The organism is Pseudomonas sp. TE21394, from assembly GCF_054057835.1.
Genome location: NZ_JBSRZR010000001.1, coordinates 3304796 through 3359624, shown reverse-complemented (window position 1 = coordinate 3359624; position 54829 = coordinate 3304796). Strand labels below are relative to the sequence as shown.

Annotated in this window: 56 protein-coding genes, 1 tRNA gene and 2 pseudogenes (2 of these 59 cut by a window edge); 28 read left to right on the top strand and 31 right to left on the bottom strand. The window is 64.1% G+C overall.

Going from position 1 to position 54829, the window contains the following annotated elements; translation table 11 throughout:
• Positions 1 to 227 carry the final stretch of a vWA domain-containing protein gene (locus tag ACVWZT_RS15515; RefSeq protein WP_186687825.1) on the top strand. It extends 952 nt beyond the left edge of the window, so 227 of the gene's 1179 nt are visible here — the last part of the coding sequence; the start codon falls outside the window, past its left edge; the stop codon is at positions 225 to 227.
• 295 nt (positions 228 to 522) lie between these two features.
• On the opposite strand, the gene ACVWZT_RS15510 is transcribed toward ACVWZT_RS15515, so the two are convergent.
• Genes ACVWZT_RS15510 through ACVWZT_RS15495 form a run of 4 tightly spaced genes read right to left on the bottom strand, consistent with a single transcriptional unit; the run spans position 523 to position 4195 of the window.
• Entirely contained in the window at positions 523 to 1440 is a 918-nt protein-coding gene (locus tag ACVWZT_RS15510) for a 5-oxoprolinase subunit C family protein (RefSeq protein ID WP_457470143.1), read from the bottom strand.
• The gene (gene pxpB, locus ACVWZT_RS15505; protein ID WP_457470141.1) at positions 1437 to 2123 is read right to left on the bottom strand and encodes a 5-oxoprolinase subunit PxpB; all 687 of its coding nucleotides are present in this window, start codon (positions 2121 to 2123) and stop codon (positions 1437 to 1439) included. Before pxpB ends, ACVWZT_RS15510 begins: the two co-directional genes overlap by 4 nt.
• The gene (locus ACVWZT_RS15500) at positions 2120 to 2899 is read right to left on the bottom strand and encodes a 5-oxoprolinase subunit PxpA (protein ID WP_296233290.1); all 780 of its coding nucleotides are present in this window, start codon (positions 2897 to 2899) and stop codon (positions 2120 to 2122) included. Before ACVWZT_RS15500 ends, pxpB begins: the two co-directional genes overlap by 4 nt.
• A 9-nt stretch (positions 2900 to 2908) precedes the next feature.
• Positions 2909 to 4195, bottom strand: a complete 1287-nt coding sequence (locus ACVWZT_RS15495; RefSeq protein ID WP_457470139.1) for an MFS transporter — start codon at positions 4193 to 4195, stop codon at positions 2909 to 2911.
• Positions 4196 to 4323: 128 nt separating this feature from the next.
• On the opposite strand from ACVWZT_RS15495, the gene ACVWZT_RS15490 reads away from it, so the two are divergent.
• Positions 4324 to 5235, top strand: coding sequence for a LysR family transcriptional regulator (locus ACVWZT_RS15490; RefSeq protein ID WP_457470137.1), 912 nt, complete (start codon positions 4324 to 4326; stop codon positions 5233 to 5235).
• 136 nt (positions 5236 to 5371) lie between these two features.
• Here the strand turns inward: ACVWZT_RS15490 and ACVWZT_RS15485 are convergent, their stop codons facing one another.
• From ACVWZT_RS15485 to ACVWZT_RS15475, 3 genes are read right to left on the bottom strand one after another with little or no spacing between them, the layout of a single operon-like run.
• Positions 5372 to 5893, bottom strand: coding sequence for a DUF2937 family protein (locus ACVWZT_RS15485; RefSeq protein WP_289131064.1), 522 nt, complete (start codon positions 5891 to 5893; stop codon positions 5372 to 5374).
• Positions 5894 to 5902: 9 nt separating this feature from the next.
• On the bottom strand, positions 5903 to 6676 hold the full coding sequence (locus ACVWZT_RS15480) for a class II glutamine amidotransferase (RefSeq protein ID WP_296230605.1): 774 nt from the start codon (positions 6674 to 6676) through the stop codon (positions 5903 to 5905).
• Between the two features lie 14 nt (positions 6677 to 6690).
• Positions 6691 to 7185 carry an MFS transporter gene (locus ACVWZT_RS15475; protein ID WP_296230607.1) on the bottom strand — a complete coding sequence of 165 codons (495 nt, stop codon included), beginning with the start codon at positions 7183 to 7185 and terminating at the stop codon, positions 6691 to 6693.
• A gap of 92 nt (positions 7186 to 7277) precedes the next feature.
• Between ACVWZT_RS15475 and ACVWZT_RS15470 the strand changes: the two genes are divergently transcribed.
• Positions 7278 to 9320, top strand: coding sequence for a S9 family peptidase (locus tag ACVWZT_RS15470; RefSeq protein WP_457470134.1), 2043 nt, complete (start codon positions 7278 to 7280; stop codon positions 9318 to 9320).
• 112 nt (positions 9321 to 9432) lie between these two features.
• On the opposite strand, the gene ACVWZT_RS15465 is transcribed toward ACVWZT_RS15470, so the two are convergent.
• Positions 9433 to 9711, bottom strand: a complete 279-nt coding sequence (locus ACVWZT_RS15465) for a hypothetical protein (protein WP_457470132.1) — start codon at positions 9709 to 9711, stop codon at positions 9433 to 9435.
• A 132-nt stretch (positions 9712 to 9843) separates the two neighbouring features.
• Between ACVWZT_RS15465 and ACVWZT_RS15460 the strand changes: the two genes are divergently transcribed.
• The 3 genes from ACVWZT_RS15460 to ACVWZT_RS15450 all read left to right on the top strand — a co-directional run bounded on the left by ACVWZT_RS15460 (position 9844) and on the right by ACVWZT_RS15450 (position 11157).
• Positions 9844 to 10212 (top strand): YajD family HNH nuclease, encoded by a 369-nt coding sequence (locus tag ACVWZT_RS15460; RefSeq protein ID WP_457470130.1) that lies wholly within the window; start codon positions 9844 to 9846, stop codon positions 10210 to 10212.
• Positions 10213 to 10282: 70 nt separating this feature from the next.
• Positions 10283 to 10753 carry an RNA methyltransferase gene (locus ACVWZT_RS15455; RefSeq protein WP_225778824.1) on the top strand — a complete coding sequence of 157 codons (471 nt, stop codon included), beginning with the start codon at positions 10283 to 10285 and terminating at the stop codon, positions 10751 to 10753.
• A gap of 62 nt (positions 10754 to 10815) precedes the next feature.
• The gene (locus tag ACVWZT_RS15450; RefSeq protein ID WP_296230617.1) at positions 10816 to 11157 is read left to right on the top strand and encodes a YgaP family membrane protein; all 342 of its coding nucleotides are present in this window, start codon (positions 10816 to 10818) and stop codon (positions 11155 to 11157) included.
• A 126-nt stretch (positions 11158 to 11283) separates the two neighbouring features.
• Here the strand turns inward: ACVWZT_RS15450 and ACVWZT_RS15445 are convergent, their stop codons facing one another.
• Entirely contained in the window at positions 11284 to 12489 is a 1206-nt protein-coding gene (locus ACVWZT_RS15445; RefSeq protein ID WP_457470127.1) for a hypothetical protein, read from the bottom strand.
• Between the two features lie 39 nt (positions 12490 to 12528).
• Entirely contained in the window at positions 12529 to 12978 is a 450-nt protein-coding gene (locus ACVWZT_RS15440) for a YcgN family cysteine cluster protein (protein WP_296230618.1), read from the bottom strand.
• 144 nt (positions 12979 to 13122) lie between these two features.
• Between ACVWZT_RS15440 and ACVWZT_RS15435 the strand changes: the two genes are divergently transcribed.
• A complete protein-coding gene (locus tag ACVWZT_RS15435; protein ID WP_296230619.1) occupies positions 13123 to 13716 on the top strand; it encodes a nitroreductase family protein in 594 nt (197 codons plus the stop codon).
• Between the two features lie 176 nt (positions 13717 to 13892).
• On the opposite strand, the gene ACVWZT_RS15430 is transcribed toward ACVWZT_RS15435, so the two are convergent.
• The 5 genes from ACVWZT_RS15430 to ACVWZT_RS15410 all read right to left on the bottom strand — a co-directional run bounded on the left by ACVWZT_RS15430 (position 13893) and on the right by ACVWZT_RS15410 (position 18552).
• Complete coding sequence (locus tag ACVWZT_RS15430; protein ID WP_296230620.1) at positions 13893 to 14825, bottom strand: D-2-hydroxyacid dehydrogenase; 933 nt, start codon at positions 14823 to 14825, stop codon at positions 13893 to 13895.
• A 2-nt stretch (positions 14826 to 14827) separates the two neighbouring features.
• Complete coding sequence (locus ACVWZT_RS15425; protein WP_170031445.1) at positions 14828 to 15121, bottom strand: YcgL domain-containing protein; 294 nt, start codon at positions 15119 to 15121, stop codon at positions 14828 to 14830.
• Positions 15118 to 16251 (bottom strand): ribonuclease D, encoded by a 1134-nt coding sequence (rnd, locus tag ACVWZT_RS15420; protein ID WP_296230622.1) that lies wholly within the window; start codon positions 16249 to 16251, stop codon positions 15118 to 15120. The genes ACVWZT_RS15425 and rnd overlap by 4 nt, the downstream gene beginning before the upstream one ends.
• A 137-nt stretch (positions 16252 to 16388) precedes the next feature.
• Complete coding sequence (locus ACVWZT_RS15415) at positions 16389 to 18026, bottom strand: phosphoethanolamine transferase (RefSeq protein ID WP_457470124.1); 1638 nt, start codon at positions 18024 to 18026, stop codon at positions 16389 to 16391.
• A 160-nt stretch (positions 18027 to 18186) separates the two neighbouring features.
• Positions 18187 to 18552, bottom strand: coding sequence for a 5-carboxymethyl-2-hydroxymuconate Delta-isomerase (locus tag ACVWZT_RS15410; RefSeq protein ID WP_296230626.1), 366 nt, complete (start codon positions 18550 to 18552; stop codon positions 18187 to 18189).
• 115 nt (positions 18553 to 18667) lie between these two features.
• On the opposite strand from ACVWZT_RS15410, the gene ACVWZT_RS15405 reads away from it, so the two are divergent.
• Positions 18668 to 18904: a YdcH family protein gene (locus ACVWZT_RS15405; RefSeq protein ID WP_296230628.1), complete on the top strand. Its 237-nt coding sequence runs from the start codon at positions 18668 to 18670 to the stop codon at positions 18902 to 18904.
• A 64-nt stretch (positions 18905 to 18968) separates the two neighbouring features.
• Here the strand turns inward: ACVWZT_RS15405 and ACVWZT_RS15400 are convergent, their stop codons facing one another.
• The gene (locus ACVWZT_RS15400) at positions 18969 to 20150 is read right to left on the bottom strand and encodes a trans-sulfuration enzyme family protein (protein WP_296230635.1); all 1182 of its coding nucleotides are present in this window, start codon (positions 20148 to 20150) and stop codon (positions 18969 to 18971) included.
• 92 nt (positions 20151 to 20242) lie between these two features.
• Between ACVWZT_RS15400 and ACVWZT_RS15395 the strand changes: the two genes are divergently transcribed.
• Complete coding sequence (locus ACVWZT_RS15395; RefSeq protein ID WP_296230629.1) at positions 20243 to 20701, top strand: Lrp/AsnC family transcriptional regulator; 459 nt, start codon at positions 20243 to 20245, stop codon at positions 20699 to 20701.
• Positions 20702 to 20758: 57 nt separating this feature from the next.
• Here ACVWZT_RS15395 and ACVWZT_RS15390 read toward each other — a convergent pair whose 3' ends face one another.
• Positions 20759 to 23089, bottom strand: a complete 2331-nt coding sequence (locus ACVWZT_RS15390) for an FdhF/YdeP family oxidoreductase (RefSeq protein WP_457470121.1) — start codon at positions 23087 to 23089, stop codon at positions 20759 to 20761.
• A 214-nt stretch (positions 23090 to 23303) separates the two neighbouring features.
• Between ACVWZT_RS15390 and moaA the strand changes: the two genes are divergently transcribed.
• Positions 23304 to 24308 carry a GTP 3',8-cyclase MoaA gene (gene moaA, locus ACVWZT_RS15385; protein ID WP_296230631.1) on the top strand — a complete coding sequence of 335 codons (1005 nt, stop codon included), beginning with the start codon at positions 23304 to 23306 and terminating at the stop codon, positions 24306 to 24308.
• Positions 24309 to 24328: 20 nt separating this feature from the next.
• Positions 24329 to 25228 (top strand): bestrophin family protein, encoded by a 900-nt coding sequence (locus ACVWZT_RS15380; protein ID WP_296230632.1) that lies wholly within the window; start codon positions 24329 to 24331, stop codon positions 25226 to 25228.
• Between the two features lie 131 nt (positions 25229 to 25359).
• On the opposite strand, the gene moaB is transcribed toward ACVWZT_RS15380, so the two are convergent.
• The gene (gene moaB, locus ACVWZT_RS15375; RefSeq protein WP_457470118.1) at positions 25360 to 25899 is read right to left on the bottom strand and encodes a molybdenum cofactor biosynthesis protein B; all 540 of its coding nucleotides are present in this window, start codon (positions 25897 to 25899) and stop codon (positions 25360 to 25362) included.
• Between the two features lie 140 nt (positions 25900 to 26039).
• Here moaB and ACVWZT_RS15370 point away from each other — a divergent pair, with 140 nt between their 5' ends.
• A complete protein-coding gene (locus ACVWZT_RS15370; RefSeq protein ID WP_296230634.1) occupies positions 26040 to 26927 on the top strand; it encodes a LysR family transcriptional regulator in 888 nt (295 codons plus the stop codon).
• On the opposite strand, the gene ACVWZT_RS15365 is transcribed toward ACVWZT_RS15370, so the two are convergent.
• Positions 26915 to 27697, bottom strand: a complete 783-nt coding sequence (locus ACVWZT_RS15365; RefSeq protein ID WP_296230638.1) for an AraC family transcriptional regulator — start codon at positions 27695 to 27697, stop codon at positions 26915 to 26917. The genes ACVWZT_RS15370 and ACVWZT_RS15365 overlap by 13 nt on opposite strands.
• 344 nt (positions 27698 to 28041) lie before the next feature.
• On the opposite strand from ACVWZT_RS15365, the gene ACVWZT_RS15360 reads away from it, so the two are divergent.
• From ACVWZT_RS15360 to ACVWZT_RS15340, 5 genes are all read left to right on the top strand, one after another.
• Positions 28042 to 29652, top strand: coding sequence for an APC family permease (locus tag ACVWZT_RS15360; RefSeq protein WP_457470115.1), 1611 nt, complete (start codon positions 28042 to 28044; stop codon positions 29650 to 29652).
• Between the two features lie 23 nt (positions 29653 to 29675).
• A complete protein-coding gene (locus ACVWZT_RS15355; RefSeq protein ID WP_457470113.1) occupies positions 29676 to 30602 on the top strand; it encodes a 4-hydroxyproline epimerase in 927 nt (308 codons plus the stop codon).
• A 44-nt stretch (positions 30603 to 30646) separates the two neighbouring features.
• Entirely contained in the window at positions 30647 to 31594 is a 948-nt protein-coding gene (locus tag ACVWZT_RS15350; RefSeq protein WP_457470111.1) for a dihydrodipicolinate synthase family protein, read from the top strand.
• A gap of 165 nt (positions 31595 to 31759) precedes the next feature.
• A complete protein-coding gene (locus ACVWZT_RS15345) occupies positions 31760 to 33337 on the top strand; it encodes an aldehyde dehydrogenase (NADP(+)) (RefSeq protein WP_457470109.1) in 1578 nt (525 codons plus the stop codon).
• 2 nt (positions 33338 to 33339) lie between these two features.
• On the top strand, positions 33340 to 34587 hold the full coding sequence (locus tag ACVWZT_RS15340; RefSeq protein ID WP_457470107.1) for an NAD(P)/FAD-dependent oxidoreductase: 1248 nt from the start codon (positions 33340 to 33342) through the stop codon (positions 34585 to 34587).
• 123 nt (positions 34588 to 34710) lie between these two features.
• Here the strand turns inward: ACVWZT_RS15340 and xenA are convergent, their stop codons facing one another.
• Positions 34711 to 35802: a xenobiotic reductase XenA gene (gene xenA, locus ACVWZT_RS15335; protein ID WP_296234804.1), complete on the bottom strand. Its 1092-nt coding sequence runs from the start codon at positions 35800 to 35802 to the stop codon at positions 34711 to 34713.
• A gap of 50 nt (positions 35803 to 35852) precedes the next feature.
• Between xenA and ACVWZT_RS15330 the strand changes: the two genes are divergently transcribed.
• Positions 35853 to 36188, top strand: coding sequence for an ArsR/SmtB family transcription factor (locus ACVWZT_RS15330; protein ID WP_296234803.1), 336 nt, complete (start codon positions 35853 to 35855; stop codon positions 36186 to 36188).
• A 103-nt stretch (positions 36189 to 36291) separates the two neighbouring features.
• On the opposite strand, the gene mqo is transcribed toward ACVWZT_RS15330, so the two are convergent.
• Together mqo and ACVWZT_RS15320 are read right to left on the bottom strand one after the other, a co-directional pair.
• Positions 36292 to 37929 carry a malate dehydrogenase (quinone) gene (gene mqo / locus ACVWZT_RS15325; RefSeq protein ID WP_296234801.1) on the bottom strand — a complete coding sequence of 546 codons (1638 nt, stop codon included), beginning with the start codon at positions 37927 to 37929 and terminating at the stop codon, positions 36292 to 36294.
• 328 nt (positions 37930 to 38257) lie between these two features.
• Complete coding sequence (locus tag ACVWZT_RS15320) at positions 38258 to 38449, bottom strand: YhfL family protein (RefSeq protein ID WP_457470104.1); 192 nt, start codon at positions 38447 to 38449, stop codon at positions 38258 to 38260.
• 453 nt (positions 38450 to 38902) lie between these two features.
• Between ACVWZT_RS15320 and ACVWZT_RS15315 the strand changes: the two genes are divergently transcribed.
• The 4 genes and pseudogenes from ACVWZT_RS15315 to ACVWZT_RS15300 all read left to right on the top strand — a co-directional run bounded on the left by ACVWZT_RS15315 (position 38903) and on the right by ACVWZT_RS15300 (position 40423).
• Positions 38903 to 39166 (top strand): hypothetical protein, encoded by a 264-nt coding sequence (locus tag ACVWZT_RS15315; protein ID WP_457470102.1) that lies wholly within the window; start codon positions 38903 to 38905, stop codon positions 39164 to 39166.
• Positions 39167 to 39303: 137 nt separating this feature from the next.
• Complete coding sequence (locus ACVWZT_RS15310) at positions 39304 to 39576, top strand: DUF3077 domain-containing protein (protein WP_457470100.1); 273 nt, start codon at positions 39304 to 39306, stop codon at positions 39574 to 39576.
• Between the two features lie 192 nt (positions 39577 to 39768).
• Positions 39769 to 40076 (top strand): annotated as a pseudogene (locus tag ACVWZT_RS15305) (type II toxin-antitoxin system RelE/ParE family toxin).
• Positions 40073 to 40423, top strand: a complete 351-nt coding sequence (locus ACVWZT_RS15300) for an addiction module antidote protein (protein ID WP_296234792.1) — start codon at positions 40073 to 40075, stop codon at positions 40421 to 40423. Before ACVWZT_RS15305 ends, ACVWZT_RS15300 begins: the two are co-directional and overlap by 4 nt.
• A gap of 97 nt (positions 40424 to 40520) precedes the next feature.
• Here ACVWZT_RS15300 and ACVWZT_RS15295 read toward each other — a convergent pair.
• The 5 genes from ACVWZT_RS15295 to dapA form a co-directional block, all read right to left on the bottom strand.
• Positions 40521 to 40610, bottom strand: a tRNA-Ser gene (locus tag ACVWZT_RS15295).
• A 91-nt stretch (positions 40611 to 40701) separates the two neighbouring features.
• Complete coding sequence (gene purC, locus ACVWZT_RS15290) at positions 40702 to 41412, bottom strand: phosphoribosylaminoimidazolesuccinocarboxamide synthase (RefSeq protein ID WP_023381871.1); 711 nt, start codon at positions 41410 to 41412, stop codon at positions 40702 to 40704.
• Between the two features lie 30 nt (positions 41413 to 41442).
• Positions 41443 to 42201: an MBL fold metallo-hydrolase gene (locus ACVWZT_RS15285; protein ID WP_457470097.1), complete on the bottom strand. Its 759-nt coding sequence runs from the start codon at positions 42199 to 42201 to the stop codon at positions 41443 to 41445.
• Positions 42202 to 43323, bottom strand: a complete 1122-nt coding sequence (gene bamC / locus ACVWZT_RS15280; protein ID WP_296234789.1) for an outer membrane protein assembly factor BamC — start codon at positions 43321 to 43323, stop codon at positions 42202 to 42204.
• 15 nt (positions 43324 to 43338) lie between these two features.
• Positions 43339 to 44226: a 4-hydroxy-tetrahydrodipicolinate synthase gene (gene dapA / locus ACVWZT_RS15275; RefSeq protein ID WP_170031514.1), complete on the bottom strand. Its 888-nt coding sequence runs from the start codon at positions 44224 to 44226 to the stop codon at positions 43339 to 43341.
• A 259-nt stretch (positions 44227 to 44485) separates the two neighbouring features.
• Here dapA and ACVWZT_RS15270 point away from each other — a divergent pair, with 259 nt between their 5' ends.
• Entirely contained in the window at positions 44486 to 45046 is a 561-nt protein-coding gene (locus tag ACVWZT_RS15270) for a glycine cleavage system protein R (RefSeq protein WP_013973793.1), read from the top strand.
• A 9-nt stretch (positions 45047 to 45055) separates the two neighbouring features.
• The gene (locus ACVWZT_RS15265; protein ID WP_225778855.1) at positions 45056 to 45529 is read left to right on the top strand and encodes a peroxiredoxin; all 474 of its coding nucleotides are present in this window, start codon (positions 45056 to 45058) and stop codon (positions 45527 to 45529) included.
• A 33-nt stretch (positions 45530 to 45562) separates the two neighbouring features.
• Here the strand turns inward: ACVWZT_RS15265 and ACVWZT_RS15260 are convergent, their stop codons facing one another.
• Both ACVWZT_RS15260 and ACVWZT_RS15255 read right to left on the bottom strand, forming a co-directional pair.
• Positions 45563 to 46633 (bottom strand): AI-2E family transporter, encoded by a 1071-nt coding sequence (locus ACVWZT_RS15260; protein WP_289131102.1) that lies wholly within the window; start codon positions 46631 to 46633, stop codon positions 45563 to 45565.
• Positions 46634 to 46652: 19 nt separating this feature from the next.
• Positions 46653 to 46892 carry a sulfurtransferase TusA family protein gene (locus tag ACVWZT_RS15255; RefSeq protein ID WP_457470093.1) on the bottom strand — a complete coding sequence of 80 codons (240 nt, stop codon included), beginning with the start codon at positions 46890 to 46892 and terminating at the stop codon, positions 46653 to 46655.
• A gap of 123 nt (positions 46893 to 47015) precedes the next feature.
• Here ACVWZT_RS15255 and ACVWZT_RS15250 point away from each other — a divergent pair, with 123 nt between their 5' ends.
• A complete protein-coding gene (locus tag ACVWZT_RS15250) occupies positions 47016 to 48452 on the top strand; it encodes a M48 family metalloprotease (protein ID WP_296234785.1) in 1437 nt (478 codons plus the stop codon).
• Between the two features lie 33 nt (positions 48453 to 48485).
• On the opposite strand, the gene nadA is transcribed toward ACVWZT_RS15250, so the two are convergent.
• Both nadA and ACVWZT_RS15240 read right to left on the bottom strand, forming a co-directional pair.
• Positions 48486 to 49544 carry a quinolinate synthase NadA gene (gene nadA / locus ACVWZT_RS15245; protein WP_296234784.1) on the bottom strand — a complete coding sequence of 353 codons (1059 nt, stop codon included), beginning with the start codon at positions 49542 to 49544 and terminating at the stop codon, positions 48486 to 48488.
• Positions 49545 to 49802: 258 nt separating this feature from the next.
• Positions 49803 to 51311, bottom strand: a complete 1509-nt coding sequence (locus ACVWZT_RS15240) for a YdgA family protein (protein WP_457470090.1) — start codon at positions 51309 to 51311, stop codon at positions 49803 to 49805.
• Between the two features lie 439 nt (positions 51312 to 51750).
• Between ACVWZT_RS15240 and ACVWZT_RS15235 the strand changes: the two genes are divergently transcribed.
• The 3 genes and pseudogenes from ACVWZT_RS15235 to ACVWZT_RS15225 all read left to right on the top strand — a co-directional run.
• The gene (locus ACVWZT_RS15235) at positions 51751 to 53103 is read left to right on the top strand and encodes an APC family permease (RefSeq protein ID WP_296234781.1); all 1353 of its coding nucleotides are present in this window, start codon (positions 51751 to 51753) and stop codon (positions 53101 to 53103) included.
• Positions 53104 to 53169: 66 nt separating this feature from the next.
• A pseudogene (locus ACVWZT_RS15230) lies at positions 53170 to 54375 on the top strand (PDC sensor domain-containing protein); the annotation flags it as partial.
• Between the two features lie 102 nt (positions 54376 to 54477).
• Positions 54478 to 54829 carry the beginning of a methyl-accepting chemotaxis protein gene (locus ACVWZT_RS15225; RefSeq protein WP_457472080.1) on the top strand. 404 nt of this gene lie beyond the right edge of the window, so the window shows 352 of its 756 coding nt (coding positions 1–352); its start codon is at positions 54478 to 54480; its stop codon lies off the right edge, out of view.

The window sequence follows — 54829 nt, the reverse complement described above, 5'->3', positions numbered from 1 at the left end:
TCACCCAGCCGGGTGGCAGCGTCGAGCACTGGAACGAAGAAGCCGGCTACGTGTGGATGCAGCGCTTCATGGAGAAATTCCGCAAGATCATCTGGATCAACCCTTACCCGAAGCAGGCCTGGGACTACACCGCATCGACCCATCTGGTGCGTGACCTGATCGAAGACAAGATGTACCCGCTGACCTTGCAAGGGTTGGAGGAAGGGATGCGTTACCTGTCCAAGTGATGTTGCCAGTGCCGGCCCTTTCGCGGGGTAAACCCGCTCCCACAGGTCCCGCACAGGCCTCAAGGCTTGCGCCGTACCTGTGGGAGCGGGTTCACCCGCGAAGAGGCCGGCACAGGTCTCAAGGCTTGCGCCGTACCTGTGGGAGCGGGTTTACCCCGCGAAGAGGCCGGCACAGGCCTCAAGGCTTTCGCCGTACCTGTGGGAGCGGGTTTACCCCGCGAAGGGGCCGGCACAGGCCTCAAGGCTTGCGCCGTACCTGTGGGAGCGGGTTTACCCCGCGAAGGGGCCGGCAGCCTTATCGCCAACGGTCCAGGTATGCCTGCTGCTCCCGCCAGGCCTCGTCCTGCACCACCGCCCTGAAGCGCACCGCTGCTCCCGGCATGCACTGCGCCAGCTGTGCCAGCGCCAGCGGCGTCAACGCCCCCAGCCGCGGATAACCGCCAATGGTCTGCCGATCATTGAGCAACACGATCGGCTGCCCGTCCGGCGGCACCTGCACCGCGCCCAGCGGGATACCCTCGGAAATCATCGGCGCCCCCTGATGGACCAGCTGCGGCCCCAGCAGGCGAATGCCCATGCGGTCGGCGCGGCTGTCCAGCGTCCACTCGCGATTGAACGCCTCGAACAGGCTGGTACCGCTGAACTCGCCAATCTGCGCGCCCATCACCAGGTCGAGCACTGGCTTTTGCAGGTATTGCGGCCGCAGCACTGGCGGTACCTCGCGCAGCGTCGTTGCGCTGCCGGCGAAGGTCAACAACTGGCCGTTGCCAAGCGCAGCCCCGCAGCCATCGATACCGCCCAGTGCTTCGCGCACAACCGTGGCACAACTGCCCAGCACATCCTCGCCCAGGAACCCGCCCGGTGCAGCGAGGTAGGTCCGCACGCCCTGCTTCGGTTGTTTCAGCGTCAAGCGCTGCCCCTTGCTCAACACAAAGCTGCGCCAGGGTGCCAGCGGCTGATCATCGACACGCGCATCCAGGTCGGCGCCGGCCAGCGCCAGCACGCAGTCCTGTTCGGCCACCACGCAGAAACCACCCAGCGTCACCTCCACCACAGGCGCAGCGAGGGGATTGCCCAGTAGCCAGTTGGCCCAATACATCGCCACCCAGTCCAGTGCCCCGCCCTGGGTCACGCCCAGGTGGCGCACGCCGAAGCGTCCGCCATCCTGCAACTGGCACAGCGGCGTGCTGGCCTCGATCTGCAACTGCTTCATCCTTGCGCCTCCACATCACCGCCCAACGCCACGAACTCGCTGCGCGAAACCGGCACGAAGCGCACCCGGTCGCCGGGTTGCAACAGGCTGTAGCCCTCGCGCTCACGGTCGAACAGGCGCACCGGGGTACGCCCGATCAGGTTCCAGCCACCCGGGGAAACCGCCGGGTAGGCTGCGGTCTGGCGCTCGGCAATGCCGACACTGCCGGCCGCCACGCGCTTGCGCGGGGTACTCAGGCGTGGGCTGGCCAAGCGTTTGTCAACCAGCCCCATGAAGCCGAAGCCAGGGGCGAACCCCAGGGCGAACACCGGGTACTCACGGGCGCTGTGCAAGCGGATCACCTCGGCTTCACTCAAGTCGCTGCGGGCTGCCAATACCGGCAGCTCCGGGCCTACGCTGGCGTCGTACCACACCGGGATTTCATGCCGCCGACCGGCGCTGCCCGCATCAGGCTGCAGGCCCTGCAGCGCCTGGTTGATCAGCGCCCTCGCTTCAGCCGGTGGCAAGGCGAACTGCACCATCAGCGTGGTATAGGACGGCACCAGGTCCAGCAGGTGCTCGCCGAACGCCGCGCGCAAGCGCTGGCTGGCAGCAAGCAGCCAGGGCATGTTGGCCTCGTCGATCCGTTCGAACAGGCGCACCATCAGGCTGTCGACGGCTACCACTTCTATCCGCGGGTTCATGGCGACTCCAGCGCTTCAAGGGCCTGGCGAATCTGCCGTACCGCCGCTACCGAGCTGTCGTTGTCACCGTGCACGCAGAGGGTGCTGGCTTCAAGTTGCACCGCGCTGCCGTCGTCGGCCACCAGCGTTTCGCCACGGGCAAGACGCACCGCCTGCGCCACAACCAATGCCGGGTCGTGGTGCACCGCGCCGGGCAAGCGCCGCGACACCAGGTGGCCGCTGGCGGTGTAGGCGCGGTCGGCGAACGCCTCGAACCACAGCGGCACGCCGATTTCATCGCCCAGCGCCTGGGCTGCGTGGTTGTCGGCGGTGGCCATCAGCATCAGCGGCAGGTCGTCGCCATAGGCCGCCACGGCCTCCAGCACGCTGCGCAACTTGAGCGGGTCGGCCATCATGTCGTTGTACAGCGCGCCATGGGGTTTCACATAAGCCACGCGGCCACCCTGCACCTTGCAGATCCCGTCCAGCGCACCGATCTGGTAGTGCAGCAGGTCGCGGATTTCCTCTGGGCTGCAGGCCATGGAACGGCGACCGAAGCCGACCAGGTCCGGGTAGGCCGGGTGTGCGCCAATGGTGACCCCGTGCTCCAGCGCCAGGGCCACGGTGCGGCGCATGATGCCAGGGTCGCCGGCGTGGTAGCCGCAGGCGATGTTGGCGCAATCGATAAACGGCATGACTTCGGCATCCAGGCCCATGCGCCAGCTGCCGAAACTCTCGCCCATGTCGCAGTTGAGTAGCAGGCGTTTCACCGCTCGGCCTCCCATGTGGTTGTTCATATGCCTACCTTACCGCGCCTGCAGCTGTTTGCCGCGGGTTTCCGGCAGGCTCAGCGCCGCCAGGATAACCACGCCGTACGACACCGCGGAGAACACGCCGATACCCAGGCCCAGCGGCACCTTCTGGCCGAGCACGCCGATCAGCAGCGGGAACAGCGCCGCCACGACCTTGCCGATGTTGTAGCAGAAGCCCTGCCCTGAACCGCGGATGCGCGTGGGGAACAACTCGGTGAGAAATGCGCCCATGCCGCTGAAGATGCCCGAGGCGAAGAAGCCCAACGGCAAACCCAGCCACAGCATCACGCCATCGCTGACCGGCATTTGCGTGTACAGCAGCACGATGACGAACGAGCCCACGGCGAACAGGATGAAGTTCTTCTTGCGCCCGAGCAGGTCGGACAAGTACGCGCTGACCACATAACCGATGTAGGAACCCACGATCACCATGGCCAGGTAACCACCGGTGCCCAGCACACTCAGGCCGCGTTCGCTCTTGAGGAACGTCGGCAGCCACGAGGTGATGGCGTAGTAGCCGCCCAGCGCACCGGTGGTCAGCAGCGACGCGCGCACGGTGGTCCAGAGCATGCCCGGGGCGAAGATCTCGTAGAAGCGCGAAGGCGCCTCGGCGTCTTGGACGGCCTTGGCCTCGCGATACACCTCGGGGTCCCTGACCAGGCGGCGCACGAAGATCACGAAGATCGCCGGCACCAGGCCCAACAGGAACAACGCACGCCAGGCCTGCTCTGCCGGTAGCCAGGAAAACAGCAGCGCGTAGAGAATGGCAGTGAGGCCCCAGCCCAGCGCCCAGCCGGACTGCACCATGCCGACTGCCTTGCCACGGTCCTGGGCACGGATCACCTCGCCGATCAGCACCGCGCCGGCGGTCCATTCGCCCCCGAAGCCAAAGCCCATCAGGGTGCGGGCGATCAGCAGCTGCTGGTAGTTCTGGGCGAAGCCGCAGAGGAAGGTGAAGAAGGCGAACCACAACACGGTCAGTTGCAGGGTGCGCACCCGGCCGATGCGGTCGGAGAGGATGCCGGCAATCCAGCCACCGGCGGCCGAGGCGATCAGGGTGCTGGTGTGGATCAACCCGGCTTCGGTGGTGCTGATGCCCCACAGCATGATCAGCGTGGGGATGACGAAGCTGAGCATCTGCGTGTCCATGCCATCCAGGCCATAGCCGATCTTGCAGCTCCAGAAGGTGCGTCGTTGCTGGGAATCGATATCACGGTACCAGGCCAATGGCCCGGTCGATGAGGGTGGACTGACCTGCTGCTGCACGCCGGTGGGGTTCATGGTTGCCTCGGCTTGTTGGTATTGTTTTACGGGCGACACAGGGTCGCGGCCTGGGCATCATTGTTCAGATGCCACGCCAGCTGCGTCCAACGAGAAAAACCGCCGGTCTGGAACAAGAAAAACTGATCATGAACCTTCGCTTCCTCGAAACCTTCGTCTGGGTTGCCCGGCTCAAGAGCTTCCGCCTGACCGCGGAAAAGCTGTTCACCACCCAGGCCTCGGTGTCCAGCCGCATCGCCGCACTGGAGGCCGACCTGGGCGTGAAGCTGCTGCTGCGCGACTCTCGTGGTGTCAGCCTGACCCCGGAGGGCAGCAAGGTGCTGGAGTATGCCGAACGTATGCTGGAAACCGCCAAGGCCATGAAGCAGTCACTGGACAGCGACCGGGCCAAGGTCGGGCGCATCCGCATCGGGGTGATGGACACGGTGATCCATACCTGGATGAGCGCGCTGGTGGCCGAGCTGAGCGAACGCTACCCGCAGGTGGAGATCGAACTGGTGGCCGACACCGCACTGAATCTGCGCGAGCAGTTGCACAAAGGCTTTCTCGACGTGATCCTGCAGACCGACCTGGTGCGCGAGCAATCGATCCGCAGCCTCGACCTGGCGCGCTACCCGATGGGCTGGATCGTGGCGGCAGGCTCGCTGCAGCAGCGCGACTACGCCTCGCTGGCCGAACTGGCGCGTGAGCGCATCATCACCTTCTCGAAGAATTCTCGGCCGCACCAGGAGGTGCTGAGCCTGCTGAAAGCCGCGGGCGCCGAAACGCCGCGGTTGAACTGCGTGAACTCGGTGGCGGCGATTACCCGATTGCTGCGCGACGGCTTTGGCATTGGCGCGTTGCCGCCGGCGCTGGTGGACGCCGAGTTGAGCCGCGGTGAGCTGGTGCTGCTGCAAGGGCTGCAACCGCCGCCCAGCCTGGAGCTGGTAGTGGCCTGGCAGACCGGGGTGGCGCTGGTGGACGAAGTGGTCGGGGTGTGCCGGCAGGTGCTGGAGGGGTATGCACGGGATGTGGGGGGGCAGCGGATAGTGTTGGTCTGACCCAACTGTGCTGGCTGTGCCGGCCGCTTCGCGGGGTAAACCCGCTCCCACAGGTACTGCATCAACCTCGAATGCCGTGCAAATCCTGTGGGAGCGGGTTTACCCCGCGAAGAGGCCGGCACAGGCTCTGCGAAAATCAGCGCCAGCTCTCCTTCACCGCGCCACGCCGCCCGCCAAGAATCACCCAGCCAATCCCCAGCAACAGGCTCTCGACCACAAAGGCCAGCACAAACCCTGCGCCAATGCCCCAGCCAATTGCCTCGGGCACCAGCAGAATTTGGTAGCTGTAGCCGTTAAGCGTCTCTTCCCGCAGTTGCGGGTCGGCCTGCACCAGCACGTGCCAGGTACGTTCAACCCATGGTCCTTGCAGTGCCTGCCATTCGTTTTCCAGCCGTTCGTTACGGATCATCAGGCTTTCGATGCTGTTGGCGTCACTGAGGAATACCGGGTCGTCGCTGCTGCGGTAGTGCCGCAACAGCGCCTGCAAGTCACCGTTGAAGAAGCGCTCGGCCGTCTGCCGGAAACCATCGAGCGCCTCGCGCGATTCGAACAGGTGCGCCTCGACCCGCTGGCTGTAATCCTTGACCAGCCCCGGGACCTGGATGCCGGCCAGCAGGCCGAAGGTGAACAGCAGCAACCGCAGGTAACTTCTGAACATGCAGCGTCCTTAGCTCTGGCCGTGCGCCACGCATTCGCCGTGCCGCCACAGGGCCCATTGTCCCGGCGCGTAGCGCTGCCAGGTCTCGTTCTCGGTCAGGGCCTCGGTAGCGATGACCGTGACCACGTCGTTGGGGGTGGTTTCGGTGTGGAAATCGACGATCAGGTCGACATCCTTCAACCGCGCTGCACCAAAGGGGGCACGCCGCGTGATGTGCACCAGCTTGGTCGAGCAGAAGCAGAACAGCCAGTCGCCGTCGCTGAGCATGCAGTTGAACACGCCAAGCGCCCGGTAGCCGGCACAGGCTTCGACCAGCACCGGCAGCAGCTGTTCAACCGCAACCGGTTCGGGGAAGCTGCTGCGAATGCGGTTGAGCAGGTCGCAGAAGGCCGCTTCGCTGTCGGTGTCGCCCACGGGCCGGTAAAAACTGGCCTGGCCCTTGAAGTCACCCAGCTGGCCATTATGCGCGAAGCACCAGTTGCGGCCCCACATTTCCCGCACGAAGGGGTGGGTGTTGGCCAGGCATACCTTGCCGACGTTGGCCTGGCGAATGTGGCCGATGACCACTTCGCTCTTGATCGGGTAGCGCTGCACCAGGTTGGCCACTTCCGACTCGCTGCTGGCGGCCGGGTCCTGGAACAGGCGCAGGCCGCGCCCTTCGTAGAAGCCGATGCCCCAGCCGTCACGGTGCGGGCCGGTGCGGCCACCGCGCTGCATCAGGCCGGTGAAGCTGAAAACGATATCGGTGGGAACGTTGGCACTCATGCCCAGCAGTTCGCACATAGGCGTTTCTCCGCTTACAGACGGGGCTCGACCCGGCCACCGCCACGCAGGGCAGGGCGTGGGTCGTCAAGGTAACGGTCCCGGCGCTCGGCGGCGAACGGCGCCTGGGCAGCGAGCGCGTCATCTTCGGCGACCTGGCGCTGGGCTGCGGCTTCGGCCTGGGCGCGGCGCTCACGGGCGCGCTTTTCCAGCGGCCAGCGCAACGCCACGAAGAGGAAGTAGAGGCTGAAGGCGAACATGCCATACATGGCAAAGTCCGACACCGCGCGCCAGGCGTTGTTGCCGACCTTGAAGGCGAGATCCAGCGCAGTGATGGCGATGGCCGGGGCGAAGCTGTCCTTGGCCGGGTCGACGATGGTCGGGGTCAGCAGCAGTACCGCCAGCACCACCCGCAACGGTTCGCGCAGCCAGCGCCACATCCAGCCGGTGAGTTTGAAGCCCACCAGTAGGCAGCCCAAGGCGGCAACCGCGTATAGGCCCCAGGCCAGGGTGTAGTCGTTCTCGGTCATGGTGTTCGTGCAAGCCAGGCAAAGAGATGCCTATGATAAACACTTTTCCGGGCGCAGACAGCGTCTCCCTGTCCCCAGCCAAGAGTTCCCCGATGCCGAACAAGCCTCAGCCCCCCATCGCCCATGCCGACAACGCCACCGACCCCTATGCCTGGCTGCAACAGCGCGACAGCCCCGAGGTGCTGGCTTACCTGCAAGCCGAAAACGCCTACCAGGAAGCCTGCCTGGCCGACCAGGCAGCGCTGCGCGAGCAATTGTTCGAAGAAATAAAGGGCCGCATCCTGGAAACCGACCTGTCGCTGCCGACCCCTTGGGGCCCCTACCTCTACTACACCCGCACCACCGCCGGCGACGAGTACCCGCGTCACTACCGCTGCCCGCGTCCGGCCGACGACGTCAACACCGTCGATGAAAGCCAGGAGCAACTGCTGCTCGACCCCAATGCCCTGGCCAATGGCGGCTTCCTGTCACTGGGCGCGTTCAACGTCAGCCCCGACCACCGCCTGCTGGCCTACAGCCTCGACACCAGCGGCGACGAAATTTTCACCCTGTACGTCAAGGACCTGGCCACTGGCAACGTCACCACCCTGCCCTTCGACGACTGCGACGGTAGCCTGACCTGGGCCAACGACAGCCAGACGCTGTTCTTTGCCGAACTGGACGACACCCACCGGCCCTGGCGCCTGCGCCGCCACACCTTGGGCAGCGATGGCGCGCAGACCGTGTTCGAGGAGCCCGACGGGCGCTTCTTCCTGCACTGCTACCGCACCAGCTCCGAGCGCCAGCTGGTGCTGCTGCTCAACAGCAAGACCACCAGCGAAGCCTGGGTGCTGGATGCCGAAACGCCGCAGGCGCCGTTCACCTGCCTGGCGCCGCGGGTCGAAGGCCACGAATACTTCCCCGACCACGGCCAGCTCGACGGCCAGTGGCGCTGGTTCATCCGCACCAACCAGGACGGCATCAATTTCGCCCTGTACCACGCGCCGGTGACACCGGTGCCAAGCCGCGCGCAGTGGCAGGTGCTGGTGCCGCACCGCGACGCGATCATGCTCGAAGGCCTCAGCCTGAATGCCACTGCGCTGACCCTGAGCCTGCGCGAAGGCGGCCTGCCGATCATCGAGGTACGTCCCCAGGGCTTGCCGGCCTACCGTGTCAAGCTGCCCGACGCGGCCTACAGCCTGTACGTGCAGGACAGCCTGGAGTTCGCCAGCCCGCGCCTGCGCCTGCGCTACGAAGCCCTCAACCGCCCGGCCCAGGTGCGCCAGCTGGAACTGGCCACTGGCGCCCAGGTGGTGCTCAAGCAAACCCCGGTACTCGGGCCGTTCGATGCCGATGACTATGTCAGCGAGCGCCGGTGGGCCACGGCGGCGGATGGCACCCGGGTGCCGATCAGCCTGGTACGCCGGCGCCAGGACCTGGGCCGGACCGTGCCACTGTACCTGTATGGCTACGGCGCCTATGGCGAAAGCCTCGACCCGTGGTTCTCGCATGCGCGCCTGAGCCTGCTGGAGCGCGGTGTGGCCTTCGCCATCGCCCATGTGCGCGGCGGTGGCGAACTGGGCGAAGCCTGGTACCGCGCGGGCAAGCAGGAACACAAGCACAATACCTTCGGCGACTTCATCGCCTGTGCCGAGCACCTGATCGCCGAGGGCGTGACTGCAGCCGATCGCCTGGCCATCAGCGGCGGCAGTGCCGGTGGCCTGCTGATGGGTGCGGTGCTCAACTTGCGCCCCGAGCTGTTCCGTTGTGCAGTTGCCGAAGTGCCTTTCGTCGACGTGCTCAACACCATGCTCGACCCTGAGTTGCCGTTGACCGTGACCGAGTACGACGAATGGGGCAACCCTGAGGAGCCGGAGGTTTATGAGCGGATCAAGGCCTACGCACCGTATGAGAACGTGAAGGCACAGGCCTATCCGGCGATGCTGGTGGTGGCCGGCTACAACGACAGCCGCGTGCAGTATTGGGAGGCGGCCAAGTGGGTGGCACGGCTGCGTACGCGCAAGACCGACGACAACTTGCTGCTGCTCAAGACTGAGATGGGGGCCGGACATGGCGGGATGAGCGGGCGGTATCAGGGGCTGAAGGATGTGGCCCTCGAGTACGCGTTCGTGTTCGGCGAGCTAGGTATCGTTTGAGAGGGCTGGGGGCGCTTTGCGCCCCTTTCGCGACACAAGGTCGCTCCTACAGGGACCGCGCATGCCCTGAATCCCGCGCGATCCCTGTGGGAGCGGGGTAGGCCGGCTGAATTCAATCATCCTGCACCGGCGGCTTCGGCGGGTCCTGGCGTAAGCCCGGCAATGGCTGGTCTTTCGGCGGCCCTGGCACCGGCATGGGCGGCAATAATGGTGCCCCCGGCTGGCTGTCATAGGCCTTGGGCGGTGTACTCGGGGTGATCTGCGGGTACGGCGTGGGCGTTGGCGTACCCGGTGCACCGGGCACTGGTGTGGTCAACCGGGGTGGCGTGCTGGCAGCTTGGGCCATGGGCAGGCCAGCCAGCACCAGCACGGCAAGGATCGCGCGAAACATCAGCAACCTCCTGTCGGGAACCTTCCTACAGGCTACGCCGATATTCCGGTTTTCGCCTGTCCGCCAGCCGTGCAAGCGCGCTAGACTCAGGGGCATAACCGTCATTCGCCTGATCAGATCAAGGGAAACACCATGAGCTCCACCACTTCCGCCGCCACCGCGCGTCTGGACCGAATCCTGGCCGATGCCAAGCGTGACAAGGAAATGGGCTACCGCGACAAGGCCCTGAAAATGTACCCGCACGTGTGCGGCCGCTGCGCCCGCGAATTCTCCGGCAAGCGCCTGAGCGAACTGACCGTGCACCACCGCGACCACAACCACGACAACAACCCGCAGGACGGCTCCAACTGGGAGCTGTTGTGCCTGTATTGCCACGACAACGAGCATTCGCGCTACACCGACCAGCAGTACTTCAACGAAGGTTCCACCAGTACCCCGAGCATCGCCAAGGCCACCCACAACCCGTTCGCCGGCCTGGCTGGCATGCTGAAGAAGGACTGACCATCGATTCGCCACCCGCCGCTACCGGGTAGCCCGTATAATCGCGCTTTTTTGCGAAGGGCCCCGGTACGTGGCAAACAAACGATACAGCTGCATCGGCCTGTTCAACCCCAAGTCGGCGGAAAATGTCGGCTCGGTCATGCGCGCCGCGGGTTGCTATGGTGTCAACTCGGTGTTCTATACCGGCAAACGCTACGAACGCGCCCGTGACTTCGTCACCGATACCAAGCGCGTGCACTACGACATCCCACTGATCGGCATCGACGATCTGCAACGCATCATTCCACTGGGCTGCACGCCGGTGGCGGTGGAGCTGGTGGAAGGTGCCCGACCGTTGCCGGAGTACACCCACCCTGACCGGGCCATCTACATCTTCGGGCCGGAGGATGGCTCGTTGAGCGAGGATGTGCGGGGCTGGTGTGAAGAGACCATCTACATTCCGACCGAAGGTTGCATGAACCTGGCGGCGACGGTGAATGTGGTGCTGTATGACCGCATGGCCAAGGGGCTCAATACCCGTTCGGGGCCCAGGTTCAAATAACCGACTGAACGATGGCGGTGGCCGGCGGGTCAGCTGCTTACACGTCACACGGAGGCCTCGCCATGCTCGATATTCATTCGGCTGCAACATCCAAGGACAACAACGTTCATGGGCTTGAACGCGCCAGTTCGCTGGCGGGTGGCGCCCTGATGGTCAGCAAGGGGCTGCGCCACGGCGGCCTGGTCGGCTTGCTGCAGGTTGCAGTCGGCGGCCTGGCGCTGGCTCGCGGCTTCACCGGGCACTGCGCGACCAAGGCCTGGTGGCAGCGGCACCGGCAGGAATATCACCGCTTGCGCTCGGACATCGAACGCAGTGCTTCCGAACTGCAGGCCTTGCAGGCCAGTGCCGAGGCGGCGACGCGCGGAGTGACGGTGACCGGGAAGGACCCTTTGACCGGCAGTTGAGGCACGTTGGCCTGTGCCGGCCTCTTCGCGGGTAAACCCGCTCCCACAGGTTCACCAGGACGTTGGACGCTTCGCCGTACCTGTGGGAGCGGTTTACCCGCGAAGAGGCCGGCACAGGTAACAGCTTTACTGCAATACCTTGCTCTGCAACACCTCTGACTGCCGCCCCAGCACGTTCTCGCTGATCTGCACGAAGTCTTCGGTGCTGACACCGGGCAGGCGCATCAGACCCCGCACCACATCGTCGAGCGAGCGCCTGGCCTGGGTGTGGATGCGAATTTCCGTGTCCAGCGCCTGCAACAGCATCACCCCGCGCGCCACCTGCGCCGGGCTCGCATGCTTGCCCTTGAGCCGGGTGACCTTGGCGCCGTGCTTGCTCAAACGCGCCTGCCAGGCCTGGTAGCGGTCGTCGCTTATCCCGCCCGAGCGGCGCAGCAGCTCGCTGGCGTAGTAGTCGGTCAGGCTTTCCACCAGCCAGTCGCTGCCGTCACGCCCATGGATCTGCGCAAACAGCTGTACCACTTCGCGCAGCAAAGGGCTGCTGCCGTTCTCGCTCACCATCGGCCGGCCACTGTGCAGGTACAACGACCCGTGCGCGGCAGTCGCCCCGCGCCACATGCCGTCACGGGCGCCGACCAGCAGCAGTTTTGGCGGGTTACGCGGGAACAGTGCCTGCAATTGCGGCCAGACGAAGGTGAGCAAGGTCAGGCTGTCCATGCGCCGCATGCCCTGCCCCACCGGCGCGGCCACCGTCACCTCGGTGTCGCCCAGGCGCGCGCGGCGGCTGCCCAGGTTGCCAGCGAGCATCCAGCCGGTCGGGCGGTCGAACAGGCGCGATACATTGTCGATGCGGAACTTGTCCTTGCCGATGCGTGGCCAGGCGGTTTCGACGCTGTTCCAACCCTCGGGCAGGTCGAACGCCAGGCGCGCCACCAGTTCGGTGCCATCCTGCTGGTCGAGGTGCGCCGGTGGCACCAGTTGGTCACCGAGAAACAGCGCCCATTGCGGGTTGATGCGCGACGCATAGGCCTCGCCCCGCTTCTGCTCCAGCTGCACTCGGTAGCTGAGGCTGGTCTTGCCGGCAGCCGGCTGCCACACGCCACGCTGGCCCTGCGTCTGCCAGTTGCCGTCAGCCTGGAACCCGCTGTAGGTCCCGGCCTTGCCCAGGTCGAAGTCCAGGCTGCGCACGGCACTGCCATCGGCCAACGTAAGGCGGACTTCCGCCTGGCCACTGGCTGGCAGCAGACGCACGTGGTAGTCCAGGTCGACCTTTTTCGCCCAGGCTGGCGAGCAGGCCACAAGGCTCAACAGCAACAACAGCTGGCAACGCATGGAGAAACTCCTTGTATCCCGTACAGCGGGCAGCGCCGGTCAGCTGGCGCGGAAAATCAGGTGGTCTTCCCAGTCGTCTTCGTGCACATCGTGCTCGCTGAGCATACGCCCCGCCTGGGAAATGCGCTGTTCATGGACCTGCTGGCGGTCACCACAAACCAGGTGGTGCCAGGCCGGCAGGTCCTTGCCCTCGCTGACCAGGCGGTAGCCGCAGGTGCTCGGCAGCCATTTGAACTGGTCGGCCTTGCCCGGGGTGAGCTGGATGCAATCAGGCACCTGGGCGAAGCGATTCGGGTAGTCGCTGCACTGGCAGGTGTCCAGGTCCAGCAGCTTGCAGGCGATGCGCGTGTAATAGACGCTATTGTCATCCTCGTCCTCGAGCTTCTGCAGGCAGCACAGACCGCAGCCGTCACACAGCGACTCCCACTCTTGCGGGCTGAGTTGCTCCAGGGTCTTGCGCCGCCAGAACGGGGCGTTTTCAGCGATCATGACACGGATATCCTGCATTCATCTTGGGGCCGCGGCGCGCGGCGGCGCCAGTCTAGAGCCTGGCCATCGGCAAAGCCAGACCGCTTGTCAGGGGCGACGCGAGGCAGTAGCGTGCGGGTTTCCCCTCCGTTTGCAGGAGCCGCCATGAGCGCCAACCCTCGCATAGCCGATTACGCCATCAACGAACAATTCATCAACCGCTGGTCGCCACGCGCCTTTACCGCCGAGCCAATCAGCGAAGAAACCCTGCTGAGCTTCCTCGAAGCGGCACGCTGGGCCCCGTCGGCGTACAACTCGCAGCCGTGGCGGTTCCTGTATGCCCGTCGCGACACGCCAAACTGGGAGCGCTACCTGAACCTGCTGGTACCGTTCAACCGCAGTTGGGCGCAGCACGCCTCGGCATTGGTGCTGGTCATGTCCAAGACCACCTTTGCCGCCCCGGGCACCACGGAAGAAAAGCCGGCGCTGTGGCATACCTTCGACACCGGTTCGGCCTGGGGGCACCTGGCCCTGCAAGCCAGCATCAGCGGCTGGCACACCCACGGCATGGCCGGTTTCGACCAGGCGCTGGCACGCCAGGAGCTGAAAGTGCCGGAAGGCTACGTGCTGCATGCCATGGTGGCGATCGGCAAGCTGGGCGACAAGGCCAGCCTGGACGAAGCCCTGCAGGCGCGCGAAGTGCCAAGCCCGCGCAAGCCATTGAGCGAGCTGGCGGCCGAGGGTGATTTCAGCCTGTAAGGCTTGCACTTGCTGTACTGGCCGGTTCGCGGGTGAACCCGCTCCCACAGGGATTTCCACTGCCCCATGGGGCTTTGCCAGTACAGCCAATACCAGCCTCCCGCAGGACCTGAGGACAGTGGACATCCTGTGGGAGCGGGTTTACCCGCGAAGAGGCCGGCACAGGCATTTCAAAATCAATAGCCCCGCGCGAAGTCCACTTCGCCGCGTAACCCCTGCCCCGCCGCATACGCCCGCAGATTCTCGACAAACAACCGCACCATCGCCGTCGGCGAAGTGGGCGCCGAGCTGTGCCCGGTCAGCAACAGGCCCCAGGCGGTCCAGAACGGGTGCTGCCTGGGCAGTGGCTCCTGGCGGCAGACATCGATCACCGCTCCTGCCAGGTGGCCGTCCTTCAACGCCGCGACCAAGTCAGCGTCGACCACCGCCGCCCCACGCCCGGCATTGATGAACAGCGCGCCGGGCTGGAAGCACTTGAACAGCGCAGCGTCATACAGATCGTGGGTGGCCGGGGTGTCCGGCAGCAGGTTGAGCACATAGTCGACCTGGCCAACCAGGCGTGCCAGGTCGGCCAATGCGGCCACTTCGACGAACGGCGCCTGTTCGCGTGCGCTGCTGGCGACCCCGTACAGGACCACGCCAAACGGTTGCAGGAACTCGGCCACACGCTGGCCAATGTCGCCGGTGCCGACGATCAGCACCTTGCGCCCTTCCAGGGTCCGCCCCGGGCGGTTGTCCCAACGCCGTTCGACCTGGCTGACCAGGCGCGACAGCACCTCGCGCTCGTGGCCAAGCATGTAGGTGAGCATGTATTCAGCCATCACCTGGCCAAAGATGCCCACGGCACGGGTCAGGCGATAGTCCCGCGGCAGGCCCTCGGCCAGCAACGGAGTGATGCCGGCCCAGGTGGATTGCATCCAGTCCGGCTTGTGGCCCTGGCGCAACAGGCTGGCCAGCAGGTCCGGCTGGCCCAGCCACACCGGGCACTGTGGTGCCTGGCAGGCCAGTTCGGCGGAGTCGCCGCTGGTCAGCACTTCCAGTTCAGGCGCGGCGGCATGCAGGATTTCGGCGTATCGAGCATGATCATGCTCTGCAATCAATACACGCATGATCAGGCCGGGTCGTTACGGCGCAGCAACTCTTCGGGCAGGTGCTCGATGTAGTCGTCTTCGGGGGGCGGCATTTGCAGGTGGTAGCCCTGGTTGTCGAGGTTTTCCAGCACCTTGGCGATGTCTTCGCGGGCCAGTTTGCGCTCTGGGGTCAACACCAGGTCGAAGGCGTGCATGGGGGTGCCGAAGAACGGCAGCAGACCTTCGGGCACGCGCTGCAGGCCATCGGCCTTGAGCACGTACAGGTACATTTCGTTCTTGCGTGGGCTCTTGTAGATCGAGCAAATGCGTTTCATCGGGTTTCTCCGGCACCTGCCAGGCTGTCCAGCAGGGCCTGGCCCATACGCTCACGGCGCCAGCCGCGCAGCGAATCGGGCAGTTGATAGGGGCCATTGGGATAGCCGCTCTTGAGCAGCGCCTCCAGGGTTTTCTTGCGCAGCATCAGCTCGGGGGCGATGCCCAGCCGCTCACCTTCGGCCTGGCCGATGGCACGCAACTGCTTGAGGACGCCGGCGGCCTCGATCGGCAGCGGCTCGGGCAAGGCTGGTGGCCACTGCTCGGGTGGCAGGCTGGCGGCACGCTTGATCAGCTGGACCAGGAACTCACCGTCCTGGCGGATGGTGCGCGGGTGCATCTCGTCGATCCTGGCCAGCGCCGACAGGTTGTTCGGCTGGCTCTTGGCCATGGGCCATAGCGAGTGCTCCTTGAGGATGCGGTTGCGCGGCACATCGCGGTTGCGCGCTTCGCGTTCACGCCAGGCGCACAGTTCACGCAGCACCGCCAGTTGCTGGGGGGCCAGCTTCCAGGCCAGCTTGACGTCGCGGTACAGGCTTTCCGGTTCGACTTCGCGGCGCAGCTGGGCGACCAGCTCGGCGCCGTCTTCCAGCACCCAGGCGTACTTGTCATCGGACAGGCGTGGACGCAACTGGCTGAACAGCTCGGCCAGGTGCACGGCATCCTCGGCGGCATAGCTGACCTGGGTGTCGGAGAGTGGACGCTGCAGCCAGTCGGAGCGGGTTTCGCCCTTGGGCAGCTCGATGCCCAGCACGTCCTGCACCAGGCGCGAGTAGCCCATCGAGAAGCCCAGGTTCAGGTAGCCGGCGGCCAACTGCGTGTCGAACAGCGGCTGGGGCAACTTGCCGGTCAGGCGCAGCAGGACTTCGAGGTCTTCGCTGCAGGCATGCAGCACCTTGACCACGCCGTTGTCCTCGAGCAGCTCGGCCAAGGGTTGCCAGTTGCCGATCAACAGCGGGTCGATCAGGAAGGCACGCTGGCCGTCGCCGATCTGGATCAGCCCGGCCCTGGGGTAAAAGGTGTCTACCCGCATGAATTCGGTGTCGACGGCGACGAAGGGCAGTTCGTGCCAGTTCCGGCAGTGTTCGGCCAGGCTCTGGTCGTCACGGATCCAGTGTATTTCGATGGCCACGAGGCTCTCCCACTAACATTGGCGCGCAGTATATACGGCGCGGGCACTGCTGGTGAAACCCGGGCCATCCTTGATATCGATCAGTGGTGCTGTTGTGTGCGTAGGGTATGTGCAGGAGCGGCCTGGCGCCGTTGGCTTCAGCGTTTGGCCGCTAGCCATGGGCGGCAGCTGGTGAACAGGTCGAGCGACCGCTGGTAGACCTCAGTGTGCACCTGCAACAGGCCAAGCATCGAGTGGAACAGGTTGTCCTGCGACAACGGGGCGTCGCTGAGCCTGGCCAGGCAGTCGGTATCAATGCCGAAGTCGTTCTTGTAGCTGTCGGAGAACCAGGTCAGCAGCGGCACGTGCTTCTGCTGCTCGGGGGCGATGGCGTAGGGCGTGCCGTGCAGGAACAGGTTGTATTCACCCAGTGACTCGCCATGGTCGGACAGGTAGATCATTGCCGTGTCGACCTTGTCCTGCTTGCTGCGCAGGGTATCAATCAGCGCGGCCAGCACCTTGTCGGTATAGGCCAGGGTGTTGTCGTAGCCGTTGACGATTTCCTGCTCGCTGCACTGGTCCAAGGCATTGCTCTGGCACACCGGGGCAAAGCGCTGGTCGGCAGCCGGGTAGCGCTTGAAGTATTCCGGGCCATGGCTGCCCATCTGGTGCAGCACCAGCACGGTGTCCCTGTCGAGGTTGTCGATCAGTTCGCCCAGGCCCTGCAGCAGGATCTGGTCATGGCACTCGCCGTCCGCGCACAGCTGCGGGTCCTTGAGGTTGCTGACATCGATGAACTGCACACGGTCGCAGGTGCCCTTGCAGCCCGACTGGTTGTCGCGCCATTGCACGGCCAGGCCGGCACGCTGGAGGATGTCCAGCAACCCTTCGCGGTTCTTCGCCACGCGGGCATCGTAGTCCTTGCGCTGCATGCCGGAGAACATGCACGGCACCGAGACGGCGGTTTCCGTGCCGCAGGAGTGCACATCGGAGAACGCCAGCAGGCCCTGCTCGTGGGCAAGGTTCGGCGTAGTGTCGCGGTCATAGCCCAGCACGCCGAAATGGTCTGCCCGCGCACTTTCGCCCACCACCAGCACGGTCAGCGACTTGCGCTCATGTTTTTGCCAGGCGGCATCGCGCCTGGCATCTTCGCCGTAATGCTGGAAGGGCTGCGCAGCGGCACCGACGCGCTCGCTGACATAACCGAAGGACGCCCCGACGATATTGCTGGGGGTGAGCATCAGGCGCAGTTCGTGGTGATTGCGAAACAGTGACGACAGACCCTGATAGTTGACCAGTGCCACCGAACCCAGGGCGACCACACAGGCGCCGCCGACTACCAGTTTGCCAAACAGCTCGCGGTGCCAGGCGCGGTAGGCAATCGGCGCCTTCCACACCAGGATCGACGGCAGCACACCCAGGCCGAGGACATACAAGGCAAATTTCAGCGAGAGCAAGTCACGCACTTCCGCCACATTGGTTTCGGCAATATTGCGAAACATGCCCGCATCGATAAGTACGCCGTACCGGTTCATGAAGTAGGCAACACCGGCGCCACTCAGGAACAACAAGATCAATACCGGCTTCAATATGAAGCGAAACGCCAACACGGTCAGGATCAGGTTGAACGCGAACAGCATCATCACGGCAAACGCCAGACCCAGCCACAGCCCCGGCAAGCCGGGCGGAACGACCTGTTCGAGATGATGCCAGAGGAAGTAGTTGAAGCCGATCAGCAGGTAAAGGCTGGCCAGCAGCGTGACCCATTCGGTCCGCAGGGATTTGAAGTTCGGCATCAGCGTTCGCATTCAGGAATAATGACCCCGAGGGGCCTGGTGGCACCGCGGAAACTTGGCCGAACTCTAGAAACCGCACCATCAATTTTTTGTGAAAAAGACGCCAACAAATCCGTTAGCGGGCGCCTTCACCATTAAAAGAAGTTCATGAAACCGCGCGTCAGCCTGGCAGGCGCAGCTTGGTGTAGGGTTCGCGATCGATATCCAGTACTTCCACGCACAGCTGGATATCCAGCCCGGGCCGCTCGGGGATGGCTTCACGCAGTACTTCCAGCAGGCTGCTGGAGAGCAGCGCCTTCACCTCGGGCGAACGCCCGCTGAGAATCGCCAGGCGCACATGGGCGAAGGCCCGCTCGCCCGGCGAGGTGCCCACCCGAAAGTGCCTGAAGGATTCGGCACGGCTCTTGATATCCGCCTCGTCGGCGAACTGGCCACTGCCGACCAGGGCGTGATTCAGGCGCAGCAGCAGCATGTCGACGTTGAGTTCGCGCAGGTTGTCGCTGTATTCCAGGTTCAGGTGAGGCATGGCGCAGGGTCCGGGTCGCGGGGAGATGCGACAGCCTACCCCAGTCCCCTACCTGCGCAAAGCCGGCTATCCTCAAAGGTCAGGACCATTCGCCAACCCCGACAGAGGTGAAGAAATGCCAGTTCCGCATGATCTGCTCGCTGACCTGCACGTTACCGCTGATGCATTCCAGGCGCTCATGGACAAGGACCAGACGCTGCTCGCACTGCACAAGGAGTACAACGCCAAGGACAAAGAGGTGCTTGCCGCCGAAGGCAACGGTACCAACGACGAGGCCGTCAACCGCTTGCGCAGGGAGCGGTTGCTGATCAAGGACAAGATCGAACGGATCATTCACCCGCCCAAATCCTGACTGAACAAACCCATTGAATTCACCGGCCTCTTCGCGGGTTTACCCGCGAAGAGGCCAGCAGCCCTCACATAGCAGCCGCAGCCTTCAGTGCCCCATCCAGGTCCTCGACCAGGTCGCGGTAATCTTCGATGCCCACCGACAACCGCAACAGGTTCTCGCTGATCCCCATCACGCCTTTCTGCTCCGGGCTCAGCGAGCAGTGCGACATGCTCCAGGAATGGTTGATCATGCTTTCCACCCCGCCCAGCGAGTCGGCCAGCACGAAAATCTGCAGCGCCTCCACCAGCCGGTTGAGTGCGGCACGGTCGCCCTTGACCTTCATTGCCACCACTGCCCCGCCACTGCGCATCTGCCGCTTGCACAGTTCGTGCTGCGGGTGGCTTTCCAGCCCCGGGTAGTACACCTGTTCGACCTGCGCGTGGCTTTCGAGGAAGCGCGCCACCTGCAGGGCGTTGGCACACTGGCGCTCCATGCGCACATCCAGGGTCTTCAGCCCGCGCAGGGCCAGGTAGCAGTCGAACGGCCCCTGCACGCCGCCAATCGCCATGCTGATCCGGCGCAGGCGCGCCAGCAGTGCATCATTGGCGGCTACCACCACGCCACCGGTCAGGTCGGAATGGCCGCCGATGTACTTGCTTGCCGAGTGCATGACCAGGTCCACGCCCAGGGTGATGGGGCGTTGGTTCCACGGGGAACAGAAGGTGTTGTCGATGCAGGTGAGGATGCCCCGCGCCTTGGCCAGGTCGCACACAGCCTTGATATCGACCAGGTGCAACAACGGGTTGGTCGGCGATTCGATCCAGATCAGCTGGGTTTCCGGCCGGATGGCAGCGGCCACCGCCTCAAGATCGTTGAGGTCGACGTAGGTGGTGGTCAGGCCCGAGCTGCGGCTACGGTAGTCTTCGAGAATACGGAAGGTGCCGCCGTAGACGCCGTTCATCACCACCACATGGGCATCTTTTGGCAACAACTCCAGCACGGTGGCAGTGGCGTTCACGCCCGAGGCACAGGCGACCGCGCCAACACCCTCTTCCAGGGCGGCGACACAGGTTTCGTAGGCATGCCGGGTGGGGTTGCCAACCCGGCTGTAGGAGTATTCCGGCTTGTCATCCAGGCTGCGTTTGGTGAACGAGCTGGCGGTCACGATCGCCGGGAAAATGGCGTTCTCAGCAACACTGAACTGCTCGCCGGCATGAATGGTACGGGTGGCGAAATTACGCGGCTTGTCGGACATGGTCAGGCCCATCGGCAGAATGAAAGGCGTCACTATCGCACAACCCAAATCGTCTGGCCTTGGGGTAATCTGTGAAATATTTTCCGGCACGGCCCACACGCGACATGGACAGCTTCGACCAGCACATTCTCACCCTGCTTCAGCGCGACGCGGCAATCTCGCTCAAGGACCTGGCCGAGGCCGTCAACCTGTCCACTACCCCCTGCTGGAAGCGGGTCAGGCGCCTGGAGGAAGAAGGCTACATCGTCGGCCGGGTCGCCTTGCTCGACCCTGAACGGCTGGGGCTCGGGCTGACCGTGTTCGTCCAGCTCAAGACCCAGCGCCACGACAGCGCCTGGCTGGAACAGTTTGCCGCGACCGTGACCGGCTTCGAGGAGGTGATGGAGTGCTATCGCATGTCGGGGGACTGGGACTACATGCTGCGGGTGGTGGTGGGTGATATCGCTGCATACGACCGGTTCTACAAGAAGCTCATCACTCGCACCGAGGGGCTTTCCAACATTACCTCCAGTTTTGCCATGGAGCAGATGAAGTACACCACGGCCTACCCGGTTTCTCGCTAACCGGGCTGCTGTGTCGCGAAAGGGCCGCACAGCGGCCCGATCCCGCAAACGCCTCATTCAGCTTGCAGTGTTGACCGCCGCAATCCGGTTCCCTGCCCGGGCCTTCTCGACCTTGATCGCCACGAACTTCGAGGTCGGCGTAAAAGTCCCCTCGCCATAGCTGTCCAGCGGTACCAGCGGGTTGGTTTCCGGGTAATAGGCCGCCGCCTGCCCTTCCGGCACGTCGTACGCCACCAGGCGGAAGCCCGACACGCGCCGCTCCACGCCATCCTCCCACAGCGACACCAGGTCCACCTGCTCGCCCGGCTCGAAGCCCATCCGGCGGATGTCGACCGCGTTGACGAACACCACTTCACGCAGGCCGAACACCCCGCGATAGCGGTCGTCCAGGCCATACAGGGTGGTGTTGTACTGGTCGTGCGAGCGCAGGGTCTGCAGGATCAGGTCGGGCTTGTCACCGCGCGCCAGCACCTTGGCATTCACCAGTTGTTGCGGCAACAACTGCGGGCTGAAGCGCGCCTTGCCGGTGGCCGTGCGCCATTTACGCTCGGCTGCATGGTTACCGAGGTGGAAGCCGCCCGGGTGCTGCAGACGCTCGTTGAAGTCGGCGAAGCCGGGGATAACATCGGCGATCATGCTGCGGATGCGCCCGTAATCGGCAACCGCGTCCTCCCAGTCGATCGGCCGCCCGCCCAGGGTCGCCTGGGCCATGCCGGCGATGATCCACGGCTCCGAACGCAGGTGCGGCGAACGCGGGCGCAGCTGGCCGTGGGAAAGGTGCACCATGCTGAACGTGTCCTCCACGGTCACGCCTTGCGGCCCGCTGGCCTGCAGGTCGATTTCGGTACGGCCCAGGCATGGCAGGATCAGCGCGTCGCGGCCAGTGACCAGGTGCGAGCGGTTGAGCTTGGTGGAAATCTGCACGGTCAGTGCGCAGTTGCGCAGTGCCGCATGGGTGCGCGGCGTGTCCGGCGTGGCCTGGGCAAAGTTGCCGCCCAGGCCGATGAACACCTTGGCCCGCCCTTCTTCCATGGCCTTGATCGCCAGCACCGCGTTGTGCCCATGCGCCCGTGGCACGCGGAAGCGGAAGCGCTTTTCCAGGGCGTCGAGCAGCGCCGGCCTGGGCTTTTCGTCGATGCCCATGGTGCGATCGCCCTGCACATTGCTGTGGCCACGCACCGGCGACAGGCCGGCACCGGGTTTGCCGACGTTGCCGCGCAGCAGCTGCAGGTTGACGATTTCCTGTACGGTTGCCACCGAATGACGGTGCTGGGTGACACCCATGGCCCAGCACATGATCACCCGCTCGGCCTTGCGGTACATGCGCGCGGCCAGCTCGATCTCGGCCTGGGTCAGCCCCGATTGCGCGACGATGTGCGCCCACGGCGTGGCGTCCAGGATGTCCAGGTAGGCGTCGATGCCGCTGGTATGCTCGGCAATGAAGGCATGGTCGAACACCGCCGGTTCGCCGTTGGCCTGGGCTTCGCGCTCCCATTGCAGCAAGTACTTGGCCATGCCGCGCAGTACCGCCATGTCGCCGCCCAGGGCCGGGCGGAAGTAGGCCGTGTTGGTTGGTTCGGAGCCATTGCTGAGCATCTCGAACGGGTGCTGCGGGTGCTGGAAGCGCTCCAGGCCGCGCTCTTTCAGCGGGTTGAAGCAGACCACCTGGGCTCCGCGCTTGACCGCTTCACGCAACGGTTCGAGCATACGCGGGTGGTTGGTGCCGGGGTTCTGGCCGATGACGAAGATGGCATCGGCCAGTTCCAGGTCGTGGAACACCACCGTGCCCTTGCCCACGCCGAGGGTTTCCGCCATGCCCACGCCACTGGCTTCGTGGCACATGTTCGAGCAGTCGGGGAAGTTGTTGGTGCCGTAGGCACGCACGAACAGCTGGTAGAGGAACGCCGCTTCGTTGCTGGCCCGGCCCGAGGTATAGAACTCGGCCTGGTCGGGCGAGTCGAGCGCCTGCAGGTGCTGGGCGACCAGGGCGAAAGCCGCTTCCCAGCTGGTTTCGACATAGTGGTCGGTGGCTGCATCGTAACGCATCGGATGGGTCAGCCGGCCTTGGTACTCCAACCAGTAGTCGCTCTGCGCGGCCAGCGCGCTGACGCTGTACCTGGCGAAGAACGCCGGGTCTACCGAGCGGCCGGTGGCTTCCCAGTTGACCGCCTTGGCACCGTTTTCGCAGAACTTGACCATGTCGTTTTCCGGCGACTCGCCCCAGGCGCAGCCGGGGCAGTCGAAGCCGCCGTTCTGGTTGGTCTTGAGCATGGCCCGCAGGTTCTTGAAGGCATTGTCGCTGCCCAGCCAGCTTTTGGTCACGCTCTTGAGCGCCCCCCAGCCGGCGGCGGCGCCCTTGTAGTCGCGAATATGTCGGTCCTGGCTCATGCGCTGAATCCTCACGCTTCGATGCTTTTTTTCAGCCTATTGAGCGCGGGGTAGAGCCGTCCAATCGAAAGATCTTACGGCGTGATAAGCGCTTTCGATCATGCGCCGGGGGTGATGATAGAAGCGGTCGATCAAATGGTCGGGCAAAGCAATTTGACGGCCTTGCCCCCAGGTTATAGCTTGGAGTGCAGTCCCAACCCATTCGAGGGCGAACGTGGAACAGAACAGCCGGGCCCTGATCGACGGCTTCAACCGGAAAATCGACTACCTGCGGATGTCGGTCACCGATCGCTGCGACTTCCGCTGTGTGTACTGCATGGCCGAAGACATGCAGTTTCTGCCACGCCAGCAAATCCTCAGCCTCGAAGAGCTGTTCGCGGTGGCCGAGCGCTTCGTCGCCCTCGGCACCCGCAAGATCCGCCTGACCGGTGGCGAACCGCTGGTGCGCCAGGGCATCGTCGACCTGTGCGGGCGCATTGCCGCCCTGCCCGGTTTGCGCGAGTTGTGCCTGACCAGCAATGGTTCGCAACTCGGGCGCCTGGCCCAGCCGCTGTTCGACGCCGGCGTGACACGCTTGAACATCAGCCTCGACAGCCTGGATGCCGAGCGCTTCAGGCAGCTGACCCGTACTGGTGACCTGCACCAGGTGATTGCTGGCATCGACGCTGCGCGCCATGCCGGTTTCCAGCGCACCAAGCTCAATTGCGTAGTGCTCAAGGGCCGCAACGACCACGAACTGGTCGACCTGGTCCGCTTTGCCATCGACCGCGAGTTGGACATCACCTTCATCGAGGAGATGCCGCTGGGCGTGATCGAGGAACATGAGCGTGGCGAGTCGTTCTGTTCCAGCGACGAGGTCCGCGCGCGTCTGGCCGAGCAGTTCACCCTGATCGAATCCACCGAATCGTCGCAAGGCCCGGCGCGCTATTGGCGCCTGGCCGAAGCCGGCAACACCCGCATCGGTTTCATTTCACCGCACAGCCACAACTTCTGCGCCACCTGCAACCGCGTGCGCCTCACCGTCGAAGGCCGCCTGCTGCTGTGCCTGGGCAACGAACACTCGGTGGACCTCAAGCAGGTGCTGCGCGCTCACCCAGGCAACCCCGAACGCCTGGAACAGGCCATTCGCGACTCGCTGCACCTCAAACCCTACCGCCATCACTTCGAAGTCGGTGGCGATGTGCAGATCCTGCGCTTCATGAACATGACTGGCGGCTAGGCGCCCGTCTCTGGATTGCCATGATCGTCCACCCCGCTCCTGATGTGCTGCGTGTGCTGTTCACCCTCAAGGGTTCGATCGTCAAGCGCATTGCCCTGCGCTGCCTGATGATCACTCTGCTGGCCGCGCTGATCGTGCTGGTCGAACGGCATTTCCCGGCGTTTTTCTACCCGGTCAGCGCCACCCCGTTTACCCTGCTGGGCCTGTCGCTGTCGATTTTCATGAGCTTTCGCAACAACGCCTGCTACGACCGTTGGTGGGAGGGGCGCAAGGCCTGGGGCAAGCTGATCATCGAAACCCGCTCGTTCGTGCGCGAAAGCCTGGTCATCGCCGACCCGGCCCTGCGCGCCGAGCTGTTGCGCGACCTGTGCGGGTTTGCCCATGCGCTGAATGCGCACCTGCGCAACGAGGACGAACTGGCGGCTGCCAGGCCCTGGCTGGCCCGGCCCGAAGCGCTTGGCAACCACAATGTGTGCGACGCCATCCTGCGCGAAGTCGGCGGGCACTGCTCGCGGCTGGCAACACAGCAGCAGATCAGTGACTGGCGCTACAGCCTGCTGGAGCAGCGCCTGGTGGGCCTGACCGAAGTGCAGGCCACCTGCGAGCGTATCAAGGGCACGCCGTTGCCGTTCCCCTACACGCTGTTGCTGCATCGCACCATCTATATATTCTGTCTGTTGCTGCCGTTTGCCCTGGCCGAACCGCTGGGTTGGCTGGCGCCATTGTTCACCACCATCGTGGGGTACACCTTTTTCGGGCTGGATGCGATCGGCAACGAGCTGGAAGACCCGTTCGGGCGCGATGAAAACGATTTGCCGACCGATGCCCTGGTGCGCACCGTGGAGCGCGATGTACTGGCTGGCTTGGGCGAACAACAGCTGCCGCCGGCGTTGTTGCCGGTGGGCCATGTATTGAGCTGACAGAATGCCGTGGCCTGTGCCGGCCCTTTCGCGGGTTAAACCCGCTCCCACAGGGCCCTCACAGGTTTCAAACCCTGCACGGTACCTGTGGGAGCGGGTCTACCCGCGAAGAGGCCGGTACAGGAGAAAACTCAGCTCCGGCTGGCGCAGGCCTGGATCGGCTTCAGGTGCTTGACGAAGTTGCACGGCCGGTGCCGCGCATCCAGCTGCTCCGCCAGGATCCCCTCCCACGCCGTCCGGCAAGCCCCGGTGGAGCCTGGCAGGCAACAGACCAGGGTGCGGTTGGCCAGCCCGGCGAACGCGCGGCTCTGCACGGTCGAGGTGCCGATATCCAGGATCGACAAGGCCCGGAACAGCTCGCCAAACCCGTCGATGCGCTTGTCCAGCAGGCACTCGACCGCCTCCGGCGTGCTGTCGCGTTCGGTAAAACCGGTACCACCGGTGACCAGCACCACCTGCACCTGGTCGTCGGCGATCCAGGTAGCGACCTGGGCGCGGATCCTGTACAGGTCGTCCTTGAGCAGCGCCCGCGCCACCAGACAGTGGCCGACCTCCACCGCGCGGCTGGCCAGCAGCTCGCCGGAGGTGTCATTGGCATAGGTACGGGTGTCGCTGACAGTCAGCACGGCGATATTGAGCGGTACGAAGACCGCGTCGGCTTGGACGCGCACGGCGAAGCTCCTTCTGTGGCATTCCAGCCACGCTAGAGGCATGGCCCAGGGGCGTCCAATCGATATGGCGTACCGGCTGATCAATGACATCTATCGCAGACGTGGGTTAAGGTCTGCACAACCCGATACCAGGCACGTTCATGGACATCAAGCAGCTCAAGTTCCTCATCGCCCTCGACCAGACCCGCCACTTCGGCCAGGCCGCGGCGCTGTGCCATATTACCCAGCCGACGCTGTCCATGCGCCTGCGCAACCTGGAGGACGAACTTGACCTGGTGCTGGTCAAGCGCGGCCAGCGTTTCGAAGGCTTCACCGAAGCCGGCGAGCGCATCCTGGCCTGGGCCCGCACCTTGCTCGCCGCCCATGACGGCCTGCAGGCCGAGGCCGCCAGTTGCCGTGGCCAGGTGGTCGGCAGCCTGCGCCTGGGCACGGTGCCGCTGGCCAGCTTCAACCCCATGCACCTGCTGCTGCCGTTGCGTGAAAAATATCCCGAGCTGCACTTCCAGCTCAGCTCGCTGAGCTCGGAGCAGGTCATCGACGGGCTCAGCCGCAACCAGCTCGACCTTGGCATCTGTTACCTGGACCAGGTCAACACCAGCTTCTTCGAAGTGATCGAACTGGGTACTACCACCATGGGCCTGCTGCACGATACACGGCACTTCCAGTTCGCCAACGACACCCTGCGCTGGGACGAACTCGGCGGCATTCCGCTGGGGCTGTTGAGCAAGGGCATGCACTACCGCCAGTCGCTGGACCTGAGTTTCCGCAGCCGCGGCCTGGAGCCGAATGCAGTGCTCGAAAGCGACTCCAGCTTCCAGCTGATCCAGGCCATCAACACCGGCATGTGCTGCGCGGTCATGCCGCTGGACTGCGGCCTGGAAGACCTCAGCGAGCACCTGCGCATCCTGCCGGTGGCCGACGCCGCCATCCACAGCCCGGTAGGCCTGCTGCTGCGCCGCAGCGAGCCACGTTCGGCGATTGCCGAGCAGTGCTTTGATGAGGCGCGGGCGTTGTTTCAACTCGGCTGACTGCTGGTCGCCTGCCGATACTGCCGCGGCGTAAAGCCGGTCAGCTGCTTGAACTGGCGGCTGAAGGCGCTGTGGTCGGTATAGCCGCAGCGCATGGCCACTTCGGTGATCGGCAGGTCCGAATGCAGCAGGCGATGGGCATGTTCCAGGCGCGCCTTGTGGATCATCTGCCGTGGCGTGAGGTGGAACACCCGCTTGCAATAGCGCTCCAGCTGGGCCACGGAAATGCCGGCGATGCGGGTCAGCTCGCGCATGCTGATCGGTTGGTGGAAATGCTGGCGGATGTGCTCGTCCACCGCAGCCAGGCGCTGGTAGGCCGGGTGGGTGTCGGCGGCTGACTGCAGGTCGACCGAGATGCCGACCAGGCCGATGATAGCCCCTGCCAGGTTGTACAGCGGACGCTTGTGCGTCAGGCACCAGCCGGGCTCGCGGCTGCCGTACAGGTGCAGCTCCAGCTGGTCCTCCAGCACCAGGCCTTCCTTGAGCACGCGCCGATCCTGCTCGGTGTAGCCGGGGCCCAGCTGCGCCGGGAACACTTCGGCGCTGGTCTTGCCCAGCAGCGGTTGCAGGCGCTTGAGGCCGCAACGCCGGACCAGGGTGTCGTTGGCCAGCACGTAGCGGGCAGCCGGGTCCTTGATGAAGATCGCGGCGTTGGGGATGGCGTCGAGGATCGGCAACAGCAGCGCCACACCGGCCAGCAGGGCCTCGAGGTTGGCGGGGCGGTGCTGGTCGAGGGCCTGGTACAGGGTTGCCAGGGGGGTGTGGGTCATCTGCTCTATCTCGGTTTGCTGTGCCGGCCTGTTCGCGGGTAAACCCGCTCCCACAGGTACTGCGCTGCCCTCGAAAGCTGCAGAGATACCTGTGGGAGCGGGTTTACCCGCGAACAGGCCGGCACAGCGAGTAAATGTCTACAACCCTTATGCGGTATGGCTTACAGCCTATCCACCGCCCTTCCCTGTCACCACTGTTTTTTTACAACTGTGCCGATTTCGTCATCCACCCTGCAGAAAACCATCAAGAACCGCCGGCCCGATCGGTCCACTCTATGCCCCACGCAAGCCGCATCTCGTGACATCAGAACTGCCTATCCAATAACCAACAAAAAGGCGCCCCCATGTCAGGCAAATTCAAGAAACAGTTGTCATTGCTGGACCTCACCTTCATCGGCCTAGGGGCCATCTTCGGCTCCGGCTGGCTGTTCGCCGCCAGCCACGTCTCGGCCATCGCCGGCCCGGCCGGTATCCTGTCCTGGTTCCTCGGCGGCTTTGCCGTGCTCTTGCTGGGCATCGTCTATTGCGAGTTGGGCGCCGCCCTGCCGCGCGCCGGTGGCGTGGTGCGCTACCCGGTGTACTCGCATGGCCCGCTGCTGGGCTACCTGATGGGCTTCATCACCCTGATCGCCTTCTCCAGCCTGATCGCCATCGAAGTGGTCGCCTCGCGCCAGTACGCCGCCGCCTGGTTCCCCGGGCTGACCAAGGCCGGCTCCAGCGACCCGACCGTGCTCGGCTGGCTGGTGCAGTTCGCCCTGCTGGGGCTGTTCTTCTTCCTCAACTACCGCAGCGTGAAAACCTTCGCCAAGGCCAACAACCTGGTCAGTGTGTTCAAGTTCATCGTGCCGTTGCTGGTGATCGGCGTGCTGTTCACCTTCTTCAAGCCGGAAAACTTCGAGGTCCAGGGCTTTGCGCCGTTCGGCCTGTCCGGGGTGGAAATGGCGGTCTCGGCCGGCGGTATCATCTTCGCCTACCTGGGCCTGACTCCCATCATTTCGGTTGCGAGCGAGGTGAAGAACCCGCAGCGCACCATCCCGATCGCGCTGATCCTCTCGGTGCTGCTGTCGACGGCCATCTATGCACTGCTGCAACTGGCCTTCCTCGGCAGCGTGCCAACCGAAATGCTGGCCAACGGCTGGGCCAGCGTGAGCAAAGAACTGGCCCTGCCCTACCGTGACATCGCCCTGGCCCTGGGTGTGGGCTGGCTGGCCTACCTGGTGGTGGCCGACGCGGTGATCTCGCCCAGCGGCTGCGGCAATATCTACATGAACGCCACTCCGCGCGTGGTCTATGGCTGGGCGCAGACCGGCACCTTCTTCAAGTATTTCACCCGCATCGATGCCGAGTCTGGCATCCCGCGCCCGGCGTTGTGGCTGACCTTTGCCCTGTCGGTGTTCTGGACCCTGCCATTCCCGTCCTGGGAAGCGCTGATCAACGTGGTTTCCGCAGCCCTGGTACTGAGCTACGCCGTGGCCCCGGTCACCGTCGCCGCCCTGCGCCGCAACGCCCCCGACATGCCGCGCCCGTTCCGGGTCAAGGGCATGGGCGTGCTCGGCCCGCTGTCGTTCATCATCGCCGCGCTGATCGTGTACTGGTCCGGCTGGAACACCGTGTCGTGGCTTCTGGCCCTGCAGATCGTGATGTTCGTGCTGTATCTGCTGTGCAGCCGCTTCGTACCGACCCAGCACCTGTCGCTGGCCCAGCAGGTGCGCTCGTCGGCGTGGCTGATCGGCTTCTACGCGGTGACCATCCTGCTGTCCTGGCTGGGCAGCTTCGGCGGCCTGGGGGTACTCGGTCATCCGTTCGACACCGTGGCCGTGGCCGCCTGCGCCCTGGGCATCTACTACTGGGGGGCAGCCACTGGTGTGCCGGCCCACCTGGTGCGCCTGGAGGGCGAGGATGAAAGCGAAGCTGGCGTTGAAACCTATAGCAGCCGTCCCGCTGTCGCTTCCTGAATCCCTAGCAAATGGACAAGCCCATGAAACACATCCACGTCATCGACTCGCATACCGGCGGCGAACCGACCCGCCTGGTGATGAAAGGCTTCCCGGCACTGCATGGCCGCAGCATGGCCGAGCAACGCGACGAACTGCGCGAGCTGCACGACCAATGGCGCCGCGCCTGCCTGCTGGAACCGCGCGGCAACGATGTGCTGGTCGGCGCGCTGTACTGCCCCCCGACCTCGGCCGACGCCACCTGCGGGGTGATTTTCTTCAACAACGCCGGCTACCTGAACATGTGCGGCCACGGCACCATCGGCCTGGTCGCCTCGCTGCAGCACCTGGGCCTGATTGCCCCGGGCGAACACAAGATCGACACCCCGGTCGGCCAGGTCATTGCAACCTTGCATGACGACGGCGCCGTCACCGTTGGCAACGTGCCCTCCTACCGCTATCGCCAGCAGGTGGCGGTGGACGTGCCCGGGTATGGCGTGGTGCACGGCGACATCGCCTGGGGTGGCAACTGGTTCTTCCTGGTTTCCGAACATGGCCAGCGTATCGAACTGGACAACCGCGAGGCACTGACCGACTACACCTGGGCCATGCTCAAGGCTCTGGAGGCCCAGGGCATCACCGGCGAGCAGGGTGCACCGATCGACCATGTCGAGCTGTTCGCCGATGACGCCAATGCCGACAGCCGCAACTTCGTGATGTGCCCCGGCAAGGCCTACGACCGCTCGCCGTGCGGTACCGGCACCAGCGCCAAGCTGGCCTGCCTGGCCGCCGATGGCAAGCTCGAAGAAGGCCAGACCTGGGTGCAGGCCAGCATTACCGGCAGCCAGTTCCACGGCTGCTACCAGCGCGACGGCGCACGCATCCGCCCGTTCATCACCGGCCGCGCCTACATGACCGCCGACAGCACCCTGCTGATCGACGAACAGGACCCGTTCGCCTGGGGCATCTGACCCCCGGCTTTTTTCCCAGACTGAATACCGCCAGGAGCAACACCATGACCAGCAACATCTTCACCGGCACCATGCCCGCCCTGATGACCCCCTGCACCGCCGAGCGCAAGCCGGACTTCGATGCCCTGGTGCGCAAGGGCCGCGAATTGATCGACCTCGGCATGAGCGCCGTGGTGTACTGCGGCTCGATGGGCGACTGGCCGCTGCTGACCGAAGCCGAGCGCCAGGAAGGCGTGGCCCGCCTGGTCGCCGCCGGCATCCCGACCATCGTCGGCACCGGTGCGGTGAACACCCGTGAAGCCGTATCCCATGCCGCCCATGCCGCCAAGGTTGGCGCGGCGGGCCTGATGGTGATTCCGCGCGTGCTCAGCCGTGGGGCCTCGCTGATTGCCCAGAAGCACCACTTCTCGGCGATCCTCGCTGCCGCGCCGAAGCTGCCGGCAGTGATCTACAACAGCCCGTACTACGGCTTCGCCACCCGCGCCGACCTGTTCTTCGAACTGCGCCGCGAGTTCCCCAACCTGATCGGTTTCAAGGAGTTCGGCGGTGGCGCCGACCTGCGCTATGCCGCCGAGCACATCACCTCCCAGGATGACGACGTCACCCTGATGGTTGGCGTCGACACCCAGGTGGTGCATGGCTTCGTCAATTGCAACGCCACTGGCGCCATCACCGGCATCGGCAACGCCCTGCCACGCGAAGTGCTGCACCTGGTGAGCCTGAGCAAGCAGGCGGCCAAGGGCGATGCCAAGGCCCGGCGCCTGGCGCGCGAGCTGGAAGCGGCGCTGGCGGTGCTGTCGTCGTTCGACGAAGGCTGCGACCTGGTGCTGTATTACAAGCACCTGATGGTGCTGAACGGCGACCGCGAATACAGCCTGCACTTCAACGAGACCGATGCCCTGAGCGACGCCCAGCGCAGCTATGCCGAACAGCAGTACGCGCTGTTCCGCACCTGGTATGCCAGCTGGTCGGCCGAGCAGAACCTGGCCTGAGCAGCTGATTCAAGACCGAACCGCAGGCCCTTGCAGGAACGGGTTCATCCGCGAACACCGGCGCGGCCGGTGCCAGGCACCGAGTCGCCTGATTCGCGGGTAGACCCGCGTCTGCAGGCGGCGCGGTCTCCCTTGATACCCGAATTTGATTTCCAAGGAGGCTCCATGACCCTCACAGGCAACCTGCTGATCGGCCAGACGCCGGTAACCGGCAGCCGCGAAGCCATCCGTGCCATCGACCCGGCCAGCGGTCAGGCGCTGGAGCCGGCCTACCGCGGCGGCAGCGGCGAACACGTGGCCCAGGCCTGCGAACTGGCCTGGGCCGCGTTCGATGCCTACCGCGAAACCGCGCTCGAGCAACGGGCGCAGTTTCTCGAAAGCATCGCCACGCAGATCGAAGCACTGGGCGATGCGCTGATTGACCGCGCCGTGGCCGAAACCGGCTTGCCCAAGGCGCGGATCCAGGGCGAGCGTGGCCGCACCTGTACCCAGCTGCGCACTTTTGCCCGCGTGGTACGCACCGGTGAATGGCTGGACGTACGCGTCGACAACGCCATGCCCGAGCGCCAGCCCCTGCCCCGTGCCGACCTGCGCCAACGCCAGGTGGCCCTGGGGCCGGTGGCGGTGTTCGGCGCCAGCAATTTCCCGCTGGCCTTCTCGGTCGCCGGCGGCGATACCGCCTCGGCCCTGGCCGCCGGCTGCCCGGTGGTGGTCAAGGCCCATGGGGCGCACCCTGGCACCAGCGAGCTGGTCGGCCAGGCGGTGGCCCGCGCAGTACAGCAGTGCGGCCTGCCAGCCGGCGTGTTTTCGCTGCTGTATGGCTCCGGTCGGGAAGTGGGCATCGCCTTGGTCAGCGACCCGCGGATCAAGGCGGTTGGCTTTACTGGTTCACGCAGCGGTGGCATCGCGCTGTGCCAGGCCGCGCAAGCGCGCCCGGAACCGATCCCGGTATATGCCGAAATGAGTTCGATCAACCCAGTGTTCCTGTTCGACGCCGCCCTGCGGGCGCGTGCCGAGGCGCTGGCGCAAGGCTTCGTCGCCTCGCTGACCCAGGGCGCCGGCCAGTTCTGCACCAACCCAGGCCTGGTGATTGCCCGCCAGGGGCCGGCCTTGCGACGTTTCATCACCGCCGCCAGCGAGCAGGTTGCCCAGACCGCTGCGCAAACCATGCTCACCCCTGGCATCTGCGCTGCCTACCAGGCCGGCGTGGCTGCCCTGGCCACCAACGCCAATGCCCAGGTCGCCGCCACGGGCCAGGCCGCGCAAGGCCCCAACCAGTGCCAGGCAAAACTGTTCGTCACCACGGCCGAAGCCTTCCTCGTCGACCCGGCGTTGCAGGCCGAAGTGTTCGGTGCCGCTTCGTTGGTAGTGGCCTGTGCCAGCAACGAACAGGTCCGTCAGGTGGCCGAGCATCTGGAAGGCCAGCTGACCGCCACCCTGCACCTGGACGCTGCCGACATCGACAGTGCCCGCAGCCTGCTGCCGACCCTCGAGCGCAAGGCCGGACGCCTGCTGGTCAATGGCTGGCCGACCGGCGTCGAGGTGTGCGATGCGATGGTCCACGGCGGGCCGTTCCCGGCGACTTCCGATGCCCGTAGCACCTCGGTGGGCACTGCGGCGATCCAGCGCTTCCTGCGCCCGGTGTGCTACCAGGACTTCCCCGATGCCCTGTTGCCGCGGGCGCTGCAACAGGACAACCCGCTGCAGATTCGGCGCCTGCTCGACGGTAAACGGGAAAACTGAGCATGGTCGAGAACCGTGAAACCGATATCGTCGTTGTCGGCGCCGGCATTGTCGGTGTCGCCTGCGCCCTGCAACTGGCCCGCCAGGGGCGCCAGGTAACGCTGGTCGACCGTCAGCCACCCGGCCAGGGCGCGTCCTATGGCAATGCCGGGCACCTGGCTACCGAGCAGGTGTTCCCGATTGCCGACCTGTCGATCCTCAAGCGCCTGCCACGCATGCTGCTGGACCCTATGGGCCCGCTGCGCCTGGACTGGAAGTACCTGCCCAAGGCCATGCCCTGGTTCGCCCGGCTGCTGCTCAATCTGCGCCCGGCGCCGTTCCAGCGCAGCGTAGCCGGTATCCGCCAGTTGAACGAAGGCAGCCTTGGCGCCTGGCAGCGGCTGCTGGGCTCGATCGGGCGCAGCGAGCTGTTCCGCGAGGAGGGCTCGTTGCTGGTGTTCGAGCGGCCCGAATCGCGCCCGGCACTGCAGGCCTTGCGCGCTCGCATGCAACAACAGGCGGTGGCGGTGGACTTCTGGTCGGCGCAAAGCGTGCGCGCAGCGGCCCCCCAGCTCAGCTCTTCGCTGCTGGGCGGGCTGTTCTTTCCGCGCACCGGGCATTTCATCGACCCTTACCGGGTGGTGTGCGAGCTGTTCGAAGCGGCCAAGGCCATAGGCGTGCGTTTCATCCAGGCACAGGTCGAGGGTGGCCAGTTGCACAGCGGCGGGGTCAGCCTGGCCAGCGGCCAGGGAACACTCAGTGCGCGCCAGGTGTTGATCAGCTGTGGCGCGCATTCTGCCCGGCTGACCGGCGCGCTGACGGGCAAGCGTGTACCGCTGGATACCGAGCGCGGCTATCACTTGATGCTGCCTGGCGAGCAGCAGCGTTTGCCGTTTGCAGTCACCTCACTGGAGCGCAAGTTCATCATGACCCCCATGGCAGGGGGCCTACGCCTGGCGGGCACGGTGGAGTTCGCCGGGCTGGAGGCACCGCCGAGCATGCAGCGGGCCTGGCAACTGCACCGTTTGAGCAAGGGTTTGTTCCAGCGGGAGCTGAGTGCCGAAGGGGCAACGCCGTGGATGGGTTTTCGGCCTTCGTTGCCAGACTCGTTGCCGGTGATCGACCGGGTCTGCGACGGGCGGGTGCTGCTGGCGTTCGGGCATCAGCACCTCGGGTTGACCCAGGCGGCGCTGACGGCGGAATGGGTGGGGCGCTTGGCTGACAGGGACGGTGGGGCTGATATGGCGGCTTACCGGCTGGGCAGGTTTTAGCCTGTGCGGGCCTCTTCGCGGGTGAACCCGCTCCCACAGGGACAGCACAAGCCTTGAGGACAGTGGAGATCCTGTGGGAGCGGGTTTACCCGCGAACGGGCTGCAAAGCAGCCCCTTTATGCCTCAGCGATACCGCTCGAGCCAGTGTGCATAAGGCGCCGGCAAGGTCCAGGAGGCTTTCTCCACCCCCAGCTCCTTCGCCGCAAAGTAGGCCCAGTGCGGGTCCGCCAGATGCGCCCGCCCTACCGACACCAGGTCCAGCTGGTTGGCCTGCAGCGCCGCTTCCGCCAGTTGCGGCGTACCGAAGCCCCACGCCGACGTCACCGGCAGCTTCGCCTCACGGCGCACGCGCTCGGCAATCGGGCCCATGAACGCCGGGCCCCACGGAATATGGGTCTCGGGAATGGTGAAGCCGACGCTCACGCTCAGCAGGTCGAGGCCGCCAGCCTTGAAGCGGCGCGCCAGCTCGATCGATTCTTCCAGGGTCTGCTCATCGCGGCCATCGTATTCCAGCACCCCAAAGCGCGCGGTCAGCGGCAGGTTCTCCGGCCATACCTCGCGCACTGCCGCCAGGGTTTCCAGAAGGAAGCGGCTGCGGTTGTCGAAACTGCCACCGTAGGCATCGGTGCGCTTGTTGGAATGTTCGGAGAAGAAGCTCTGCCCCAGGTAACCGTGGGCAAAGTGCAGCTCGATCCACTGGAAACCGGCATCACGTGCTCGCCGCGCGGCATCGACGAAGTCCTGCTTGACCCGGGCGATGTCGGCCAGGGTCATCTCCCGCGGCACTTTCGGCAGGTGCGCGCCGAAGGCAATGGCAGACGGGGCGATGGTTTCCCAGCCGCGCGCGTCGTCGGCGGCAATGTGGTCGTCACCTTCCCATGGGCGGTTGGCGCTGGCCTTGCGCCCGGCGTGGGCAATCTGGATACCCGGCACGGCACCGGCGGCCTTGATCGCCTCTACCACCGGCACGAAGGCCTGGGCATGGGCATCGCTCCAGATACCAGCGCAACCGGGGGTGATGCGCCCTTCCGGCGCCACCGCAGTGGCTTCGACCACCAGCAGGCCGGCACCGCCCCGGGCCAGGCTGGCCAGGTGCACATGGTGCCAATCGTTGATCATGCCGTCCTCGGCCATGTACTGGCACATCGGCGGAATGGCGATGCGGTTGCGCAGGGTGACGTCCTTGAGGGTGTAGGGTTCGAACAGAGCGGACATGGGTAATCTCCCGGGCTATGTAATTACGCTTGTTCGATTCTAATCGAACTATGGCAATTAATGATAGCCCCGTTATCATGATGCCCATGCGAGCCTATCAACATCCCAATTCCGAAGACCTGACCCTGGAACGCCTGCTCTATGCGCTGAGCGACCCGGTGCGCCTTGGCATCGTCCGCCACCTGGCGGGCGTGGCCGAAGCCAGCTGCGGCGAGCTGGACGGCGGCCGACCGAAGTCGAGCATGTCCCACCACTTTCGCGTGTTGCGTGATGCTGGGCTGGTGCATACCCGCAATGTCGGCACCACCCACATGAATTCGCTGCGCAGCGAGATGCTGGCAGAGCGCTTCCCCGGCCTGCTGGACTGCATCCTGCGCCAGCACTGATTGGCTGTTCGGTCCTCTTCGCAGGCTTGCTCGCGAAGAGGACCGAACAGCAACAAAAAAGCCACGAGGTTTCCCCCGTGGCTTCTTTCACAACGATGGCCGCTTACAGCGCCATGTCATTCTCAGGCTTGCTTTCCGCCGGCTGGCTCGGTGCAACCGTGGTGCCGACGCTGGCGTCGATTACCGGTGGTTTCTCCAGCTGCAGTACTTCTGCGGTGTAGTTCCACGCTTTCTGGGTGGCCGCTGCCGATTCGTTCAGCTTGGTGCCGTAGCTTGGCACGATCTGCTTGATCTTGGCCTGCCACTCAGGGGTAGCGACCTTCTCCTTGAACACGGTTTCCAGCACGTTCAGCATGATCGGCGCTGCAGTCGAAGCACCTGGCGAAGCGCCCAGCAGGCCGGCAATGGTACGGTCTTCGGAAGCGACCACCTCAGTGCCCAGCTTCAGCACACCGCCCTTGTCTGCGTCACGCTTGATGATCTGCACGCGCTGGCCGGCCTGCCACAGCTTCCAGTCTTCCTTCTTGGCGTTCGGGAAGTAGGTGCGCAGGGCTTCGAAGCGGTCATCGTCAGACAGCATCAGCTGGCCAGCGAGGTACTCGACCAGCGGGTACTGGTCGATACCGACCTTGGTCATCGGCCACACGTTGTGCGGGGTGGTGGTGCTCAGCAGGTCCAGGTACGAGCCGTTCTTCAGGAACTTGGTCGAGAAGGTGGCGAATGGGCCAAACAGGATCACCCGCTTGCCGTCCAGCACACGGGTGTCCAGGTGCGGTACCGACATGGGTGGCGCGCCGGTCGAGGCGATGCCGTAGGCCTTGGCCATGTGCTGCATGGCGATGGTCGGGTTCTCGGTCACCAGGAACGAGCCACCCACCGGGAAGCCTGCGTATTCCTTGGCTTCAGGAATGCCCGACTTCTGCAGCAGCTTGAGTGCGCCACCGCCGGCACCGATGAACAGGAACTTGGCGTCAGTGGCCGACTCGGTACCGTCCTTCAGGTTCTTGTACTCGACGTGCCAGGAGCCGTCCTTGTTGCGGGTGATGTCCTGTACTTCGCTGGATAGCTTCAGGTCGAAGTTGTCCTGGGTTTTCAGGTGGCCGACGAACTGGCGGGTGATCTCGCCGAAGTTGACGTCGGTGCCGATCGGGGTCCAGGTCACGGCCAGCTTCTGGTTCGGGTCGCGGCCTTCCATCATCAATGGGACCCACTTGGCGATCTGCGCGTGGTCCTCGGAGTACTGCATCGGGCGGAACAGCGGGCTGGCCTGCAGCGCGTCGTAACGCTTCTTCAGGAACTTGATGTTGTCATCGCCCCATACGAAGCTCATGTGCGGGGTGGTGTTGATGAACGAGTGCGGGTTCTTCAGCACGCCCTGGCGCACTTGCCAGGCCCAGAACTGGCGGGAGATCTGGAAGGCTTCGTTGATTTCGATGGCCTTGCTGATGTTGACGTTGCCGTCTTTGTCTTCCGGGGTGTAGTTCAGTTCGGCCAGCGCGGAGTGGCCGGTACCGGCGTTGTTCCAGCCGTTGGAGCTTTCTTCGGCCACGCCGTCCAGGCGCTCGACCATTTCCATCGACCAGCTTGGCTCCAGCTCGTGCAGCCACACAGCCAGGGTCGAGCTCATGATGCCGCCGCCGACCAGCAGCACGTCTACTTTCTTGGTTTCTGCGGCGTACGCTTGCATGCAGCTTGCAGCGACAGCCAGGCCCAGCAAGGTCTTGCCAGCTTTCTTGAACATTGATCAATTCCAGTCAGGAGAACGGAGGGCGGGCCTGTGGCTGGCCCAGGTATCGCGTGTTCTTCAGCGCAGGCTTGTTGTGTTCATTATTCAGCAGCCAGAGAACCAGAAAACGACCCGGCCTTTTGTCGAATTGACCGACAGCGCTGAATCGTTTTGCCAGATTGTAACCGAATTGCCAGCACAAACAAATTGCCGCCCGGCGCGTCAAGGCGGCGGGTTGCCCCAGTGACGGATTGCCGCGCCGGCAAACAAAAACCCCCGGCCATGTGCATGACCGGGGGCCTTGGATCACGCCGCAAGCGTCGCGATCAGGGGACCGCCAAGATTACTGCTGCTGAGGCAGTTTATCGATCGGGCCGCAGCCACCGATGATCTTGGAGATGGAAACCGAAGGGTGGAACAGGTAGTCGTAGCTGCAGTTTTTCGGCTGGTTGTAAACCTGGCCAGTGCAACCCGACAGCAGGGCAGCACCCGAAACGACAGCAACGGCTACGGTAGCCTTGAACAGCTTTTTCATACTAAATCCTTTATATGAATCATCTTCGGCCATCATTCTGATGGCGCCGGGATGATACAGAAGCCGAGCCTTGGATCCAAGTCGCGATGTGCGCTGGCTAGTTGTAGGAGCGGCCTTGTGCCGCGATGGGCCGCAAAGCGGCCCCTGCCCTACAACTGAAACTCAGAATAATCCCCTTCCATGTAGGCAATTTCCCAAACATACTGCCAAACCGCTCAAACTGTTGCGACGGATTAAGTCGCCCTCTAGTCTCGGCTTGTCGTTGCGAATTCAACGACCGGCTTTGACAGGCCGACAACTTCTCCGTGCACGTACACCCGTTATGGCGGCAGTACGTGGGGCACCTTGTGTGCGCCGAGTCTCCGGAGTCCTCGGTCTGTCAACCCGCGTACCGCTGCCACCCTCTTGTTTGACAGCAAGTCCGTAGCAGCTCGACTGACTCTGGAGCTAACTATGCGCAAGATGGTCCCCGATCCACCCCACTCCCTCGATTCCACCCAGGCGCTGCAAGAAACCCTGGCCCAATCCTCAGAGTACGTACTTTGCGCGCTATTCGTCGCTCGCCAGGCCATGCAACTCAAACCCGCTGCGCCAAGTTCGATCGTGATGCAGGCCGTTATCCATGAAATGGAGGCGGTACAGGGCCTGGTCGAATCGGCATTGATGCAATTGCAGATGCAGGCCCATCTGCCGGCTGAGCCACGAACGCTGCACTAGCAGGCCTGGCCTCTTCGCGGGCACGCCCGCTCCCACCGGGGTAATCACTGCCCTCAAGCACTGCACAGTACTTGTGGGAGCGGGTTCACCCGCGAAGAGGCCGGACCAGACACCCAAGATTCCAGGGGAGAAAAACAATGCCCACCGACGACACAAAGCAACCTACCACAGTCGGCAAGACCTGCTTCTACCAAGGCGAAAACAACACCCACCCGCTGTTTCGCATCGCACCCGGCATCCCCTGCCAGGACGCCCGCGAACAGGCCTCCGAACTGATGGGCTACGTTCGCGACCTGACCATCACCGGCCTGATGGACGGCGACCAGAAACTGATCTGGGCTTCGCATTACCTGAGTGCGATGGCGAAGGCGCTGCTGGATGATGCCGAATTGGGGATGATGAGAAAGTAAGACATCGACAAAGCCCCTGGAGCCGTGAACATCCAGGGGGCCCATCTATCGCATTCGATGTCATGTAGTCCATTTCCCAAATCTACGGCAAACCTCCTCTGACCTGGGCTCAACCCGCCCGCTTAGCCTCATCGGGCAGCACTCGGTCGCTCACTCATCGACAAGGAGTAGCCAGTAGGCTACATTGAAGGCATGCCGAATCAGATTGACACGACGCCAGAATTTGACGACTGGCTGGATGAGGTCAAAGACCCGATTCTTGAGGTGCTATCACCTCAAGAATCGCCCGAGCCGAAAATGGCAGCTTCGGCGATATCGAATCGGTAGGCGATGGTGTCAGTGAGATGCGTGTGTTTGTCGGTCCGGGATATCGAATCTACTTCGTAAGAACGGGCTCGACTCGCTACCTGATGCTTTACGGCAGCGATAAAACGGATCAACACAGAGCCATCAAGCGAGCCAAGGAAATCCTTGATGCTGTACGAGGTAAACAACGATGAGCGAAAAATTCATCCCCGAGGACATGCCAATCCTTGAGCTGGACTTGAGCAATACCAAGCGGTTCGAGGCTTCGCGGTTTCTAGACAGCCCCGAAACCATCGCAGCTTTCCTGGCAGAAGCAATGAAGGCTAACGACGCTCAAACCCTGATGCATGCGTTGGGCGAAGTGGCAAAAGCCAAGGGCGTGAACCAATTTGCGCAAGACGCGGGCGTCAATCGTGAATCGCTTTACAAGACTTTGAGGGGTGGCGATAAGACACGCTTCTCAACTATTCAGAAGCTGATGCTGGCCTTGGGGGTTGAGCTGACAGTAAGGCCACTCCAGAAGCTCCCTGCTTCTTCATAGGACGCCACCCAATACGCAAGCAGAATGCCAAATCAGTTGCCGGCCCAACAACGAAAAAGCCCCTGGAAACTTTCGCTTCCAGGGGCTTCATCTTGTATGGCGGAGAGATAGGGATTTGAACCCTAGGTACTGTTGCCAGTACAACGGATTTCGAATCCGTCCCGTTCGACCACTCCGGCATCTCTCCAATGCCGCGCATCATACCAGCGTTATTTTGAAAGGCAAATCTTTTTTTCAAAAAAATCGCGTGGTATCAGGCGCTTGCGTGAACGTACCGCTTACAGCGGCACGCCCAGGCGCTTGGCAACTTCTTCGTAGGCTTCGATCACATCGCCCAGGCCCTGGCGGAAGCGGTCCTTGTCCATCTTCTTGCGGGTTTCTTTGTCCCACAGGCGGCAGCCGTCCGGGCTGAACTCGTCGCCCAGCACGATCTGGCCATGGAATACACCGAACTCCAGCTTGAAGTCGACCAGCAGCAAGCCGGCGTCATCGAACAGCTTGGTCAGCACTTCGTTGACCTTCAGCGACAGCTTTTTCATCTCGGCCAGCTGCTCGGCGGTGCCCCAGCCGAACGCGACAACGTGGGATTCGTTGATGAAGGGGTCGCCCTTCTCGTCGTTCTTCAGGAACAGTTCGAAGGTGGACGGTTCCAGCTTGATGCCCTCCTCCACGCCCAGGCGCTTGACCAGGCTGCCGGCGGCGTAGTTGCGCACCACGCACTCGACCGGGATCATGTCCAGCTTCTTCACCAGGCACTCATTGTCGCCCAGCAGCTTGTCGAACTGGGTCGGCACGCCGGCTTCTTCGAGTTTCTGCATGATGAAGGCGTTGAACTTGTTGTTCACCATGCCTTTGCGGTCGAGCTGTTCGATGCGCTTGCCGTCGAATGCCGACGTGTCGTTACGGAACAGCAGGATCAAGCGGTCGGCGTCGTCGGTCTTGTAAACCGATTTGGCCTTGCCGCGGTAGAGTTCGTCGCGTTTTTCCATGATTGGGCTCCGCTTGCTTGAGGTGTTGGGCTAGGCGATTTCACGCCAGTCGAGCCCGTGTTCCTGATTGGCCACCTGGAGCCAGTCCGGGTCGCACCCGAGGGTGTCGACGAAGCACTGGCGGGCCAAGTGTGGCAGGTTGTTCTTGCTGCTGAGGTGGGCCAGCACCAGGTGTTGCAGGTTGCTCCAGCCCAACTCGTGCACCAGGCGCGCAGCCTGGTGATTGTTCAAATGCCCTTGCATGCCACCCACCCGCCGTTTCAGGAAGGCCGGGTAGTGCCCGCGTGCCAGCAGGTCGCTGCAGTGGTTGGCCTCGATCAACAGTGCATCCAGCCCTTGGTACCGCTCCAGCAGCCGCGTGTCGTACGAGCCCAGGTCGGTCAGCATGCCGAAGCGCCGCTGGCCATCGCTGATCACATACTGCAGCGGCTCGTAGGCATCGTGCTCGACCCGCGCTGCGGTCACTTCCAGGCTGCCGATCGGCAGGCTTTCGCCGCAAGCGAGAAAACCGGCCACCTCCACCGGTTTGCGCAAGCCGCGCAAGGTCCCTTGGCTGAGGTAGACCGGTACATTGTAGCGCCGCGACAGCAAGCCGACCCCATGCACGTGGTCGGCATGTTCGTGGGTGACCAACAGCGCACTGAGCTGGGCCGGCGACACGCCGAGCAACGCCAGGCGCCGCTCGGTCTCGCGCAGGGAAAAGCCGCAATCGACCAGGATGAACGTGTCACCACTGGCGATCAGCGTGCCGTTTCCCTGGCTGCCGCTTCCGAGTACCGCGAAGCGCACTTAGCCCAGGTGATCCTGGATGGCGCTGAGCACGCGGCGGGCAACATCGGCCGGGGCCACGGTGTTGATGTTCTTCTCGACCGTGACCTGCACGCTTTCACCGACCTTGCTCAGGCGTACCTGATAACGCTCGGCACGGGCTTCGCGCTCTTCCTTGGTCGGTTCGCTGCCGAACATGCGGCCGAAGAAACCAGGCTCGTTCTGCTTGTCTTCCGGCTTTTCCGACAGGTTGATGTAGTACAGGCCCAGGCTGCGGTTGATGTCTTCTACGCGCCATTCGCCGCCCTGCTCCAGGGCACGGCCCACGCTGGACCAGGCACGGTCCAGGTCGGCCCCCAGGTACAGCACCGGGTTGCCACTGCCGTCTTCGCTCAGGCTGACGCGGCTGGGTGCGTCGAAGTCGCGCGCGGCCAACAGCGATACCGAACCGCCCTTCTCGGCACTGCGGTTCATGCTGGCGAGCATTTCGTCGACCAGCAGGGCATCGGCCCCGGTATTGCTGGAGGTGGATGGGAATTCAGGTTCGGCCGTGCTGCCCGCCGGGCGCTCGACGCTGACCACGTACACCTCGGAGGTGTTGCGCTGCACGCCAGGCTCCATGCGCACCCGCACGCGAACTTCGCTGTCACTGCTGCTGGCCGTGCTGGCCAGGCGCTGGCCGAGGGAGGCCGACAGTTCATCGAAACGCTGCCAGGTGGTGTTGAACTCACCGGTCTGCGGGCGCTCTTCGGCGATACGGAAGCCGTTGTCCTCGAAGAACTGACGCGCCACCGGCCACACTTCGGCCGGCGCATGCTGGGCCAGCACCCAACGGCTGCTGCCGCTGCGCTGCAGGCTGTAGTCGGTGACCTGGGCGGCGCCGCCGGTCAACGGTTGCGGACGCGGCACTTCGAACTCGCCAGTGGCGTTGTCGTCGGCAACGTTGCGCGGAATCGGCAGCAGGGGGTCAAGGCGCTTGACGTTGCTGGCGTCCGACGGCAGCTGCATCGGCGCGGTCGGGTGCGCCTGCAGGTAATCGCTGCCGCGGTCGCGGAAATAGCCATCCTCGCCCCACAGCCAGCCACACCCACTGGTGCTGGAAATGATCAGGGCAAGGGCAGAAAGACCAGCCAGTCGCTTCATGCGGTGTACTTCCTCTTAAACCAGTACGCCGGACTGGCGCAAGGCAGTACGGACTTTTTCGTGGCAGCCTTCGCTCAGCCAGGTCAGCGGCAGGCGAATGCCTTTTTGCATCAGGCCCATTTCGACGAGTGCCCATTTCACCGGGATCGGATTGGACTCGCAGAACAGGTCTTTGTGCAGCGGCATGAGTTTTTCGTTGATTGCGCGGGCCTTCTCGGCATTGCCCGCAAGGGCGGCCTCGCACAGGTCGGCCATTTCGCGCGGGGCGACGTTGGCGGTAACGGAAATGTTGCCCTTGCCGCCCATCAGGATCAGCTCGACGGCGGTCGGGTCGTCACCGGACAGGACGATGAAATCGCTGTCGACGCCATCGAGGATGGCCTTGGCGCGGGCCAGGTCGCCGGTGGCTTCCTTGATGCCGATGATGTTCTTGACCTTCGACAGGCGGATCACGGTCTCGGCCTGCATGTCGCAGGAGGTGCGGCCGGGTACGTTATAGAGGATCTGCGGAATGTCGACGGCTTCGGCAATGTGCTTGAAGTGCTGGTACAGGCCTTCCTGGGTCGGCTTGTTGTAGTACGGCACGACCAGCAGGCAGGCGTCGGCACCGGCGCTCTTGGCGTTCTGGGTCAGGTGCACGGCTTCGGCGGTGGAGTTGGCACCGGTGCCGGCAATGACCGGCACACGGCGGCTGCTGCGCTTGACGCGCTCGACCACGTGCTTGATGACCAGGATGTGTTCTTCGACATCCAGCGTGGCCGACTCACCGGTGGTGCCGACAGCAACGATCGCGTGGGTGCCGTTTTCCAGGTGGAAGTCTACAAGTTTGTCGAGGCTGTCCCAGTCAAGACGCCCTTGTGCATCCATGGGAGTGACCAACGCCACCATACTGCCCGCAATCATGTAACTGCTCCTGCCGGAAAAAGAGAGCGGTAATGGTACTGGGGGCATCGGCCTTGCACAAGCGAAGCAGGCGGGCGGAGCATTCCCCTCGGCGCCTTATTTCGCTACCCTTGACGCTTTGATCGGTGCAGCGCGGCCCGCCGGGCCGTCGACCTTGCTCCCCGCCAGCGTCCACGACCTCGCATGCGAGCCCAGGGCCCTGCCGACAGGAGGCTTTCGCCCGTCCTGTGCCGACCGCTCATCGCTTTAGGAATGCTGCATGTCCACCCCCACCGTCCGCGAACAATTCCTTGTCATCAGTGCCCTGGGCCCGAACCCCATGGAACTGGCCAACGTCCTCAGCCGCGCTGCGTTCGAGAACCGCTGCGCGGTGGTCACCTCGCGCCTGAGCCGCCATGGCGAGACCAGCGCCCTGGTATTGCAGGTGGGCGGCAGCTGGGATGCCCTGGCACGCCTCGAAGCCATGCTGCCGGGCCTGGGCAAGAAGCACGGCCTGACCCTCGACGTGGTGCGCAGCGCCGACCAGGAAGTGCGCCCGCAAGCCCTGCCCTACGTGGCCTACGTCAGCGCCGCCTACCGCCCGGACATCATCAACGAGCTGTGCCAGTTCTTCCTCGACCACCGTGTCGAGCTGGAAGCCATGACCTGCGACACCTATCTGGCGCCACAAACCGGCAGCAGCATGCTCAACGCCCAGTTCACCGTGATCCTGCCGGCCGGCACCCAGATCAGCTGGCTGCGTGACCAGTTCCTCGACTTTGCCGACGCGCTGAACCTGGATGCGCTGATCGAGCCCTGGCGCCCACAGAACCCCATGTAAGGAGCCACCATGGCCGTAGCACTCGACCAACCGGTCGCCGATTTCCAGGCCCAGGCCACCAGCGGGCAAACCGTCAGCCTGGGCGAACTCAAGGGCCGCCAGGTGGTGGTGTACTTCTACCCGAAGGACAGCACGCCGGGCTGCACTACCGAAGGCCAGGGTTTCCGTGACCAGCATGACGCCTTTGCCGCAGCCAACACCGTGGTGTTCGGCGTGTCGCGCGACGGCATCAAGTCGCACGAGAACTTCAAGGCCAAGCAAGGCTTCCCGTTCGAGCTGATCAGCGACAAGGACGAGGCGCTGTGCCAGCTGTTCGACGTGATCAAGCTGAAGAAGCTGTATGGCAAGGAATACCTGGGCGTTGACCGCAGCACCTTCCTGATCGACAAGGATGGCGTGCTGCGCCAGGAATGGCGTGGGGTGAAGGTGCCGGGGCATGTGGATGCCGTGTTGGCTGCTGCCCAGGCCTTGAACAAGGCTTGAAATTTGCCGGGGGCTGCTGCGTGGCCCCCAGCATCACAGCATCGGTGAAACACTCGGCTCCTGCCGCGGCCAGGCATCCAGCACTGCCTTGATCAAGGTCGCCAGCGGGATCGCAAAGAAGATCCCCCAGAAACCCCACAGCCCGCCAAACAGCAGTACTGCGCAAATGATCGCCACCGGGTGCAGGCTCACCGCCTCGGAGAACAGCAGCGGTACCAGGACGTTGCCGTCCAGCGCCTGGATGATCGCGTACACCGTCATCAGGTAGATGAACTGGTCACCCCAGCCCCACTGGAACAAGGCAATCAGCGTGACCGGCACGGTCACCACCACCGCCCCCACGTAGGGCACCACCACCGACAACCCTACCAACAGTGCCAGCAACGCGGCGTAGTTGAGCCCCAGGCTGATGAAGGCGATGTAGGTGGCAATGCCGCAAATCAGGATCTCGATGCCTTTGCCGCGGATATAGTTGGCGATCTGCCGGTTCATCTCGCTGCCCACACGGTTCAGCAGGGTGCGCTGACGTGGCAGGTAGCCGCTGACCCAACGGCCGATCAGTTCGCGGTCCTTGAGGAAGAAGAACACCAGGATCGGCACCAGCACCAGGTAGATCATGGCGTTGACCAGCAGCGGCAGGCTGGACAGCGAGAAGGTCAGTGCCCATTGGCCGAACTTGCCGATCTCCCCGCGCACCGACTCGATGGCGTGCAGCACCTGCTCGTCCGACACCAGGTGCGGGTAACGTTCGGGCAATAGCAACAGCAACGACTGCCATTTGCCGAGCATGCCCGGTAGCTCGTTGAACAGTGTGATCAGCTGATGCCACAGCAGCGGCACCAGCACCAGCATGAACACCGCCAGCGCACCGATGAACAGGGCGAACACCAGCATCACCGCCAACCGGCTCGGTACCCGCAGGCGCTCCAGGGCATTGACCAGCCCCTGCATGAGGAACGCCAGCACCATGCCCGCCAGCACCGGCGCGAGCATGCCACCCAGGGTCAGTACTGCAGTGAAAGCCAGGAACAGCAAGACCGCCAGCACCACCGCTTCTTCGTCCGAGAAGTAGCGCTGCATCCAGTCGCGAAGCACTTTGAACATTGACGATCCTTGGAAAGACTCAGGCCTTGCGCAGCCAGTAAGTGTAGGTACCGGCCTCGGCCGTCTCCTGCAGCAGGGTATGACCGGCCAGGCGGGCGAAAGTGCGGAAGTCGCGCTGTGAACCGGCGTCGGTGGCGATCACCTTGAGCACCGCGCCGCTGGCCAGGCGGTTGAGCTCCATCTTGGCCTTCAGCAGCGGCAACGGGCAATTCAGCCCACTGGCATTCAGCTCGGCGTCACAGGTCAGGGTGTCACTCATTGCGGGGGCTCTCCAAAGGCATAGCCGGGCTACTTCTCGATCAGGTCGGCTAGGATAGCGCCACTGGTCGCCAACGTGTGAGCCCGCTACAGTAGGTATCTTTGACCGACGCGAGTTTCATGCATGAATCTACTGCGCCCTACCCTGCTGACGCTGGCCTGCCTGTTGGCCCTCCCCGGCCATGCTGACGACCTGCCATCACTGGGCGACGCCAGTTCCGCGATCGTTTCACCACAACAGGAGCACCAGCTTGGCCGTGCCTGGCTGAGCCTGCTACGTGGCCAGGTCAACCAGCTGAACGATCCGCAGCTCAAGGATTATGTCGAAACCAGCGTGTACCGGCTGGCTGAGACCAGCCAGCTACAGGACCGTCGCCTGGAATTCATCCTCATAGACAGCCGTGAACTGAACGCCTTCGCAGCCCCGGGCGGCATCGTCGGGGTCAACGGCGGGCTGTTTCTCAACGCCCAGACCGAAGGCGAGTACGCCTCGGTACTGGCCCACGAACTGGCGCACTTGTCGCAACGCCACTTCGCCCGTGGCGTCGAGGCCCAGCAGCGCATGCAACTGCCGATGATGGCGGCGCTGCTGGCCGGTATCGTGCTGGCGGCCGGCGGCGGTGGCGATGCCGGTATCGGCGTGATCGCCGGCACCCAGGCGGCGGCGATCCAGGAACAGCGCCGCTTCTCGCGGCAGAACGAACAGGAAGCCGACCGCATCGGCATCCAGAACCTGGAAAAGGCCGGTTACGACCCACGCAACATGCCGACCATGTTCGAGCGCCTGGCGCGGCAATACCGCTATGACGCCAAGCCGCCGGAATTCCTCCTGACCCACCCGGTGACCGAGTCACGTATCGCCGACACCCGCAACCGTGCCGAGCAGGCCCCCAAGGGCGGCGTCGAGGACAGCATGCGCTACCAACTGATCCGTGCCCGGGTAGCACTGACCTACGAAGGCACCCCGGGGCTGGCGGCCAAACGTTTCCGCGCCCAGCTCGACGAAGACCCGAAGCTGGACGCCGCGCGCTACGGCCTGGCCCTGGCGCAGATCAAGGGCGGCCAGCTCAACGAAGCGCGTGAGCTACTCAAGCCACTGCTGGCCAAGGCGCCCAACGACATCACCTACAACCTGGCGCAAATCGACCTGGACATCACCAACAACCGCCTGGCCGATGCCCAGCAGCGCGCCGAGCGCATGCAGGGGCTGTACCCGGGCAACTACCCGCTGAAGCAGGTGCGTGCCGATCTGCTGGTGAAGCAGAACAAGCCAGCCGAGGCTGAAAAGATCCTGAACGAATTGGTGAGGAGCCGCCCGGACGACCCGGACGTGTGGTACGACATGGCTGAAGTGCGCGGCTTGTCGGGCAATACCATCGGCTTGCACCGGGCGCGGGCTGAATACTTCACACTGGTGGGGGATTTTGACCAGGCGATCCAGCAGCTGGATTATGCCAAGCGCCGGGCGGGCGGCAACTTCCCGCTGGCAGCGCAGATTGACCAGCGTCAGCGCGAGATCATGGAGCAGCAGCGCATGGTACGGGAGATGATGGGGCGCTGAAGACTACGGGGGCGCTTTGCGCCCCCGGCAATCTCAAGCGTTACCGGACAACTTCAGGCGTGCCGCCTGGGTAAAGTCCAGCATGCGGTTCAACGGCTTGATCGCCTTTGGCACCAGCGCCGGGTCGACGAAGATCTCGTTGCTTCCCTTGCGCAGGCAATCCAGCACCCGCTCCAGGGTGTTCATCGCCATCCACGGGCAGTGCGCGCAGCTGCGGCAGGCCGCGCCGTTACCGGCAGTCGGGGCTTCGACGAACTCTTTGTCCGGGCACAGCTGCTGCATCTTGTAGAAGATGCCGCGGTCGGTGGCGACGATGAAGGTCTTGTTCGGCAGGGTCTGGGCAGCCTTGATCAGCTGGCTGGTGGAGCCGACCGCGTCAGCCAGCTCGATCACCGCTTCCGGCGATTCAGGGTGCACCAGAATCGCCGCGTCCGGATACAGCGCTTTCATGTCGGCCAGCTGGCGCGACTTGAACTCTTCGTGAACGATGCAGGCACCGTCCCAAAGCAGCATGTCGGCACCGGTTTGTTTCTGGATGTAGCGGCCCAGATGCTGGTCGGGGCCCCAGATGATGGTTTCGCCGTTGTCCATCAGGCTTTCGACGATTTCCAGCGCGCAGCTTGAAGTCACCACCCAGTCGGCACGGGCTTTCACCGCTGCAGAGGTGTTGGCATAGACCACCACGGTGCGCTCGGGGTGCTGGTCGCAGAAGGCCGAGAACTCCTCCACCGGGCAGCCCAGGTCGAGCGAGCAGGTAGCCTCAAGGGTCGGCATCAGCACGCGCTTTTCCGGGGTGAGGATCTTGGCGGTCTCGCCCATGAAACGCACACCGGCAACGACTATGGTTTGCGCCGGGTGGTTCTTGCCGAAGCGGGCCATTTCCAGCGAGTCGGACACGCAGCCGCCGGTTTCTTCGGCCAGCGCCTGGATGACCGGGTCGCAGTAGTAATGGGCGACCAGCACGGCGTTCTGCGCCTTGAGCTCGGCAGCGATGGCCGCACGGTATTCGGCCTCCTGCTCGGCTGTCAGCGGGTTGGGCTGCTTGGCGTCGAGGTGGGCCTGAACCAACAGGCGTTCGGAAATCTGGGTCATGATCGCTGGACCTGCAGGCGCGTGCGCGCGTCAAATCGAGTGTATCACCCGGCCCTGACAGATCGGCTAAGGGTGCCGGACGGCATGCAGGCCGCCACGGCCCTCTGCGGGCGCGGATTATTATCGGAGGCCGAAGGCTACAGATAATCCAGCGATTTCTAAAGCGGTTTTTGTGTTGCCCACCAAGCGAACTGCACCGCTGCCCTGTAGGCGGCCTTGCCTCGCGCCTACAGGATGGCGATGCCTCAGGTAGCAGTATCAGCCCTGCGGAGAAAGGGCTGCCAGGTGCGAGGCCATGAGCATGGCGAACTCTTCCACGGTCATCTTCTGGCCGTTGAAGTCGACCACGCCGTCGACATAGTGCAGGCTGCTGACCACATCGGTGCCCTGCACAGTGGCCATGCCACTCTGCAGCGCCATCATGCCGACCATTTCACCGGCCTGGCTCGATTGCATGGCGATGGCCCGGGCGTCGGTCTGGCCATCGAGCAGCGCCTGCAGGGTCGCCAGGTCACCGATCATCGGCTTGGACAGCGACAGCTTGCTCTTCACCTCGGTGATCAGCTGCTTGCCAAGCTGATCAGGTGGCAGGTCGAAGCTGGTCGGGGCGGCAAAGCCCATCGACAGGTCGAAGCGGCTTTCGCCGTTGGCAGTCTTGAACGACAGGTTTTCAACCGCCACCCGCGGCTTGGCCGCCAGCAGTTTCTGCAGATCACCCTGGAACCGGGCTTTCTCTGCCTCGTCCATCTGAATTTGCGGCATCGGTTCGCCAGCGGCAGCTGCGGCCTCGAACTCCGGCAGGTGCGCCTGGTACCACGCCGACAATGCCTGCAGCGCCGGCGCATTGAGCGAGGTGACGCTCAACGCCATCTGCGCCTTGCCAACCGCGCGATCATCCCAGCGGATATCGCCGATCTTGTACTCCACGCGGCCACCGACGGTATCGGCATTTTCCAGGGTTTGCCGGACATTCTGCTCCAGGCCCTTGATCAGCAGCACCTGCTGCTTGGGCCCCAGGGTGACTCTGGTTTCGTCCAGCGTCAGGTCGACATTGCCCGCGTAGATGGCCTCGTGCCCGGTGGCCGTCAGCTGGCCATCTACCTTCAGGCCCTTGAGCTCGAAAGTGGCGGGCGGCTGGTCATCGCGTACCAGTTTCATCAGCAAACGGTCAGCCTGGCCATGGAAGGTCGAGGCCTTGCCTTGCTGGTCGCCACTGACTTGCAACTGCATCCCCGAGAAATCGAGGCTGTTGCCATCCGCTTCATCAAGCTTGACCGGGGCCAACTGGACCAGGCTGGTGACGTTGCCGTCGTAACCCAGGCTGGTCCGTGCAGTGACCGGAGCCTGCTCGCCCGCTGCCGCGAACCACGGCGCGGTGGTGTCGTCTTTCTGCAGCGTGCTGTTGCTGACCGCCAGCACCGGCATCAGCTGCAAAGCCTTGACCCGCGACCAGGGGAACGGGCCGTGCTCGATCTGATCGGTCACGCCCACATCGAAGCTCACCACTTCGCCATCGCCCAGGCGGATATCCCGGGCCTTGAGCCGGTACTGGGCGGTACTGCTGAAGAAACGTTGCTCCAGTGACACCCGCTCGATACTCATGCTGCCGCCGGTACTTACCAGGGCCTTCTTGAGTTCGGTGTTGCTGCGCAGCAGGGCGTTGTCCAGCTCTGCGGGCAGCTGCCTGCCGGTGTACCAGGCGCCAACGGGGATTGCGACGGCGATGGCGATAGCCAGGCCGGATAGGATGCCAACTGATTTCTTCATGAATGGAACCGATTTGTCCGTAAGGGGTTCGTAGGCGGCCCAGTGCCGCTGGACGGCAAGAGTACCACCGCAGCCCGGGCCTGCGCTGGCCCGGCGCGATAAATCCGGTTTTTGGAACGCCTGGCACGCTCTGCAAAGCAACGCCGTAAATTTGTAAATTTTTACGAACACCCAGATTGATCAAAATCGCAAAAAACCGCGCATAAACGAGCAAATTCCCGATTTAAGCGAAAGATGTTTCAACCATGTAACATCTTGTCATGTTTAACTTGACACCAACCTACGCATCGTTTTTTATTTTCACCACTTGCGCGTCCCCCCGCGCCTCCCGCCGCTCCGACAAAAAAGGTGAACAACATGGAGCCCACCCGCTCGCCCTTGCCGCATGCGCAATACCCCGTGCCCGCCGTTTACGCCCAGTCGCAGGAGCCATGCCAGCATGCAGCCTGACTTCAGCGCTTCCGGCACCCATCAACTGCGCAAAACCCTGCGCCTCTGGCACGTGATCATCATCGGCCTGGCCTACCTCACGCCAATGACTGTGTTCGACACCTTTGGCATCGTCTCCGGGATTACCGCCGGGCACGTACCCAGCGCCTACATCCTGGCGCTGGCGGGGATTCTGTTCACGGCCATCAGTTATGGCACCCTGGTCAGACGCTTCCCGCAATCAGGTTCGGCCTACACCTACACCCAACGCGCGATCAACCCACACGTGGGCTTTCTGGTGGGCTGGTCGTCGTTGCTCGACTACCTGCTGTTGCCGATGGTCAACGCACTGCTGGCGAAGCTGTACCTTTCGGCAATGTTCCCGGAAGTACCGGAGTGGATGTGGGTGGCCGGTTTCGTCACCCTGATCAGCCTGATCAACATGCGCAGCGTGAACCTGGTGGCGCACTTCAACCTGCTGTTCGTGGCGGTGCAAGTGGCGATCATCGCCGTGTTCATCTACCTGTGCGTGCGCGGCCTGGACGCGGGTGAAGGGCTGGGTACAGCGTGGAGCCTGCAGCCGTTCGCCGACGACCAGACCCAGCTCAGCGCCCTGGCCGCCGGAGCGACCATCCTGTGCTTCTCGTTCCTCGGCTTCGATGCGGTCACCTGCCTGTCCGAAGAAACCCGCGACCCAAGCAAGACCATCCCGCGGGCAATCTTCCTCACCGCCCTGATCGGCGGCGCGGTGTTCATCACCGTGTCGTACTTCATCCAGGCCTACTTCCCGAGCATGGCACGCTTTCACGACCATGAAGCGGCACTGCCGGAAATTGCCCTGTATGTCGGCGGCAAGCTGTTCCAGTCGATTTTCATTGCCTGCACCGTCATCAATACCATCGCCTCGGGCCTGGCCTCGCAGACCAGCGTATCGCGCCTGCTGTACGTGATGGGCCGCGACAACGTGATCCCGGCCAGCCTGTTCGCCCGCCTGCACTCGCGCTACAAGACGCCGGTGCTGAACATTGCCGTGGTCGGGCTGATTTCGCTGTCGGCGATCTTCTTCGACCTGGTGACCGCCACGTCGATCATCAACTTCGGTGCGCTGGTCGCATTCAGCTTCGTCAACCTGTCGGTGATCAACCACTGCTACCTGCGCGAAGGCAAGCGCCAGGGCCTGGCCAACCAGCTGACGTACCTGGTCGCACCAACCATCGGCTTCTGCATCATCGTCTCGCTGTGGCTGGACCTGAATGCCAATTCGTTGCTGTTCGGCGGGGTCTGGGCCGTGCTCGGCTTGCTGTACCTGGCCTGGCTGACCAAAGCATTCAGGGACTCGCCGCCCAACTACATCGCTGAATGACCCACGCTGCCACCAACGCCCGCGCCTGACCGCGGGCGTTGCATTTGATCGAAAAGGAAAGCCCTGATGCCGCTGCGCCGCCTCTCCATCCAGTGGAAAATCACCCTGCTTGCCGGCTTGTGCCTGCTGGCCATTGTCGCCCTGCTGGTGACAACGTCGCTGGCCCAGGCCCGGCGCAGCGCGGAACTGGTCAACCTGGCCAACACCGAAATGCTCGACAACAGCGCGCGCCAGCGCCTGCAAGCCCTTGCCGAAACCCAGGCGCTGCGCACCCAGCGCTATTTCATGGACGCCTATCAGTACGCCAATGGCTTTGCCCGCCTGGTGCAGGTGCTCAAGGCCCGCGGCGGCAGCGACCTGCGTAGCGAACTGACGCGCCAGGCCCGTGCCAGCCTGGCCGACAACCCCGCTGTGATCGGCCTGTATCTGGTATTCCAGCCCGACGCCCTCGGCCAGGACAGCCAGTACGTCGGCCAGCAGGCTACGGGCAGCAATGACAGCGGGCGCTTCTCGCTGTACTGGTCGCAGCCCGGCCCCGGCACCCTTGAGCTTGAAGCCATGCCGGAATCGATGCTAGGTGACGCCGGCATCGGCAGCAATGGCATGGCGAAGAACCGCTGGCTGACCTGCCCGCAGGACACTGCCAGCGCCTGCGTGCTGGAGCCCTACCTCGACGACGTGAATGGCCGCCAGGTGCTGATGACCAGCATTGCCCTGCCGCTGCTGGAGCACGGCAAGGTGGTCGGTGTGGTCGGCCTGGACATCGGCCTGACCAACCTGCAACAACTGAGCCTGGATGGTCGCCGTGAGCTGTTCGACGGCCAGGGCCAGGTCAGTATCGCCAGCGCCACCGGCCTGCTGGCCGGCAACAGCCGTGACGCCAGCACACTCGGCAAGCCCATGGACAAGGCGGTCGCCGACGGCCTGCTGCGCGTGGCTCGCCCATTCGCACCAATCCCCGGCGCCGCCACCTGGCAAGTGTTGCTGGAAGTGCCGGAAAGCGTGCTGCAGGCTCCCGCCGTCGCCCTCAACCAACGCCTGGACAAGCACAACCAGAGCGCCAATCTCATCAGCCTGCTGGTGGGCCTGGGCGCCGCGGTAGCCGGCTTGCTGCTGATAGGCCTGACCGCACGCGGCGTGTCCCGACCGATCCTGGCGGTGGCCGCGCGCCTGAAAGACATCGCCAGCGGCGAAGGCGACCTCACCCGACGCCTGGACTACGCCCGCCAGGACGAACTGGGCCAGCTCAGCGGCTGGTTCAACCGTTTTCTCGACAAGCTGCAACCGGTGATTGCCCAGGTCAAGGGTTCCCTGCAGCGAGCCCGCGATACCGCCGACCAGTCGGCTGCCATTGCCAGCCAGACCAGCGCCGGCATGCAGCAGCAGCACCGCGAGATCGAACAGGTGGCCACCGCCGCCAACGAAATGAGCGCTACCGCCCTGGATGTCGCCCATAACGCCGCGCAGGCGGCCCAGGCCGCACGCGCTGCCGACCAGGCCAGCCGCGAAGGCCTGCAGATGATCGACAGCACGCGTCAAGGCATCGACCGCCTGGCCGCCGACATGAACACCGCCATGGACGAGGCGCGAGCGCTGGAAGATCGCAGCGAGCAGATCGGCTCGGTACTGGAGGTGATCCGCAGCATCGCCGAACAAACCAACCTGCTGGCACTCAACGCCGCCATCGAGGCCGCCCGCGCCGGTGAAGCCGGGCGTGGCTTTGCCG

Coding starts and splice junctions, on each gene's coding strand:
- ACVWZT_RS15510 (WP_457470143.1), bottom strand. CDS start 1,440: ATGAAGCAGTTGCAGATCGAGGCCAGCACGCCGCTGTGCCAGTTGCAG.
- pxpB (WP_457470141.1), bottom strand. CDS start 2,123: ATGAACCCGCGGATAGAAGTGGTAGCCGTCGACAGCCTGATGGTGCGC.
- ACVWZT_RS15500 (WP_296233290.1), bottom strand. CDS start 2,899: ATGAACAACCACATGGGAGGCCGAGCGGTGAAACGCCTGCTACTCAAC.
- ACVWZT_RS15495 (WP_457470139.1), bottom strand. CDS start 4,195: ATGAACCCCACCGGCGTGCAGCAGCAGGTCAGTCCACCCTCATCGACC.
- ACVWZT_RS15490 (WP_457470137.1), top strand. CDS start 4,324: ATGAACCTTCGCTTCCTCGAAACCTTCGTCTGGGTTGCCCGGCTCAAG.
- ACVWZT_RS15485 (WP_289131064.1), bottom strand. CDS start 5,893: ATGTTCAGAAGTTACCTGCGGTTGCTGCTGTTCACCTTCGGCCTGCTG.
- ACVWZT_RS15480 (WP_296230605.1), bottom strand. CDS start 6,676: ATGTGCGAACTGCTGGGCATGAGTGCCAACGTTCCCACCGATATCGTT.
- ACVWZT_RS15475 (WP_296230607.1), bottom strand. CDS start 7,185: ATGACCGAGAACGACTACACCCTGGCCTGGGGCCTATACGCGGTTGCC.
- ACVWZT_RS15470 (WP_457470134.1), top strand. CDS start 7,278: ATGCCGAACAAGCCTCAGCCCCCCATCGCCCATGCCGACAACGCCACC.
- ACVWZT_RS15465 (WP_457470132.1), bottom strand. CDS start 9,711: ATGTTTCGCGCGATCCTTGCCGTGCTGGTGCTGGCTGGCCTGCCCATG.
- ACVWZT_RS15460 (WP_457470130.1), top strand. CDS start 9,844: ATGAGCTCCACCACTTCCGCCGCCACCGCGCGTCTGGACCGAATCCTG.
- ACVWZT_RS15450 (WP_296230617.1), top strand. CDS start 10,816: ATGCTCGATATTCATTCGGCTGCAACATCCAAGGACAACAACGTTCAT.
- ACVWZT_RS15445 (WP_457470127.1), bottom strand. CDS start 12,489: ATGCGTTGCCAGCTGTTGTTGCTGTTGAGCCTTGTGGCCTGCTCGCCA.
- ACVWZT_RS15440 (WP_296230618.1), bottom strand. CDS start 12,978: ATGATCGCTGAAAACGCCCCGTTCTGGCGGCGCAAGACCCTGGAGCAA.
- ACVWZT_RS15435 (WP_296230619.1), top strand. CDS start 13,123: ATGAGCGCCAACCCTCGCATAGCCGATTACGCCATCAACGAACAATTC.
- ACVWZT_RS15430 (WP_296230620.1), bottom strand. CDS start 14,825: ATGCGTGTATTGATTGCAGAGCATGATCATGCTCGATACGCCGAAATC.
- ACVWZT_RS15425 (WP_170031445.1), bottom strand. CDS start 15,121: ATGAAACGCATTTGCTCGATCTACAAGAGCCCACGCAAGAACGAAATG.
- ACVWZT_RS15415 (WP_457470124.1), bottom strand. CDS start 18,026: ATGCCGAACTTCAAATCCCTGCGGACCGAATGGGTCACGCTGCTGGCC.
- ACVWZT_RS15410 (WP_296230626.1), bottom strand. CDS start 18,552: ATGCCTCACCTGAACCTGGAATACAGCGACAACCTGCGCGAACTCAAC.
- ACVWZT_RS15405 (WP_296230628.1), top strand. CDS start 18,668: ATGCCAGTTCCGCATGATCTGCTCGCTGACCTGCACGTTACCGCTGAT.
- ACVWZT_RS15400 (WP_296230635.1), bottom strand. CDS start 20,150: ATGGGCCTGACCATGTCCGACAAGCCGCGTAATTTCGCCACCCGTACC.
- ACVWZT_RS15395 (WP_296230629.1), top strand. CDS start 20,243: ATGGACAGCTTCGACCAGCACATTCTCACCCTGCTTCAGCGCGACGCG.
- ACVWZT_RS15390 (WP_457470121.1), bottom strand. CDS start 23,089: ATGAGCCAGGACCGACATATTCGCGACTACAAGGGCGCCGCCGCCGGC.
- ACVWZT_RS15380 (WP_296230632.1), top strand. CDS start 24,329: ATGATCGTCCACCCCGCTCCTGATGTGCTGCGTGTGCTGTTCACCCTC.
- ACVWZT_RS15370 (WP_296230634.1), top strand. CDS start 26,040: ATGGACATCAAGCAGCTCAAGTTCCTCATCGCCCTCGACCAGACCCGC.
- ACVWZT_RS15365 (WP_296230638.1), bottom strand. CDS start 27,697: ATGACCCACACCCCCCTGGCAACCCTGTACCAGGCCCTCGACCAGCAC.
- ACVWZT_RS15360 (WP_457470115.1), top strand. CDS start 28,042: ATGTCAGGCAAATTCAAGAAACAGTTGTCATTGCTGGACCTCACCTTC.
- ACVWZT_RS15355 (WP_457470113.1), top strand. CDS start 29,676: ATGAAACACATCCACGTCATCGACTCGCATACCGGCGGCGAACCGACC.
- ACVWZT_RS15350 (WP_457470111.1), top strand. CDS start 30,647: ATGACCAGCAACATCTTCACCGGCACCATGCCCGCCCTGATGACCCCC.
- ACVWZT_RS15345 (WP_457470109.1), top strand. CDS start 31,760: ATGACCCTCACAGGCAACCTGCTGATCGGCCAGACGCCGGTAACCGGC.
- ACVWZT_RS15340 (WP_457470107.1), top strand. CDS start 33,340: ATGGTCGAGAACCGTGAAACCGATATCGTCGTTGTCGGCGCCGGCATT.
- xenA (WP_296234804.1), bottom strand. CDS start 35,802: ATGTCCGCTCTGTTCGAACCCTACACCCTCAAGGACGTCACCCTGCGC.
- ACVWZT_RS15330 (WP_296234803.1), top strand. CDS start 35,853: ATGGCAATTAATGATAGCCCCGTTATCATGATGCCCATGCGAGCCTAT.
- mqo (WP_296234801.1), bottom strand. CDS start 37,929: ATGTTCAAGAAAGCTGGCAAGACCTTGCTGGGCCTGGCTGTCGCTGCA.
- ACVWZT_RS15320 (WP_457470104.1), bottom strand. CDS start 38,449: ATGAAAAAGCTGTTCAAGGCTACCGTAGCCGTTGCTGTCGTTTCGGGT.
- ACVWZT_RS15315 (WP_457470102.1), top strand. CDS start 38,903: ATGCGCAAGATGGTCCCCGATCCACCCCACTCCCTCGATTCCACCCAG.
- ACVWZT_RS15310 (WP_457470100.1), top strand. CDS start 39,304: ATGCCCACCGACGACACAAAGCAACCTACCACAGTCGGCAAGACCTGC.
- ACVWZT_RS15300 (WP_296234792.1), top strand. CDS start 40,073: ATGAGCGAAAAATTCATCCCCGAGGACATGCCAATCCTTGAGCTGGAC.
- purC (WP_023381871.1), bottom strand. CDS start 41,412: ATGGAAAAACGCGACGAACTCTACCGCGGCAAGGCCAAATCGGTTTAC.
- bamC (WP_296234789.1), bottom strand. CDS start 43,323: ATGAAGCGACTGGCTGGTCTTTCTGCCCTTGCCCTGATCATTTCCAGC.
- dapA (WP_170031514.1), bottom strand. CDS start 44,226: ATGATTGCGGGCAGTATGGTGGCGTTGGTCACTCCCATGGATGCACAA.
- ACVWZT_RS15270 (WP_013973793.1), top strand. CDS start 44,486: ATGTCCACCCCCACCGTCCGCGAACAATTCCTTGTCATCAGTGCCCTG.
- ACVWZT_RS15265 (WP_225778855.1), top strand. CDS start 45,056: ATGGCCGTAGCACTCGACCAACCGGTCGCCGATTTCCAGGCCCAGGCC.
- ACVWZT_RS15260 (WP_289131102.1), bottom strand. CDS start 46,633: ATGTTCAAAGTGCTTCGCGACTGGATGCAGCGCTACTTCTCGGACGAA.
- ACVWZT_RS15255 (WP_457470093.1), bottom strand. CDS start 46,892: ATGAGTGACACCCTGACCTGTGACGCCGAGCTGAATGCCAGTGGGCTG.
- ACVWZT_RS15250 (WP_296234785.1), top strand. CDS start 47,016: ATGAATCTACTGCGCCCTACCCTGCTGACGCTGGCCTGCCTGTTGGCC.
- nadA (WP_296234784.1), bottom strand. CDS start 49,544: ATGACCCAGATTTCCGAACGCCTGTTGGTTCAGGCCCACCTCGACGCC.
- ACVWZT_RS15240 (WP_457470090.1), bottom strand. CDS start 51,311: ATGAAGAAATCAGTTGGCATCCTATCCGGCCTGGCTATCGCCATCGCC.
- ACVWZT_RS15235 (WP_296234781.1), top strand. CDS start 51,751: ATGCAGCCTGACTTCAGCGCTTCCGGCACCCATCAACTGCGCAAAACC.